Below are 56,377 nucleotides of genomic sequence, written 5' to 3'. Positions count from 1 at the left end.
CGCCGAACTCGGTCTCAGCCGCGCGAAGGCAGGCAAGGTTGGCCGTCCGCGCGCTGGCGTCGCCGCGAAATACCGCGATCCGGAAACGGGCGCGACGTGGTCGGGCCGCGGCAAGCCGCCGCGCTGGATCGCGGGCAAGAACCGCGAACAGTTTGCGATTTAAACGTCTGTTTAAGTCACCTGCGCTTCAAAAGAGCCGCGTGTCCGTTCAGGAGCGCGGCTTTTTTGTTTTCAGCAGCCGCCGCGCGCATGGCGTTGTCATGGAAATGTAATAATCGAGGGTGCGAATGGGAATACGACCTGTTCGCATAAGCGATTGATTTGAATAAGAAATTTACGGGTATTGGCGGGATTCGCGGGGCGCCCTTGATAGAATTGGGTACCGCACACCGATATCTCATATTTCATGTCCACGTTTTCCGGCGACGCGCAGAGCGCAGATAAGCACGCGGTTGCACGCAAGAGCACGTTCGTCAGTATTGTGCTGAATGTCGTGCTTGCGACATTTCAGATCGTCGTCGGCACGATTGCGCATTCGCAAGCATTGATTGCCGACGGGGTGCATTCGATTTCCGATTTGATCTCGGATTTTGTCGTGCTGGTTGCGAATCGGCATAGCGGCGCATCGCCGGACGCCGACCACAATTACGGGCACAGCCGCTATGAGACCGTCGCGTCGCTGTTTCTCGGCGCAATCCTGATTGCAGTCGGCGTCGGCATGCTGTGGCGGGCCGGCGACCGTCTAGTTAATCTCGAAAACATTCCGGCGGTACATTTTTCCGCGCTGGTCGTCGCGCTGACGGTGCTCGTGTCGAAAGAGGCGCTGTTTCGCTACATGCTGCGCGAAGCGCGGCGCGTGCGCTCGGCGATGCTCGTCGCGAACGCGTGGCATGCGCGTTCGGATGCCGCCTCGTCGCTCGTCGTCGCGATCGGCATCGTCGGCAGCCTGGCCGGCGTGCGGCTGCTCGATCCGATCGCGGCGGCGATCGTCGGCTTCATGGTCGCGCGCATGGGCTGGACGTTCGGCTATGACGCGTTGCAGGATCTCTCCGACCGCGCGCTCGACACTACCGATACGGCCGAGATCCGCGCGCTGCTCGCCGCGACGCCGGGCGTGCGCGACGTGCACGACCTGCGCACGCGCAAGATGGGCGATGCGGCGCTCGTCGACGCGCACATCCTCGTCGATCCGATGATCTCCGTCTCCGAAGGGCATTACATCGCGGAAACCGCACGTGCACGCGTGCTGCGCGACCCGCGCGTGCTCGACGCGCTGATCCACGTCGACCCCGAGAACGACGCGGCGCGCCGTCCGGCGCTCGCGCTGCCGCCGCGCGGCGAGATCGCGGCGCGGCTCGAGGCCGCGCTCGCGCAGCGCGGGCTGCATGCTGCGGCGATCAACCTGCATTACCTGAGCACGGGGCTCGAGATCGACGTGACGCTTGCGTGCGATCCGCACGACACCGATGCGGCGCTGGCCGGCCGGCTCGACGCCGACGCGCTGAAGCGCGAGTTCGGCGCGCGCCGGATCGGCTTCACGCGCACGATGCCCGCGCAGGCGTGACCTGCCGCCGGCGGGCCGTGCGCGTGACAGCCGTTACAGCGGCAGCTGCGTGTCGAACTTGATCTCGCGCAGCACGACACTCGTGCGCACTTGCGACACGGCGGGGATCTTGAAGATGCGTTCGTGCAGGAACACGTCGTAGGCCTTGATGTCCGGCGCGACGATCTTGAGGATGTAATCGGCCTCGCCGGTCGTGCTGTAGCACTCGGTGACTTCCGGGCAGGTCGCGATCTCGCGCTCGAACTGCTCGACGCCGCCTTCGTTGTGGCGGGTCAGGTGCACGTGCGCGAGCGCGCAGACGTGCAGGCCGAGCTTCTCGCGATCGAGCAGCGCCGTGTAGCGCTGGATCACGCCCGACTGTTCCATGTCCTTGATGCGGCGCCAGCACGGCGTGCTCGACAGGCCGACCTGGTCGGAAATTTCCTGAACGGAACGGCGCGCGTCGAGCTGCAACAGGCGAAGGATTTTTTGCGAAAAGGAATCGAGCGTCACCTGCGCCTCCATGCGGCAGCAACAACATGCTGAATGTTAGAGGGCCGGGAAAGGAAAGGCAATCTGGCGTCGCGTTGCTGAGCGAGATTCGCTAATTTGCTCGCGGATCCGTGGGGTTTTGTCCCGCCCCCGCGTTTTCCGACCGATCGGTGTCCGATACCGCGAGGCCAGCGAGCGCGGCCTGCTGGCGGCGCAGGTCGGCGAGCATGTTGCAGAACAGCGCGCCTTGCTCGATCGCGTCGTCGAGCGCGACGTGCGTGTGCGGATGGTCGTCGAACCAGTGCTTCGGAAAACGCGGCTTGATCGCCTTGCGGTACGGCAGGCCCGTCATCGCGAACGCGAGCGTCTTGATGTCGAGCGCCGACCACGAGAACGGGCAGCGCCCGGCGAAGCGCATCATGTACCAGAACATGAACGTGAAGTCGAAGCCGGCCGGCATCGCGACGAACACCGGCTTGCCGGGCAGCGCCTCGACCCAGTCGACGTACGCGACGAGCGCCGCCTCGGGCGCCTGCAGGTCGCGGCGGCACGCGGCCCATGCTTCTGGCTCGGTCTTCCACCACGCTTCCTGCACCGGGTGCGCCTGCGCGCCCGGCAGCGTCTCGAGGTTGGCCGAGAAGGTCGCGATCAGCTGCTTGTCCTCGGTATAGGCGGCCGACGCGAAGCTCAGCATCGAGTGCGGGCCGGGGATCGGGCCGTCGGCCTCGACGTCGGTGCTGACGTAGATTTCCGGGATGGCGGTCTGGTTCATCCGAATGCCTTGTCGGACACGAACGGGTTCGTGCGGCGCTCGTCGCCGAACGTCGACACCGGGCCGTGGCCCGGCACGAACGTCACGTCGTCGCCGAGCGGCCACAGCTTCTCCTTGATCGAGCGGACGAGATCCTCGTGATTGCCGCGCGGGAAATCGGTGCGGCCGATCGAGCCGGCGAACAGCACGTCGCCGACGATCGCGACGCGATGCGCGCGGCTGAAGAACACGACGTGGCCGGGCGTATGGCCCGGGCAGTGATAGACCTCGAGCGTCTCGTCGCCGAACTGCACGGTGTCGCCGTCGTTCAGCCAGTGATCCGGCTCGAAGGTTTCGGCGGCCGGAAAGCCGAAGCGCTCGCTCTGCATCGGCAGCTTCTCGATCCAGAAGCGCTCTTCTTCCTGCGGCCCTTCGATCGGCACGCCGTAGTGCGTCGCGAGCGTCTTCGCGCCCGCGCAGTGATCGATGTGCCCGTGCGTGAGCAGCACCTTCTCGACCTGCACGTTCTGCCGCGCGACTTCCTGCTGGATCCGGTCGAGGTCGCCGCCCGGATCGACGACGGCGGCGCGGCCCGTCTTCTCGCAGACGAGCAGCGAGCAGTTCTGCTGGAACGGCGTGACCGGAATGAGCGTGACTTTCATGGAGGCACCGGCGGCTAAAAGGAGCGATTGTACCGGTCGCGCGTGCCGCTTGCCGGCCGCGCGACGCGCGTCGCGGTGCGCGCCTCCGGGCATTCCCGGAGCATGTCGATTGTTACAGCCATAGTGAGAATCAATGGTCCGCCGGCGGTGCTTTTCAGGACAGCGTTTTGATTTATGTATAATGCGCTCCATTGCGCGTGAGTTTCACGCCATTCGCTGGTGTTTCGGCCCCGTTAAAAAGGGGTGTCGGAAGCACCGTCAAGCATCAGCCGCCGGGGAGTCCGGCGGTGTATCCAGCACCGAGCATTCGGTGCTCACGTCTTGTCCGGCCGGGTGCTGCGCGCCCGCCTGCGGCCCTGCTGCCGCGCCGCCGGATGAGGCCTGTGCCGCCGTTCCTGTGCGTTGGTCGTTTCGACGCGCGCGAACGTGAAAGCCATGTTCGATGGCGGCATGTGGGGTCTGGTCAGGCTGTTGGGGACAGGTTGCGCCAGACGTGAAAGCTAATCAGGACGGTTGCGGCATAGACGAAAGCCGCGCCCATGCTAGCCGCCTGCTCGCATCCGAGCGGGGCGTGCACGCATTTGCCGTCCGGGCCGCGTGTCCGCGCTGTGAAGCGGCGTGACGAAGGAGCGGCCCGAACCAGAAGGCGACACGTCGATGAACGTACGATTTCCGACTCGTTTCGGGACCATTGCATTATTTTTCGCGTTGACGGGCTGCGCGGTGCCACCCAGCCAGACCACCGGAAGCGCGAACCAGAAGAACGCGGTCGACAAGACCGCCGGTGCCGCGAAGGCGGACAACGACAAGCAGCAACTGAATTTCGATTCCGCACTGGCGTCGATGCCGGCTGCCGACGCCAAGGACGCGAAGAAGTCGTCGCTGGCGGACGCCGAGCCGATCGACGGCAAGGATGTGTCCGACTTCCGCCAGACGGGCCGTGCATCGTGGTACGGGCGGGATTTCCACGGCCGCCGCACCGCGAACGGCGAGCGCTTCAACATGAACGCGCTCACCGCCGCGCACCGCACGCTGCCGCTGTCGTCGTACATCAAGGTGACGAACGCGTCGTCCGGCAAGTGGGTCGTCGTGAAGGTCAACGATCGCGGGCCGTTCAAGCGCGGCCGTGTGCTCGACCTGTCGTATGCCGCTGCCAAGATGATCGGCCTCGTGCACGCCGGCACGGGCCGCGTGAAGATCGAGGGGCTGTCGCCGCAGGAAGCGCGCGAGGCACGCGACGAAATGCTCGCGTCGGTCTCGACGAAGTAACGCGGCGGATCGACCGCTCATGCAAAAGGGCTGCCCGAGGGCAGCCCTTTGTCTTTCCTGCCCGGCGCGACGTCGGCACCGGTTTCCCGGTGCCGGCCGGCTGGCACGTCAGCTTTCATCCTTCAGCGCGAGCGCACGCGCATACAGCGTGTTGCGCGACGCGCCCGTCAGCGCGGCCGCGAGCTTCGCCGCGCTCTTCACCGGCACCTCTTCCAGCAGCAGCCTGAGCAGCGCGTCGTGCGCGGTGTCGTCGGCTTCGCCGCTCGTCGCCGGCGCGCCTTCGACGACCAGCACGAATTCGCCGCGCTGCCGGTTGGCATCGCCGGCGAGCCACGTCTGTCCTTCGGCCAGGGTGCCCTGGAACAGCTGCTCGTGTAGCTTGGTGAGCTCGCGCGCGATCAGCAGCCGGCGCGCGGGGCCGAACGCATCGGCGAGCGCGGCGACGGTTTCGGCGATCCGGTGCGGCGCTTCGTAGAACACCAGCGCATACGGGTGCGATACCAGCGCCTGCAGCGCGGTCGCGCGCTGCCTGGCCTTCGGCGGCAGGAAGCCCGCGAACGTGAACGCGCCGGCCCAGTCGCCGGCCACGCTCAGCGCGGTCACCGCCGCGCTCGCGCCCGGCAGCGGGATCACCGCGAAGCCGGCGGCGCGCACCGCGTCGACGAGCCGCGCGCCGGGGTCCGAGATGCCGGGCGTGCCGGCGTCCGATACGTAGGCCACGCGTTCGCCGCCGCGCAGCAGTTCGATCACGCGCTGCGCGGCTTCGCGTTCGTTGTGCTCGTGCACGGCGAGGAGCGGCTTCGACATCCCGTAGCGGGCGAGCAGCTGGCCCGTGTTGCGGGTGTCTTCGGCCGCGATGCGGTCGGCGAGGCCGAGCACGTGCAGCGCGCGCAGCGTGATGTCGGCGGTGTTGCCGATCGGCGTGGCGACCACGTAGAGCGCGGCTTCCGGGTAGTGCTGCGTTTGCGCGAGTTCGAGGAGGGCAGTCATGGCAGGCAATGCGCGCAATCGCGGCGCAAGCGGAACAAGGACGGCATTGTGCCACGCGGCGCCGGCGCGGCCGGGCGACGGGCGCGGTTTGCCGCGCGCGGGCGACAACTTTTCCGGCGCGGCGCGATCCAGGCCGGTCGGCGCGGCGTTCGAGCAGCGTGCACGGCAGTTTCTCGAACGCCGCGGCCTCGTGTTCGTCGCGGCGAACGTGACGATGCGCGGCGGCGAGCTCGATCTCGTGATGCGCGAGGCCGACGGCATGCTCGTGTTCGTCGAGGTGCGCGCGCGGCGCAGCGTCCGGCATGGCGGCGCGGCCGCGAGCGTCGGCTGGCGCAAGCGGCGGCGCCTGGTGGCGGCCGCGCTCCAGTTCTGGGCGCGCCACGGCGCCGGTGCCGCGTGCCGCTTCGACGTCGTCGCGTTCGAGGCCGGGCGGCTCGAGTGGCTGCGCGACGCATTTCGTGCCGACGATGCCTAGCCGCGAGCTGTGACGAGATGTAAAGAGTTCTTGCCGGACCCCCGGAGAGCGTGCCGGAGTACGGTAAACTCGCCGCACCCACGATGTCGCGCGATGCGTGCCGCGCGCCCAGTTCACCAGGAATCGATGTCAGTCGAACGTATTCAGCAACATTTCCGCGACAGCGCCGCGCTTCACGCCGAAGCGGCCGATGCACTGTCGCTGCCGATCGCAGCCGCGGTCGATGCGATGTTCGCCGCGCTGGCGAACGGCAACAAGATCGTCGCGTGTGGTGACGGCCCGTCGGCCGCCGCCGCGCACTACCTCGCCGTGTCGCTCGTCGGCGGCTTCGAGCGCGAGCGTCCGGGCCTGCCCGCGATCGCGCTGGCCACCGATGCGTCGCAGGGCGGCCTCGCGGGTGCGGTGTCCGCCGAGCAACTGTTCGCCCAGCAGGTGCGCGTGCTCGGCCAGACCGGCGACATCCTGCTGGTGCTCGATCCGGGCGGCGCGTCGCCGCGCGTGCTGGCGGCGATCGACGAAGCGCACGAGCGCGAGATGACCGTCGTCGCGCTGACGGGCGGCGACGGCCATGCAGTCGCGGCCGCGCTGTCCGACACCGATATTCCGATCAACGTGCCCGCCATTCGTGCGGCGCGCGTCCACGAAGTCCATCTGCTGACCATCCACTGCCTGTGCGACGGCATCGACGCGATGCTGCTGGGTGAGGATTGAACGAAGGAGAGCCGTCGATGAATCAAAGCCGCGTCAAACAGACGCTCGTCAGAACCACGCTGCTCGCCGCGCTGACGGCGGGTCTCGCCGTGTCGCTGCAGGGTTGTGTGCTCGGGATCGTCGGCGCAGCGGCCGGCGGCGGCGCGCTGGTCGCGACCGACCGCCGTACGCTCGGCGCGCAGACGGAGGACCGGGAGATCCAGGTCAAGTCGCTCACGCAGATCAACAACGGGCTGCCCGACCAGTCGCACGTGAACGTCACGGTGTTCAACCGCCGCGTGCTGCTGACGGGCGAGGTGCCGAACGATGCATCGAAGCAGCGCGCCGAGGAAATCGTGCGCGGCATCAACAACGTGAACGGCATCGTCAACGAGCTGTCGGTCGAGCCGGCGTCGTCGCTGTCGTCGCGCGCCAACGACTCGTACCTCGAGGGGCGCGTGAAGTCCGAGCTGATCGCGACGAAGGGCATCTCGGCGAACTACTACAAGGTGGTCAGCGAACGCGGCAACCTTTACCTGATGGGGCTCGTGACGGTCGACGAGGGCAATCGCGGCGCGGAAGCCGCCAGCCAGGTGCCCGGCGTCGAGAAAGTCGTGAAGGTGTTCCAGTACGTGAAGCCGCAGGACGCGCAGGCGCTGCAGGCGGCGTCGCCCGCGAGCGGCGCGTCCGGTGCGCAGGCCGCCGCGCCGGCGGATACCGCGACGGTGGGCGCCGTGCCCGACGCGTCGGTGCAGTCCACGCCGCTGCAGCCGCCCGCGCCGATCTCGAATTCGTCGAGCGTGCACCCGGGCAACCCGAAGGCACCGTCGCAATGAAGAGCACGCAGATGAAGCAATTGAAACAGTGGATGATGCAGGGCGCCGCAGCCGCGGCGCTCGTGGCGGGCGCGCTGGGCGCCGCGCACGCGGATGTCGGCGACGGCCTGAAGGTGGCGCGCGGCAATGCGTGCATGGGCTGCCACGCGGTCGATCGCAAGCTCGTCGGCCCGTCGTTCAAGGAAGTCGCCGCCCGCTACAAGGCCGATCCGCAGGCCGTGGCAAAGCTGTCGAAGAAGGTGAAGGAGGGCGGCTCCGGCGTCTGGGGCGCGATTCCGATGCCGGCGCATCCGCGCATGAGCGACGCCGACGCGCGTTCGGTGGTCGAATGGGTACTGGCTGGTGCGCCGTCAAAGTAATGCTTCAGGGGTGACTCAACCCCTATTGCCAAGTGCAGAAATGCGTGTGTATGATGGTCGACTGTTGGGGCGGTAGCTCAGCTGGGAGAGCGTCGCGTTCGCAATGCGAAGGTCGGGAGTTCGATCCTCCTCCGCTCCACCAACGGAATTCCTAGCATCACCAAAGTTATCCTTCCGTGTACAAAGCGTGGCCTTATGGCTTCGCTGACAAAGAGCCGGCCCTGAGCCGGCTTTTTGCTTTTCTGCTCGACGTCAGCGAGCACGCACGTGACTCTGTTGCCGTGCGCCCACCTGCCGAAGTGGCTTGGCCGGCGGTCGTCCGCGCGGACGAAATGCCGGCGCCTTATCCGCTACCGGCGGAATTCGGTCAATTTTAGTCAGATTGTGTCGACAAACTGCATAGATGTTCATCGGGCACCGAATCGCTCCTGCAAATTTGATATCCTCACTGTCACAAATCGGTAGTGTGACCGTGCCGTGACGCGAGACGCAAAGCCGAATCCAATACGTTTGTAACAATATTGAGAGAGCGAGTGTGTCGATAAGCGAAACAATAGGCAGTTTTGCGTCGGGGGTGGTCGACTGGAATCGTCGGCCGGTAGCCTTGAATTTCGGCAAGGCGCAAGGCGCGTTGGGACACTTGCTAGCGCTGCAGCACGCGCACCTGCACGAAGGGTTGATGACCGGTATTCACGGGCATCTGACCTGCGTGTCTCCTCGCCACGACCTGTCTCCGCGACTGTTCCTCGGCGTTCCTGTCTCGATCCGGCTCGTTACCGACCGAGGCCAGTTGCACTTCGTCAACGCAATCGTGCAGGACGTGCAGATCGGCCAGAGCGACGGCGAGCTGTGCGTGTACCAGCTTACGGTGTGCGACGCGCTGTCGTTGATGGACAAGCGCACGAATTCCCGCGTATTCCGCCAGAGCAGCGTCGTCGACATTCTCGCGACGCTGTTTAATGAATGGCGTCGGCGCAGCCCGGCACTGGCCGCGGCGTTCGAATTCGACTTGTCCGGCTTGAGCCGCGACCGGTATCCGGCACGCGAACTGACTCGACAGGTCAATGAATCGGATGCGAAATTCGTGCGCCGCCTGTTACGGCGCGAGGGCATCACGGTGTTCGCCAAGGCCGGTCCGGTCAAAGGCGGCGTCGACGGCCGCGATGGCACGCCCGCGCATACGCTCGTGTGCTGCGACGATTCGATGTTGCTGCTCGAGGCACCGGCCGGCACGGTTCGGTTGCATCCGCGCGATGCTGCGACCGAGGAGCGCGACACCGTTACGCTGTTCGCACTGCATCAGCGGCTGACCCCGGGTCAGGTCGGCCGTCCGTCGTGGGACTACAAGAAGGCACGTATCGACGAATCGACGGTCGCGACGAGTCTCAATCAGGGCGAGTCCGGCAACGATCTGGCACAACTGCTTACCGACGTCGCCATCGACATCCCGCATGCGGGCGATTCGTGGAACGATCACGAGCGTCTGACACGCGCCCGCATGCTCGCGCATCAGTTCGAAGCCGAGCGTTACGACGGCGTGAGCAGCGTGCGCGACCTGGCCGTAGGCGCGTGGATTACGTTGGCCGGCGCCCCCGAATGGGACATGCAGTCGTCCGACCATCGGCAGTTCGTGATCACGTCGATCGACCATGATGTCTGGAATAACTTACCAAAGGGACTGACCGACCGCGTGCAGGCGCTGTTTGCCGCGAGCCGGCACCTCGCTTATCCAGCACCATCGCAGCTGCCAGCGGCGGAGACCGAATCCGACACGCGCTACGAGAACCATTTCACCTGCGTGCGGCGCGGCGTGCCCCTTACTCCGGCGTACGATCCCAAGGTCGATCTGCCGCCCGCGCACCTGTTGACCGGCACGATCGTCGGTCAACAGGGTGACGAAGTGTTCTGCGATGCCGACGGCCGCGTCCGCGTGCGGATCCACGGTCTCGATCCGGCGGACCATGCGCACGCGCAGGGAGCTGGCACGAACGACAACGCTGGCGACAGTGCGCCGATCCGGGTCGGCGCCAGTCTTGCCGGCGGAAGCTTTGGGGCGCTCTTTCTGCCGCGTGTCGGCATGGAAGTCCTGATCGGCAGCCTCGGCGGCGACCCGGACCGGCTGGTCATCATCAACGTGCTGAGCAATGGCGTGAATCCGCCGGCGGCGTTCACCCACGTCGGCAATCTCCCTGGCAACCGCTATGTGTCAGGTATCAAGACCAAGGAGATCAAGGGGTTCCGGTATAACCAGCTGCGTCTCGACGATACGCCGGGCCAGATTTCCAGCCAATTGGCGAGTGAGCATGCACATTCCCAGCTGAACCTCGGGTATCTGACGCAGCCTCGTCAGGACGGCCGAGGCCAGGATCGCGGAGAGGGCGCTGAATTACGCACCGACGCGGCCGCTGCGCTGCGCGCCGCGCAAGGGATTCTCCTGACGACCTACGCCCGTTCGCAGGCGAGCGGTGGTCAGCTCGATCGCGACGAGCTGCTGCGGCTGCTCGGCGAGTGCACAGAGTTGTTCAAGTCACTGGGCGACTACGCCGGCCAGCATGGCGGGCAGGCGAGCGATACGGCGGGCCAGCAGGCAGTCGCCGCGGCGTTCAAGGGATGGACGCCGGGTAGCGGTAGCGGGGCGTCGACCACCGGAACCGGTGATGCGACCGGATCGCAGGCGCTGATGGCGTTCGGCGCGCAAGCCGGCTCGGTTGCGATGACGCCGAAGACCCACGTGACCTACGCTGGCGAGAACATCGATCAGGTTGCGCAGCAACATGTGCAGTTGACCAGCGGCCAGCGCATCACGCTGCACGGCGGCCGTGGGGTCGCGATGTTCGCGCACAGCGATGGGGTCTCGGCGATCGCGAATCAGGGCAAGGTGACGCTGCAGAGCCAGAATGACGACACGCAGATCGATTCCGCGAAGAACATTCAGTTCACGGCGGCCGGTGGCAAGCTTGCCGGCATGGCGAGCGACGAGGTGGTCTTCACGACATCCGGCGGTGCCTACCTGAAACTGCACGGCAGCGATATCGAGCTGGGGTGCCCGGGCTCGTTCACGGTAAAGTCCGCGGGGCACTCGTGGCAGGGGCCGGCGAGCATGAGCACGGACATGCCGAAGTTCGATCATGCGCCGCTTGGACGCGTGCCGAAGCTTGTGCGGGCGACAGATGGGCAGGCCGTAGAGGGCATGCAGGCAGAGATCACGAAAGCATCGGGTGAAGTGGTGAAGGGGAAATCCGACGCCGCGGGCAAGCTTGCCCCTATCCAGAGCAACCAGTTCGAACCGTTCGTCGTGAATTTCTTCAAGAACAAGAGCTGACCGGGGATAAGAATAATCATGGCAGACACAGCCGATACAGCACCGGCCAGTCCGGTTGCATCTGAAAACAATTCATCGGCGCAGGCCGAAGCGAACGACGGTGGCGGTCTCGATCCGCGCACGCCTTCCGGCGGGGTGTCGTCGGGTGACGAGGACGATTCGCAGAATCGCTATTTGGTCGCAAACGGTAATGGCGTGATGACGCTCAGTCAATCCGACTACATGTGCGTGATGCAGATGCCGTTGCCGGGCATCGTGATTTTCGTGCATGGGGTCAACTCGGAGGGCGAGTGGTTCGAGCCGGGCGAAGAGGGATTGTGCGCCGGCCTGAATCAGCGGCTCGGTCGTCTGGACGATCAGTTGACGCACCGCGGGCCGAAGGGCGGGCAGATGGGGCCGATGCGTTATATGAAGGGCCTGACCGAAGATGGGTTCATCAACCCGAAGCTTTGGGCTGGTACGTATCTACAGCCAGACGAAAATACCTACTCGCCCGTCATCCATTTCCGCTGGGGCTACAAAGCAAACGCCGCGGATTTGAAGCGTTACGGGAAGTCGATCTTTCTGAACGAGCAGAACTACTGGGGCGGTGGTCCGTTCGCAAATGGCTGCGGCAGCCTGCCTGACCTGTGGAGTGCGGGCGTCGATCCGCGCATCTTCGGGTTCATCAATATCCAGAGTATTAATCCTACATCGCGTCAGATCTACGAGACGCCGGCGCGCGCCTATAACGTGATGGGCGCCCTGCGTTTGGCGAAACTCATTGGGTCGATCCGGAAGGTTCAAAAGGATGTTCCTATCACGGTGGTGTGCCATAGCCAGGGCAATATGGTAGGCATCGCCTCGGCGTTCCTCGGCGATCGGCTGTCGAAAGACGCCGGCGTGAGATGCGTGGCCGACACCTATGTGCTGGCCAATCCGCCCTACGGAATCGTCGGATCCATCGAAGGCGACAATTCACCATTCATGGAGGACTGGTCACAGCGCGACGTCCGCGATTCAAAGGGCAACCGCGGTCGAGTTAATTCGCAGGCGCGGGCAAATACCCTGAAAGCGTTTTTTGAACTGATCGCACAGAGCAAGGATGCCGAGGACCAGCGCGACCCGCTCGATTACCGGATGACGATGGCAAACATGAACCCGGGCGAAGACGGCAAACCCGCGTACGACCCGGACGACGACAGAAAGCGGTATGGCGTCCAGAACTACACATACGGGCGCGTGACCTTGTACTCGTGCCCGCACGATCAGGTGATTTCCGCGGCCCCGGTTCAGGGTATGGGCTGGCGAGGATTGCATCCGAAAGAGGTCGAACTCGTGAAGGGCTCGAGCTTGTTCACGCAGCGTGTGTTTGCCACCAACTTTCAGGTCGGCCAGGAGAGCCCTGTCATCTATCGGACATGGGAGCATGACTGGCGTTACAAAAAGGGCTCGTCGAAGCTGTTTTTCTATCCCACGTCACCACCTGCCAAATACAACTTGGTCAAGGCGCTGCGCGGCAATGAGCATTGGTATGGGAAGGTTGGCTCCATAGGCGTGGCGCCCTTGTTTATTGTCGCGACGATGGCGAGCTCGGCTCTCGGGATGTTTCGCACCAACGCCGATCCTCCGAAGGACTGGCACGTACTGTGTGATGCACCTGGCCTGCCGGAACCGTTCTTCCCGCAGGCGATCCGCTATGGGGCGGTCGTGCAAGTCAAGGACGGCGATGCCGAAAGTGATTTCAATGAGGATAACGATCCGGTGGCGGCTGCGCGAAACAAGAACAAGACAACCATCAACACGGCCGATCCGTATGACACATATAAGGCCAAAGGCAAGCATGCAGCCGAGATGGCACCCAAGGGTGACGCGGACAGCGAGGCATCTCAACGCTATGAGGACCATGCAATCGCGCGCATGGAGGCCCGTCACGACGACAATTCAGAGTGGGTCAAGAACGATGTGGTCATCGGAGAGGCTGGGCCCAACGCCCAAATGCCCGACGGGTATGAAAAATGGCGAAACAAGCAGATCGTGCATATCCTCGGCGAGGCTGTGAATAACCCGACGAACCACTCGACGATCATGACTAATCCAAAGCACGCCAGGTTGGCGCTGGCTTACGATGTCGCGATCGGCATTTGTCGCATTTCCCAGCAACAGTTGAACGACTTCAGAATCGAAGCGGATTGGCGATTTGGTCGGCAGTTAGATAAAAATAATTCGAACAGGCCTTATTCAGAGTACTTTAAGTTTGGCACGATGAAAAAAACATCGCTTGTGGATTGGATCGCAAATGACCAGGAGGCGACGCTGCCAGCTTCAATCGATGACACGCGCCAGGGTGGTGCGATGCTCGGAATCGGGGGAGCGTTATGAGATCGCTGTTTGCGTCCCGACCACGCCGGCTGGCACTGGCATTGTTCGGAGCACTCCTAGTGATTAGTATCGTTGCCGTTGAGGCGTTCAATCACGGTGCGCACACGCGAAGTATGGGAGAGGAAATGACTCGATGGATAGGACTGCCAGCATTGGCAGGAGTTGCAGTTTTCGCTTTTGTCACTGTATGGGCAGTACCAACAGTCGAGGCTGCTCAGACCGCTTCCGCACCGGCACCGTCGGCTCCTATGCAGGAGAAACCGTTTCTCGCCCAGGTCGTTGGGCTGGAATGGCTCAATCCACTGCAGCGCCGTGACTATCCGACGGAATGGCAACTGCTGTGGACGATGGGGCTGGTCAAGCCGAACAGGAACGACGATATGGTCAGAACGGATCCCAAAGGATTCAGTACAGTTCGCCCAGTCGCCGGTATCGCGTATGGCTCGAATGGAAGGGAAAGCTTCGATGGGTTCTATGAGAAGTATATTGACGCGTTTCTAGTATTGCTTTACAGCAAGTACGCCATGAATGGACAGTATTTTTATACGGTCCAGCCGTCCGAGAGGCGGCACTGGCGAGAGCTGGCGGGCATCCGTATTGAATTCGCGATTCCCTCACGACTGTCGCCACAGGAGGCGCGTTCGCACCTTAGCGATGAAATGATCACGGCCTTTTCAATTGGGAGCAAATCCTTCCCCGATCTGTGGAGTAAGGATACGCCTCCGGATATTCAACTCCACGTTGGCGGTGCCAATGCTGGTTTCGCGTCGCTGAACGCCGCGCTTGACTATCTGCAGGCGCACCCGCAGGAAAGCGTATGGGTGATGAACTGGGACGCGCCTAGCTTCCCACCCAAAGACGAGCAGATGAACGAAAACCTCACCGTGCTGTTTCTGGCGGGCCCTGATCTGAAGACTGAACGTGAGCCGCTCGCATGGATCGGTAAGGCTGCGACGGGCAAGGTGAGCGACTACGAGGCGAAGGCCGGGACCACGCGTGCAGTCCAGGCATGGAAGGCGACGATCGCGCAGGCCGCCCATAACGCGAACGTCGAACCTGCAAGCATTCAGTTCGTCGTGCACGACGCGGGCAAGGGTAGCGATACGGCCTCGGCGCGTCTGGCCTCGTTGTCGCAGACGCTCACGGAAACGCTGCCGGAGTTCGACTATAAGAAGCAGGTCTTCAATACGCCGGCGCTGCTCGGCGACATGGGCGCGGGCACGGCGCTGACAGACGTCGCGCTCGCGATCGGCCGGGTCAATCACTTCGGCGGCAATGCCCTGGTTGCGGGCACAACGGATGCGGGCCATCCGACTGCCGTTGTCGTTTTGCCGCCGTCGAAGCTTACGCCGATCAATCCAAATAGCGACTGGTTCCGTGCCCGCGGGGAAGACAACGCCTATCTGCCGTGGTGGGGGCGACGTCACGACACGAACTACGGCATTCAGGGCTATTCGTATTAAGGAGAAGCCATGCGCGGCATCATTCGCGTAGGAGACGTCCATAGCCACGGTGGCCGTGTGGAGACCGGTGCCGCGAACAGTGAAGTCATGGGACGTGCAGTCGCCCGTCAGGGAGATCGCTGTACGTGCCCGCTGCACGGTGAGGTCGTGATCATCGACGGTGATGCCGGTTTCGACGTGGAGGGTGCATCCGCGTCGTTCGACGGTCACAAGACGTCGTGCGGCGCGGTACTCATTTCGTCAGTGCCTACGTCCGGACGTTCCTGAGCCGGGCGCGCGGGTGTATCCCGATTTCTGCCGGAGTATCACAACTGCTTCGTTCGATCCGTGCCTCTCCGCTGAGGGGCGCGGGTCGAGCGTTGGGGACATCTGTTCGACATTGGCAATCATCGAATCACCACGCATAACGAAATATGACCGTGAGCGTGTCGGTGCCGGATGAGGCTCGACAAGACTGCGTAATCAATTCGTTCCCTGACTCGTCGCCAAGCAGGTCAGTGTTCCGTGTAAAAAAATCTCAGATGCAACCGACTGCTTGATGCGAGGCAGATCCGCGGGGAAGACGACGCCTATCCGCCGTGGTGGGGGGCGACGTCACGGCACGAACTACGGCATCCAGGGCTATTGGTACTGAGCGCGATTGCGAGCAAGTGGGGTAACGCGGTCAGCGTCGTGCGACGACGGGCGGGTCAGGTCAGCAATCCGTGAATGAACCTGAACGCCGGCACCGACAGCACGGCAAACGCCACCGTGATGGCCGCAAGGATCGCGATCCTCTTGCGCAGCAGCGCGAAGAGGGCGATCGACAGTCCGCAGAACACGCAGGTCAGAATGAGGACCCACCAGAGCGCAGCGTAGCCTGCACCGCCTTCGAAATTCGATACGTTCTGCGTGATCCGGGTCGCGGCATAACCAGCGACGGTCATGCTCGCGGGCAGGCACAGCACCGAATACAGCACGAAGACGATGATCTGCCGCGGTGTCGGGTCGGGAGACGTCATGGCGGGCGCTTCACGTTGGGTGAGAAGGGCGCCGAACCGTCCGCCAAGCGGGCCGGCTCGGGCAGCCGGCAGGATGCGGGCGTTTCCGGTGTTTGGCAACCACCGCCCACCGTCACGCTCACCCCCGCCCGAAACTCGGCCGCTTCGGATCGTAAGTCCACCCCGGCACGAGATACCGCATCGCGACCGCGTCGTCGCGCGCCGTCCCGCCGACCGCGTTGTACAACGCATGCGCGGCCTCGACCTGCGCCATGTCGAGCTCGATCCCGAGCCCCGGCCGCTCCGGCACGGCCACCTTGCCGCCGACGATCGCGAGCGGCTCGCGCGTGAGCCGCGCGTCGCCTTCCTGCCAGATCCAGTGCGTGTCGATCGCGGTGATCGTGCCGGGCGCGGCCGCCGCCGCATGCGTGAACATCGCGAGCGACACGTCGAAGTGGTTGTTCGAATGCGAGCCCCACGTGAGCCCCCAGTCGCGGCACAGCTGCGCGAGCCGCACCGAGCCCTGCATCGTCCAGAAATGCGGATCGGCGAGCGGGATGTCGACCGCCTGCAGCCGCACCGCGTGATCCATCTGCCGCCAGTCGGTCGCGATCATGTTGGTCGCGGTCGGAATCCCGGTCGCACGGCGGAATTCGGCCATCACCTCGCGGCCCGAATAGCCGCCTTCCGGCCCGCACGGGTCCTCCGCATACGCGAGCAGGTGGCCTTGGCCGCGGCACAGCGCGACGGCCTCGTCGAGCGACCACGCGCCGTTCGGGTCGAGCGTCGCGCGTGCGTCGGGGAAGCGCGCCTTGATCGCGGCGATCGCTTCCATCTCGTCGGCGCCGGCCATCACGCCGCCCTTCAGCTTGAAATCGGCGAAGCCGTAACGCTCGACGGCGGCTTCCGCCTGCCGCGCGATCGCGGCCGGCGTGAGCGCTTCCTCGTTGCGCAGCCGGAACCACGGGGCGCGCGCCTGCGCCTCGTCGCGATACGGCAGGTCGGTGCGGCCGCGATCACCGATATAGAACAGATAAGCGAGCATCGGCACCGCGTCGCGCTGCTGCCCTTCGCCGAGCAGCGCGGCGACGGGCACGTCGAGAAACTGCCCGAGCAGGTCGAGCAGCGCGGCCTCGATCGCGGTGATTACGTTGTCGAGCCGCAGGTTGATCTCGTGCGGCTGGCGCAGCACGGCCGCCTCGCCGGCCGACGTCACCTCGTGACGGATCGTACGGCCCGCGCCCGGGCCTGTGCCGGACAGCGCCGCGCGCACCGCGTTGAGGGTGGCCTGATAGCGTCCGATCGACTGGCCGACCACGAGATCCGTCATGCGTTCGAGCGCTTGCCGGATGCCTTCGCCGCCCGGCACTTCGCCGACGCCCGTGTGCCCGCTGCTGTCGTCGAGGATCACGAGGTTGCGCGTGAAGTACGGCGCGTGCGCGCCGCACAGGTTGAGCAGCATGCTGTCGCGGCCGGCAACGGGAATCACCCGCATGCGCGTGACGCGCGGGGTGCCGGCATGGCGGGATTCGGACATCGGTTCGCTCCTGGTTCCGGTGGTGCACGGGCCGCCGGCTGGGCCGGCGCGGCCCGCGCCGTTCATCGAAGCTCGACGCGGCGGATCTCGCCGACGACGAACACGTAGCAGATCACCGCGACGAGCGCGTGCGCGACCACATAGACGAGCGCGCCGTTGAACGAGCCGCTGCGGTCGACGATGTAGCCGATCGCGATCGGCGTCGTGATGCTGGAGAGGTTGCCGCACGTGTTGAGCAGTGCGCCGCTCAATCCCGCGATCTGGCGCGGCGCGGTGTCGGCGTTGACGGCCCAGCCGAGCGCGCCGAGTCCCTTGCCGAAGAACGACAGCGCCATGAACAGCACGACGAGCACGTGCGAATCGGTGTAGTTGCAGACGATCATCGACATCGACAGCAGCATGCCGAACACGATCGGCACCTTGCGCGCGACCGACAGCGAGCGGCCCTGCCTGAGCAGCGCATCGGACACGATGCCGCCGAGAATCCCGCCGAGGAACCCGCACACGGCCGGGATCGACGCGACGAGCCCCGCGTTGAGGATCGACATCCCGCGCGCCTGCACGAGATAGACGGGAAACCACGTGATGAAGAAATAGGTGAGCGCGTTGATGCAGTACTGCGCGACGTACACGCCGACCAGCATCCTGTTCCTCAGCAGCGCCTTCACGTGACGCATCGACGGGCCGCCGTCGCGGCCGCCCGTCGCCTGGTCGATGTTGACGAGCGCACCGCCTTCGGCGAGGTAGTCGAGTTCCGCGCGGTTGATGGTCGGGTGGTCCTTCGGGTCGTACATCGTGCGGTTCCACACCAGGACGAACGCGAAGCCGAGCACGCCCATCACTGCGAACACCGACTGCCAGCCGAACGCGTGCACGAGCCAGCCCATCAGCGGCGCGAACACGACGGTCGCCGCGTACTGCGCGGCGTTGAAGATCGCCGACGCGGTGCCGCGTTCGGCGGCCGGGAACCACGCGGACACGATCCGGCTGTTGGCCGGAAAGGACGGCGCTTCGGCCGCGCCGACCAGGAAGCGCAGCCCGAACAGCAGCGCGAACGCGGCCGCGCCGCCGAAAAAGCCGATCGTGCCCTGCAGCAGCGTGAACAGCGACCAGAAGAAGATGCTGAACGCATAGACGATGCGCGATCCATAGCGGTCCAGCAGCCAGCCGCCCGGCAGCTGCGCGACCACGTACGACCAGCCGAATGCGGAGAAGATGAAGCCGATCTGCACGTGGCTCAGGTGCAGTGCGCGGGCGAGGCTCGGGCCCGCGATCGCGATCGCGGCGCGATCCGCGTAGTTGATCGTCGTGACCGCGAACAGGACGGCCAGCACCAGCCAGCGCACGCGGGTGCGCCGGGCCGTTGCCGACGCGGACGCCGGCAGCGCGTGAAGCGGATTCATGACTGTCTCCTCCGAAGGGCGGAAGGTGCCGTCGTGCGGCTGGCGCGTCGAAAGCGCGCGTTTCTGGGTGACGGTGCTGCCGGCCGGAGGCCGGACGCCGAGGCCCGTGCGGGCCGGAGCGGGGCGTCCGGATCATTCTGTCATGTCGATATTTGCGCTTTCATGCCAATTACTGACTTGATCGATTCAGTCTTTGAATCGATCGGCCGCAACGCGTTCCCGCGCATCGCCGCGCTGCGGGCGCGGCTCGCCGACGATGCCGGCGTGCGATTCGCGCACGCCGTCGAGGAAGGCCTGCCGCTGCCGGCTTCGTCGGCGTTCGAAGGCCATGTGTCGCTCGACGACGTGCTCGCGAGCGTGCGCGGCGCGGCGACGCCGGCACTGAAGAACTGACCGCGCCACGCGGTCGCCCGCCCGGCGGGAGGCTGGCTATATTTTTACCCGGATGATATTGACATTCAATTTATACCCGGATAAAAATAGCGCCATTCCGATTCCTGCCTGCAGGCGACCACGATGACAACCTCCACGCTTCTTCCTTCGTACACGGTGTTCGACGGCCACCGGCGGCTCGCGACGGGCCCGCTCGTGTCGGTCGCGCTCGCGGCCCGGGAGGCCGGCGACGCGGCCGCCGGCACGATCCTGATCTTCGACGACGCGACCGGCCGCTCGATCGACCTCGACCTGCGCGGCACGCCGGACGAGATCCGCGCGCGCTTCGCGCCGCCGTCGGGCGACGACGCATCCGCGGCCGTCGGCGAGCCGGCCGGCGCAGGCGAACCGCGCGGCCGCGGCCGGCCGAAGCTCGGCGTCGTGTCGCGCGAGGTCACGCTGCTGCCGCGTCACTGGGAATGGCTTGCCGCGCAGCCGGGCGGCGCGTCCGTCGCATTGCGCAAGCTCGTCGAGGACGCGCGGCGCACGCATGCGGCGGCCGATCGTCTGCGCGACGCGCAGGCGCGCGCCTACCACTTCATGTCGGCGATGGCGGGCGACCTGCCCGGTTTCGAGGAGGCCGCGCGCGCGCTGTATGCGAACGACCTGGCGCGGCTCGCCGGGCTGATCGCCGGCTGGCCGGACGACGTGCGCGACCATGCGCTCGCGCTGGCGCGCGGCGATCTGCCGCCGTCCACCGACGACTGCTGAAAGGAGCTTCCGACGCAATGACCGTATTCGACCTGAACCGTGGCGCGATCGCGCCGGTGGCCGACGAGGCCGATCTCGTCGACCTGCGCGTGACCGGCGCCGTCCCGCACGATCTCGACGGCACGTTGCTGCGCAACGGCCCGAATCCGCCGGGCGGCCGCTTCGAAGGGAACGACATGCTGTCGTGGTGGCCGGAAGCCGCGATGCTGCACGCGATCGCGTTCGAAGGCGGCCGCGCGACCGGCTACCGCAACCGCTGGGCACGCACGCAGCGCTGGGCCGCGGTGCATGCACCCGGGCAGGCGCCGCATCTTCCCGACACCAATCCGAACGTGAACGTGCTGCAGCATGCGGGCGAATTGCTCGCGCTGGCCGAAGGCGGCGCGCCGCTCGCGATCACGGCCGCGCTCGATTCGCTCGGCGCGCCGGCGCGGCACGCGGGCCTTGGCGGCGGGATGACCGCGCATCCGAAGGTCGATCCGGTAACGGGCGAGCTGATTGCCTTTCGCGCGGACTGGCGTGCGCCGTGGCTGCGCTACGGCGTGGCCGACGCGCAGGGCGTGCAGCGCGTCGAGATCGAAATCGACCTGAACGCGCCGTCGATGATGCACGACCTCGCGATCACCGAAACCCGCAGCCTGCTGCTCGACCTGAACGTCGGCTACGACTTCTCGCTGCTGAAGCAGGGCCACCGGATGCCGCTGCGCTGGCACGACGACCGGCCCGCGCGCATCGGCGTGATCCCGCGCCACGGCGGCGCGGTGCGCTGGTTCGGCATCGAGCCGTGCTTCATCCAGCACGTCGTGAACGCGTACGACTGCGACGCGTCGTGCATCGTGCTCGATGCGGTGCGTTATCCGTGGTTCCTGCGGCTCGACGCGCGCACGGGCCGCTTCGCCGACAACCCGGTCGGCGAGCTGTGGCGCTACGTGATCGATACGGCGAACGGGCTGATCGACGAAGGGCCGCTCGCCGACGGCGGCATCGAGATGCCGCGCATCAACGAAAGCCGCACGGGGCGCCGCTACCGCTACCTGTATGCGGTGGAACAGCCGAACAATGCGGAAATGCGCGGCGTGATGCGCTTCGACCACGCGAGCGGCACGACGACGCGCTATGCGGTGCCGGCCGGCGACCAGAACAGCGAGCCGGTGTTCGTGCCGCGCCCGGGCGGCGTCGACGAGGACGACGGCTGGCTGCTGGTGATGGTCTACCGCGCGGCGACGGATACCAGCGACGTCGTGATCCTCGATGCGCGCGCGATCGACGCGGGGCCGGTCGCGACCGTGCACCTGCCGCGCCGCGTGCCGGCCGGGTTCCACGGCGCGTGGGTGCCGCGCGAGCGTCGAACGTGAGTGGCGGCGCGCGTCACTGCGCGCGCAGCGCGTCGACGATCTTGAGCCGCGCGGCGCGCATCGCCGGCAGGAACCCGCCGACGAGCCCCATCACGAGCGAGAACAGCAGCGTCTTCACGACGATCGCGGGCGTCAGCACGAAGCGGAACGACAGGTCCGCGAAGGTCTGGAAGTTGGTCGTCGAGAACGACGCGAACTGCATCAGCGACGCGCACGCGAGCCCCGCGACGCCGCCGACGAAGCCGAGCAGCAGCGCTTCGAGCAGGAACGCGGCGAGCACGTTCCTGCGCTTGAAGCCGAGCGCGCGCAGCGTGCCGATCTCGGCGACGCGGTTCGCGACCGATGCGTACATCGTGATCATCGCGCCGATCATCGCGGCGATCGAGAAGATCGTCGACAGCGTGATGCCGAGGATGTTGATGAACTTCGACAGCGCCTTCGACTGGTCGCCGTAGAAGGTCTGCTCGCGTTTCGCCTCGTCGGTCAGCCGCGGGTCGACGTCGATGTCGGCCTTGAAGCGCGCGAAGCCGTCGGCGCTCGGGATGCGCAGCACCATCGACGAATAGCTGGTGCGCCGGAACGACTGCATCAGCTGGTCGACGTCGCCCCAGATCTCCGAATCGAAGCCGCTGCCGCCCGCGTCGAAGATGCCGACGATGGTCCAGTCGCGCTGCGCGAAATGCAGGCTGTCGCCGAGCTGCGTGCCGCTGAAGCCTTTCGCGATCGCGCTGCCGACGATGATTTCCGACGAGCCGGGCGCGAACATGCGGCCGGCGGCGAGCGTCACGTGCGGGCGCAGCGCGAGGCCGGCCGGCGACACGCCGCGGATCACGACGTTCGACGGCTTGCCGGTCGACGTCTTCACCAGCGAGATCAGCACGACCGCTTCCTTCGACACGAGCGGCCGGCCGTCGGGGCCGGGCGCGACGGCCGGGTGCATCTCGAGCGCATTGGCCTGCTGATGGTCGATCGAACTCTGGATCTCGGTTTCGGCGCCCTTGCGGATCACCACCGCGTTGTCGGGTTCGCCGGTCGAGACGAGCGTCTTCGTGAGCCCCGCGTCGAGCATCTGCACCGTCGCGAACACGAAGATCACGAGCGCCATCCCGCCGGCGGTCAGCGCGGTGGTGAGCCGCCGGGTCCACAGGTTGCGCGCGATGTAGTTGAGCGGGATGGCCATGCGTGTCGTTATCCGATCGCCCGCAGGCCTTCGACCACACGCACGCGCGCCGCCTGCCACGCCGGCACGATCGCGGCCGCGAAGCCGACCGCGACCGAGCACGCGGCCTGCAGCGCGACCGTCCCGGTCGACACCTTGAACACCGGGAAGATGCCGCCTGCCGCCTGCTTGAACAGGCTCGCGGCGGGCGGTGTCGCGAGGATCCCGAGCCCGCCGCCGGCCACCGCGATCACGACCGATTCGCCGAACACGATCAGCGCGAGGAACCCGGGGCCGAAGCCGAGCGCCTTCAGCGTCGCGTATTCGGCCGTGCGTTCGCGCGCGCTCATCGCCATCGCGTTGGCCATCACGGCCATGATGATCAGGATCACCACGTACGACACCAGGCGGATCGCCGCGATGATCTGGTTCGACATCGCGACGAAGCCGAGCTGGAACGCCTGCTCGGTTTCGGTCAGCGTCTCGGCGAGCGAGTTCCTGAACACCGCGTCGACGTTGCGTGCGATCGCCGCGCCGTCGTCGGGGTTCGCGACGCCGAGCACGAATACGCCGACCTGGTCGGCCTGCTTCGGCGTGCGCTGCCGCACCGTCTCGTTCAGGTATTCCCAGTGAAACACCAGCTGGCGCGTGATCGTCGAATCGTCGCGGCCGTCGAGAATCCCGCGCACGACGAAGTCCCACGTACCCGGATAGATCGTGCCCTTCAGCGGGATCACGTCGCCGACCTTGAAGCCGAACTGATCCGCGAGCTGGCGCCCGACCAGGCAGCCGCGCCGGTCGCGGTTGTAGTCGGCGCGCTGCTGCCCGGGCACGATGAATTCCGGGTACAGGTCGAGGTAGTTGTCCGATACCGCGAAGCTCGCGAAGAAGTTCTTCGGGTCGCGGTAGATGCCGCCGAACCAGTTCGAGCGCACCACGGCCGTCACGCCTTCGACGCCGCGGATCCGGTTCTCGTAGCTCACGGGCAGCGGAAACACGAGCGAGATCGCGTTGCGCGTGACGAGCCGCCCGCTGGACGCGGCGGCCGCGCCCGCGTACCACGCGTCGACCACCGTATGCAGCAACCCGAACGCGAGCACCGCGATGGTGAGCCCGAGCACGGTCAGCAGCGTGCGCAGCCGGTGCCGCAGCGCGTTGCGCGCGATCAGCTTCAGCACGTACATCGCGCGCGCTCCCGCAGCCGGTCAGCCGGCGTGCCCATCGATCAGCTCCCCTTTTTCCAGGTGCACGAGCGAGCGCGCGGCGCCGGCCGCGTGCGCGTCGTGGGTCACCATGATGATCGTCTTGCCGAGCTCGGCGTTCATCCGCTGCAGCATCGCGAGCACGTCGGTGGCCGACGCGCGGTCGAGGTCGCCGGTCGGCTCGTCGGCGACGATCAGCACGGGGTCGGTGATCAGCGCGCGCGCGATCGCGACGCGCTGCTGCTGGCCGCCCGACAGCTCGGACGGGTAGTGGCTCGTGCGGTCGCCGAGGTTCACCATGTCGAGCACGAGCTCGACGCGCTCGCGCCGCTCGCGGCGCGACAGGTGCGTGAGCATCAGCGGCAGCTCGACGTTCTCGAACGCGGTGAGCACCGGCATCAGGTTGTAGAACTGGAAGATGAAGCCGACGTTCGCCGCGCGCCATTCGGCCAGTTGCGCCTCCGCGAGCAGCGAGATGTCGAGCCCGCCCACGCGCAGCTCGCCGCTGTCGGGCCGGTCGATGCCGGCCACGAGGTTCAGCAGCGTGCTCTTGCCGGAGCCGGACGGCCCCATCAGCGCGACGAAGTCGCCTTCGCCGATGTCGAGCGTGATGTCGGTCAGCACGGGCACGATCTGGTTGCCGCGCCGGTACGACTTCGCGACGTGGCTGAGCTCGACGAGGGGCGGCGGGGCGTCGTTCACGCGTGCGCTACTTCTTCGCGACGGTCACTTTCGCGCCGTCCTTCAGCTTCGTGCCCGGCGCGAGCACGACCGTGTCGCCGGGCTTCACGCCGCGGATCGCGACGAGCTCGCCGATCCGCATGCCGGCGGTCACGGCCGTTGCATGCACGACGTCGTCCTTCATGACGAACACGACCGGCCGGCCGTCGCGCTCGACCACCGCGCTCGCCTGCACGGCCGTCACGGGCTGCCGGTCCTGCGCCGACACCGGCTTCGACAGGAACGCGATCTTCGCGCTCATGTCGGGCAGCACGCGCTCGTCGCGGTCGACGAAGCGCACCTTCACGAGCACGGTGGCCTTCGAGCGGTCGACGGTCGGCACGATGCGCGACACGCGGCCCGCGAAGCGCATGTCGGGCAGCGCGTCGAGCTGGATCTCGCACGGCTGCTCGGCGCGGATCTTCGCGATATTCGATTCGGCGACGTCGGCCTCGACCTCGAGCGTGTCCATGTCGGCGATCGTCACGACCGCGCCCTTGCTGTCCGACGCGGACGAGAACGGCGTGATGTTGTCGCCGACGTTCGCGTGTTTTGCGAGCACGATGCCGTCGAACGGCGCGCGGATCACCGTCTGGTCGACCGCGACCTGCGCGGCCTGCGCGTTGGCCTCGGCGGACGCGATCGCGGCCTGGTCGCTGCTGAGCGATGCGCGCGCCTTGTTCACGCGGGCGGTATCGATGTCGAGCTGTGCGGCTGGCACGGCGCCCTTCGGCGCGAGCGCCGCGGTGCGGCGGAACGCGATTTCGGCGTCCTTCAGCTCGGCCTGCTGCACGCCGAGGTTCGCGCGGGCGACCTTCACCTGGGCGAGCGCCTGCGAAAGCGACGCCTCGACGTCGCGGCTTTCGAGCCGCGCGATGATTTCGTCCTTTTTCACGCGCGTGCCTTCCAGCACGCCGAGCCATTCGACGCGCCCCTGGCCCTTCGACGCGACCGCGGCCTTGCGCTGCGGCACGACGTAGCCGGTCGCATTGAGCTGCGTGTCGTTCTGGTACGGGTAGGCGGACGTGACGGTGGTGGTATCGACGGCCGGCCGGCCGGTCAGCGCGAGGCCGGCGGCGATCGCGACGACGACGATCGCGGCGGCGGCCGCATAGCGGGGCCACCGGCGCGGGCGGGGCGCCGATGCGAGCGGACGCCGGTCGATCTTCAGTTTGTCCAGATTGTGATCGGGCAATTTGAGCGCCTCGAGACGGCGGCGGCCCCGTATCGGTATCGGGGCCGGCCGCGATCCGGTTTCCGGGGAAAGGGACGGATGGACGCCAGTATAAGCGTCGCCCCGGCGGCGTGCGAGCGCGTTTGCGGCGCCACGGCGGCGGCGGCCGAACCGGTCACGGACAGGGAAATACGGGTACGCCTCCGGGGAAACCCGAAGGGTGCAAGCAACGTGTCAACTCGCCGCGAATGCGGTGCGTTATGGAACCAGTGCGTCAGGTTTTGTCGCGACGGAACGGCGGAAGCCGGCCTCGCGGCCTGGGGCTCCGATGCGAATGCCTCGCATCTTTACTTACCGGTACGTTTGATTTTTTCTCCGCTAAAGGAAGAACAATGAAGAAGACGCTCGCTTCGATCATCGCTGCAGCATTCGCGCTCGCATCGGTTTCGGCATTCGCACAGGAAGCAGCATCGGCACCGGCAGGCGACACGTCGGCTGCTGCACCCGCCAAGAAGGATCACAGCAAGCCGAAGCACCAGCTGAAGCACCACGGTTCGAAGAAGGGCCAGGCGAAGGCTGCAGCCGCATCGGCCGCCGGCACGAACGACGCAGGCACGCAGAACTGAGCGGCTTGCCGCCACGGCCGGCGTTGCCGGTCATCGGTTGGCCAACCCCGCATGCTCCGGCATGCGGGGTTTTGTTTTTTCAGGCGCCCGATTCGCCCGATTCGCCCGATTCGCCCGATTCGCCCGGTTCGTCGAGCCGGACGGGCGGCGGCGCGCGCATCGCGTCGACCACCGTGCGCATGCGCCGCCAGTGCGAGCCTTCCCAGAACACGCGCCGGCACACGTCGCACGCGGCGAAGCGCCGGTGCCGCTGCCGGACGCCGGCCGGCACGCGCGGCGCGGCGGCGGCCGCGTCGAGCGGATGCAGCGGGGCGTTGCAGCGCAGGCATAGCCGGAACGGGCGCATGTGCGGCGCGAGATCGAGCCGCTCGAACAGTTCGCGCAGCTGGTCGGCCGGCTGCAGCGCGTGCAGGTAGCAGCCGCGCTCGACCGCACGCCGCTTGAGCAGCTCGCGGTCGCGGGTCAGCACGATCCGGCCCTCGCGCGCGGCGAGCGCCGCCAGTTCGTCGTCACGGTAGTGGTTGTCGTAGCAGGTGTCGAAGCCCGCGAGGCGCAGCAGTTGCGCAAGGCCGCCGAGATGCGCGTCGGCGACGAAGCGCCATGGCCCCGGTGGCGGCGCGGCGACTCCGCGGGCTGCCGGTTGCGCGCGCTCCGGAAAGGCTTCGACCCGGTCGCCGTCGTCGAGCGGCCGGTCGAGCGCGGCCGGCACGTCGTTGATGCACAGCCGGCCGATTTCGGTATGCGGGACGCCGAGCGCCTCGATCGCGTGCTTCACCGTCGCATCGCGCGCGCAGGCGTGCCCGAACGCGCGGTCGCGCTGCGCGCGCGGGAGAAACGCGTTCAGTTCGTCGTGGAAGCGGAAGGTCGCGATCGCCATGCGCGCAGTATGGCACCGCGCATGGCCGGCCGCGTGCCCTGCAGGCACCCCGCATCTGTGTTTAACTCCCCGCTTCACGGAGCGAAGGAGCGGGAAATGGATCTCGGATTTATCGGGCTGGGCGAAATGGGGCAGGCAATCGCGACGAACCTGCTGAAGGCCGGACACACGGTGCGGGTCTGGAACCGGTCGCGCGAGCGCGCCGAGCCGCTGGCCGCGGCCGGCGCGCAGATCGTCGACACGCCGGCCGACGCGTTTCGCGGCGACGCGGTGTTCTCGATGCTGGCCGACGATGCCGCCGCGCGCGAGATCTTCGACGATGCGCTGCTCGCGCAGGCGCCGCGCGGCCTGATCCACGTCAACATGGCGACGGTGTCGGTCGCGCTGGCCGAATCGCTCGCGCACGCACATGCGTCGCGCGGCATCCATTACGTCGCCGCGCCGGTGATGGGGCGCCCCGATGTCGCGGCCGCCGCGCGCCTGACGATCATGGCGGGCGGCCCGGCCGAGGCGATCGACCGCGTGCAGCCGCTGTTCGACGCGATCGGCCAGAAGACCTGGCGGTTCGGTTCGCTGCCGCAGCACGCGAACGTCGCGAAGATCGCTGCGAACTTCACGCTCGCGTCGGCGATCGAGACGCTCGGCGAGGCGTCCGCGCTGCTGGGCGCGCACGGCGTCGCGATGCGCGACTTCCTCGACGTGATCACCGGCAGCGTGTTTCCGGGGCCCGTCTACGAGGGTTACGGCTCGATGATCGCCGAGCGGCGCTACGAGCCTGCGCGCTTCAAGGCGCGCCTCGGGCTGAAGGACGTTCGCCTGGCGCTGGAAGCCGGCGACGCCGTGTCGGTGCCGCTGCCGGTGGCGAGCGTCGTGCGCGACAACCTGCTCGACGCGCTTGCGCACGGCGGCGGCGAACAGGATTTCGCGGTGCTCGGCGAAGTCGCGCTGCGCCGCGCGGGCCGCTGATCCGCCCCGCGACAGAAGTCGGGCGCACCGGCATAATCGACGTTTCGTTTTCCTTGCATCGAGGCAGAGGCAGTCATGAACTTGCATACGTGGTGGCTTTTCGTGGCGACGGTGTTCGTCGTGTCGGCGATTCCGGGCCCGAACATGCTGCTGGTGATGACGCACGGCGCGCGCCACGGGCTGCGGCGTTCGGCATGGACGATGGCAGGCTGCCTCTCCGCGCTGGTGCTGATGCTGTCGGTGTCGGCGGCGGGCCTCGGGGCCGTGCTCGAGGCTTGGCCGGCGATGTTCAACACGTTGCGCTTCGCGGGCGCGGCCTACCTGATCTACCTCGGCGTGAAGGCGTGGCGCGCACGCGTGGACGACGAGCAGCCTGCCGCCGACGTCGAAACCGTGCCGCGCCAGGCCACGCCGGCATCGCGCGGGGTGCTGTTCCGCAACGGTTTCCTGGTCGCGGGCAGCAACCCGAAGGCGATCCTGTTCGCGGCCGCGCTGCTGCCGCAGTTCATCAACGCGGCCGAGCCGACGCTGCCGCAATTCGGCATTCTCGTCGTCACGTTCGCGGTGATCGAGGTGAGCTGGTATCTCGTCTATGCGTCGTTCGGCACGCGCATCGGCGCGACGCTGAAGAGCCAGAGCGTTGCGAAGATCTTCAACCGGCTGACGGGCGGACTGTTCGTCGGCTTCGGTGCGATGATGGCGCTGGTCCGTCACTGATTTCGGTCCGACGCCGGTGCGCCGAACGCCCCGTCCCTCGCCAGAGGGCGGGGCGTTCGGCTTTTTGGGGCTCGTCTCACGCGCGCGGGCGAGTCAATGCCGCTGCGCCGGCGTCGCGTCCGGCCGAGCGCCCGAAGACGGCGGCCGCGCCGGCGAACGCGAACCCGACGCCGCACACCGCGCTCCACCCGCCCCACGCCCACGCACTGCCTGCGAGCGCCGCGCCGAGCGCGCCGCCGATGAAGAACAGCCCGACGAACAGCCCGTTCAGGCGGCCGCGTGCGGCCGGGTTCAGCAGGTTGATCGCGCGGCGGCCGATCGTCTGGTCGACGATCACGCCCGCGTCGAGCAGCGCCGCGCCGCCGGCCAGCAGCGCGAGCGCAAGGCCGCGATGCGCGTGCGCGTCGAAGCCGAACCAGCCGGCGCCCGCGATCCCGAGCAGGGCGAGCGCCACGAGCATCGTGCCGTGCGCGATCCGCTGCGCGGCCGGCCCGTGACCGCGGTCGCCGGCGCGGCCCGCGAGCGGCGTGACGATCGCGCCGCTCGCGCCGGCGAACGCGAACCATGCGATCCCGTGCAGGTCGAGGCCGAACGGCGGCTGCGCGAGCCGCAGCCCGACCGCGGTCCAGAATGCGCTGAACGCGGCCATCGCGAGCGCGGCCGACAGCGCATGCCGGCGCAGCACCGGCTCGTCGGCCAGCAGGCGCCCCATCGACGCGAGCAGCGCGCGGTAGCCGGCCGTGATCGACGGCGTACGCGACGGCAGGCGCAGGGCCAGCACGACGGCGATTGCAGCGTTCGCAAGCGCGGCCAGCAGATAGAAGCCGCGCCAGCCGGCCGAGCCCGCGATCAGGCTCGCGAGCGGCCGCGACAGCAGGATGCCGAGCATCAGCCCGCTCATCACGTTGCCGACCGCGCGGCCGCGCTGCGCCTCGGGCGCCATCGACGCGGCCATCGGCACGAGCATCTGGATCACGCTCGACGCGGCACCGGCCGCGAGGGTGGCGAGCAGGAACACGGTGCCAGACCGCGTGAACGCGGGCAGCGCGAGTGCAGCCGCGCATGCGGCCAGCGTCGCGACGATCAGGCGGCGGTTCTCGAGCAGGTCGACGAGCGGCACGAGCAGTACGAGCCCGGCCGCGTAGCCGAGCTGCGGCAACATCGCGACGAGGCCGGCAAGGCCGGGCGGCAGATGCAGATCGGCGCTGATCGGGCCCGTCAGCGGTTGCGCGGCGAACAGGTCCATCACGATCACGCCGACCGTCGCGGCGAAGAACAGCGTCATGCCCGCGCTCAACGCGGGCGGCGTGCCGGCGGGCGTGCGGACGGCGGCGGGGCAAGGGTTGGCGGGGCAGTTCATCGGAAGCCTGGCGAGTGGGTCGAAGGAGTCCCCATCGTAGGTGCCTGATGTTTATGCGACAATTGAAATATCTCTAACATGATTATGCGAGTTTGTTTTGAATACGCGTGATCTCCAGGCGTTCGTCGCGGTGGTCGACAGCGGGTCGATGGTCGCCGCGGCCGCGAAGCTCCACTTGACGCAGCCGGGCCTGACGCGGCGCGTGCAGAATCTCGAAACGCTGCTCGGCATGTCGCTGCTCGAACGGCAAAGCAAGCCGCTGAAGCCGACTGCCGCCGGGCGCGACGTCTACGCGCTCGCGCGCAACGTGCTGGGCGCGGTCGACGAGCTGATGGCGGCGGGCGCGCCGGACAGCGAGCCGTCCGGCGAGCTGCGCATCGGCGTGCCGCCGTTCCTGTCCGAGCTGGCGCTCGAGCAGCCGATCGACCGGCTGCGCGACGCGTTCGGACGCCTCACGCTGCGCGTGACGGCCGGCTGGTCGCCGGCGCTGATGCAGGGCATCGAGCGCGGCACGCTCGACGTCGCGGCCGTGATGGTGCCGGCGAGTTCGGTACTGCCCGATACGTTCACGTCGACGCTGCTCGGCACCCAGCCGACGGTGCTCGTCGCCGCGCGCGACTTTCCGCTGCCCGACGGCCCGTTGTCGATCGACATGCTGTCGCGTTTTCCGTGGGTGCTGAGCCAGGACGGCTGCGGGATGCGTTCGGCGCTGAGCCGCACGCTCGGCGCGGCCGGGCTGCCGTTCGACGTCGCGGTCGAGGCATTCGGCTCGGAGCTGCAGCTGTCGCTCGTCGCGCGCGGCGCGGGCATCGGCATCGCCGCGCCGAACGCGCTGGCGCGCAGCGCGCACCGCGAAGCGCTGAGGGTGGTGGAAACGGCGGGACTGGAGACGCGGATCAACGTGTGGATCGTGCACGGCGCGCTGCCGGGCCGGCTGGTGCGGCCCGTCGCGCTGCTGCGCGATGCGCTGGGTGAAGTGCTCGACCGGGAAAACAGGGTGGGGTCAGATGCAGTGAAGGCGATCTAGAGTCGGCATTCGAGGGAAAGTCCGTATTTTCTCTACGGAAATGTTGCATTGCGGAAACCGATTCGCTAGAATTGCACCTGTCTCCTCCATGTCTCCTCTGATATGGATTCAGCCCGCCTCTTAGGCGGGCTTTTTTTTGCCTGCGATTTTGCCGCGGCATGCCATGCGTCGTCCGTCGCGGCGCTCAGAACTTGTACGTCATCCCGACGTAGCTGATGATCGGGTCGGCCTTCAGGTCCGATTTCGATTCCGAGAGCACCGTGCCGTCGGCCGCCTTGATCGTCACCGTCGACGTCGTCTTCAGCGGGATGTACGTCACGGACGCGATCAGCCCGAAATGCTCGGTCATGTTGTACTGCAGGCCGGCGTTGAACACCGGCTGCCATGACGACGACGCCTTCGCCTCCACCGATGTCGTACCCGGCTTGCCCGCGCCCGCCGCGAGAATCGCGCCGAGGTTGTCCTGGGTCTGCTTGATGAAGTTCGTGTTGAGCTGAAGGTCGCTGAACCAGTTGTACGACACGCCGAGGCCGAGGAACGGCCGGAACTTCGCGGTGGCCTGCCCGAAGTAGTACTGCAGCAGCACGGCCGGGCTCCACTGCCGCACGCTCTTCACGATCGGGTTGACCGACGCGAGCCCGATGTTCTGCGTGCCGAGCGCGCCGGCCGGGCCGGGCGGCCTGATCGTGCCCTGGCCCGACACCTTGAACACCGGCGGCACGCCGGCCACCGACGTGACCGCGATGTGGTCGGTCAGGAAGTGGCTGACCGTCAGGCCGACGGTGTCGGCGCCGCTCGTGTGCAGCCCGGTGCCCGGCGACGTGAACGACGGCGGCAGCCGCAGCGGCGTGTTGATCGGTGTCGGTGCGACGTTGGTCGTCATCGGCGTGCTGCTCTGCTGCGGCATCACGTGGAACCAGCCCAGCGTGACGACGTTGCTGCCGGCGCTCTGCGCGTGCGCCGCGAGCGGCGCCAGCACGGCGGCGCCGGCCGCCGCGCAGCGTAGGGTTCTCTTCATCACGGCATTTCCCTCCGCTTACTGGACGAATGCGCCGATCGTGAAATACGGCGTCGATCCCGCGTTGTCGAGGAAACCGAACACGCCGCCCGAGAAGATGAACTTGCCGGTCGGCGACGTGCTGCCCGAACCCGTGTGGATTGTCGTGACCGTGCCCGGCACCTTCTGCGTGTAGTCCAGGTCGAGCGCGGTCGCTAGCGATGCCTGCGACGGCTGGAACGGATCGAGCAGCGTGGCCTGCTTGTCGATCAGCGCGGTGGTCCGGTAATCGAACTGGCTGTCGACGCCGATGTATTCACCGTTCTGCGAACCGGCCGCGATGGCCGTCTGCGGCGCGAGGATCGAGATGCTCGATTCGTCGTCGGCGGTGAGGCCCGGCACCCCGTTGCTGTCGGGCGTCGGGTTCGGGTTCGCCACCCCGGTGCGCACGAGAATCGGCACGAGCTGGTTGCGCAGCTTGCCGACGATCATGAAGGCCTTGCCCTGCGGCGTCGCCGACAGCGTCGGTTTCAGCTGGCTCGCATAGTTGTTCGACTGGAACGCGCCGCTGCCATCCGCCGACTGCACGAAGTTCGTGCCTCGCTGCGTGCACGCGCCGCCGGCGAACTGGCCGGTCGAGTCGCACTTGGTCCAGGTGCCGTCGGCGTTGATCGTCACCTTCGCGTCGATCGATGCCGGCGCGAAGTTCTGCGACGGCACTTCACCGAAGCCCGTGTGGCTGTACGTGCCCGCCACCTTCGTGATGTCGGTTTCGATCGACGAGAAGCCGATGAACGGGTAGTACGGGAATTTCGTGTCGGGCACCGCGGCCTGGCCGAGCACGCCGTTGAACTGGATCTCCTTGCCGGGAATCGTGCCGCCCGCGACGCCCATGCCGACGAAGATGCGCGCCGGGCGCGACGGATCGAGGCTCGCGCCGTTCAGGCGGAATGCGCACTGGTTCAGCTTGTTGGTCGGCAGCAGCGTTTCCTGCGTGAGCGTGCCGCTGTCGACGGTGCCCGCGCGGGTCGGCACGACGGTGCCGGTCGTTTGCGGAACCGGCGATTCGACATAGGTGACCTGCCAGGTCATCTTGGTCGTGTCGAGCTGGACCTTGGCGAGTTCGCCGCTGCCCGCGCCGCCCGTAAACACGGTGGTGTAGTCGAGCGAGGCAGGGCAGAGCCGGTCTTCGACGAGCGGGGGCGGATTGTCGCCGCCGCTGCCGCTGCCGCCGCAGGCAGAAAGAAGGGGGGCGGCAAGGGCCGCCGCCAGAATGAGGTTGCGCTTCATGTTGCTCCTCCAGATTTGTCTTGTACGGCGGCCAGCTCCCTGTCGGCCGCTTCTGTTGCTTGTGCTCGTCCTGCCTGCGCCGTGCCGCGCGCTCGTGCGTCACGCGACGGCGGCCAGCCCGCCGTCGCGTCCTCGTCCGCTACTTGCTGATCTGCGCGCCGACGCCGAAGTACGGTGTCGACGAAGTCGTCGAGTTCGCCGACGTCGAAGTGACGCCGCCGTTCACCGTGCCCTGGATCAGCGCCGCGTACAGCCCGCCCGTCGCGATCACGACGCCAGTTGCGGACGGGTAGTTCGTGCCGGGCGGCGGCTTCGGTGTCGTCGTCGCGTTCAGCAGGCCCGGCGTCGCCTGGCCGTAGTCGAGCGTGAAGCCGTCTTCCTCGACCTGCGTGCTCGGGTTGATGAACGACGCGTTGCTGCCGCGGATCAGGGCCGCCGTGTACTTGAAGTTCGAGTCCGCGCCCGCGTAGCCGCCGTCGATCGCGCCCGACTGGATCGCCGTTGCCGCACCGAGCACCGCGATGCCCGATTCGTCGTCGACCTGCGCGTCGGTATGCAGCGGCGGCGTGCCGAGGTTCACGTTGCCCGTACGCACGATCACCGGTACCGTCGCGCCGTTGAGCTGGCCGATCACCATATGCGCGGTGGCCGACTTGCCGGTCGCGCCGACGATCGGCAATTGCGTCTGCGGCAGCGTCTGCGGTGCCTTCGTGCTGTCGAAGTAGCCGCCGTTCGCGCTCGTCTTCCACGGGTCGCCGGTCGTCTGGCAGCCGCCCGAGCCGCTCGACGTGCACGCGCCGTTCGCATCGAACGTCTCGCTCGAGTTCGTGCCTTTCGTCGCGTAGTCGCCCGACGGCACCAGGTGGTAGATCAGCGCGTTGTACGTGCCCGGCAGCTTCGACAGGTCGGTCGTCGTGTTCGCGAAGCCGAGGAACGGATAGAAGTCGAAGTGGCGGTTCGGCACCTTGCCGACGTCCTTTGCCACCACGATCGGGCCGATGGCGATCGTCAGCCCGTCGTACTGGATCGTCGCGCCGGGAATGCCGCCGCCCGCGACGCCCATGCCGACCAGCAGCATCGGCGGGTTCGCCCGGTTGAAGTCGGCGGCCGTCGAGTACGTGGCGCCGCCCGGCGCCTTGCCCGTGCCCGGCGTGAGGATGAACGCGCAGCGCGTCTGCTCGGCGGTCGGCAGCGTGCCGGTCGGCGGGTGCATGACCGCACCGGTGATCGTCGTGCCGGCGCGGCTCGGCGTGACCGTGCCGGTCGCGAGCGGAATCGGCGATTCGAGCCACTTGAGCGTGTAGGTCATCGCCACGGCGTCGATGTTGACGCTGACGATCTCGCCGCTACCGGCGCCGCCGAGGTACGTGCTCTTCACGATGTCCGCGTTGGCCGGGCACAGCGCGCCGTTGACGGGCTGCGAAGGCGGCGGCCCTTGCGTGCCGCAGCTCGATCCGGAACATTGGGGCGCATTGATCGGCGCGGGTGCGCCGCCGTCCCCCCCACCACATGCAACCAGGAAAGGGGCAATGGCAAAGGCCGTTGCCACCCCCTTCGATAAGGCGTGCGACATGCCGCTGTCTCCAATCGTTTAATTGTGCGAGCTAATGTCGCTGCCTGGATTTTTGCTGTCAATTGATGAACCCGTCTAAAAAAGGCGATTGAAACGGGCATCGTGTTTTGAATCCTTGTCTGACACGGTATTCAGTAAGAATTAAAACGTGCGACAGGCTGCCTGAAGCTGCCGGAGTGGGGAATGTGCGACGCCGGACAGGCCGGCGAAGAGCCTTCCTGCGTATAACGCCAGCGTTTAAAGCGGTCGGTATCCGGTTTATCCCTATTCGGGATTGACTGGATAAAGAGGGGGTGGAATTAATTCACTGGTAATCGCGCAATCGAAAGCTTGTAAATATTTGTAAATACGCGATCGGTAATTTTTTTATATATTGCGTGATACCGGTAAATAAAAAGCCGGCCAGTGGCCGGCTTTGCATTGCATGCGATGTTGAATCAGCGTTTGAGACCCGCATCCTCGGCCGCGCCGATGTTCAGGTTCATGCACTGGATCGCGGCGCCCGATGCGCCCTTGCCGAGGTTGTCGAGGCGCGCGACCGTGACGAAGCGCTCTTCGTTGCCGAACACGAACAGGTCGACACGGTTCGTGTCGTTGTTCGCCTGCACGTCGAAGAAGCCGCCGTCGAGGTTCGCGTCCGCATCGAACGGCGCGACGCGCACGAAGGCTTCGTCCGCGTAGTACTCGGCGAACACGCGCTGCACGTCCTGCGGCGTCGCGCGTTTCGCGAGCTGCCCGGGCGTGAAGTAGGTCGTCACCGCGAGGCCCTTCAGGAACGGGCCGACGATCGGCGTGAAGATCGGCGGGTTCGCGAGGCCCGTGTGCGCGGCCATTTCCGGCAGGTGCTTGTGCGTGAGGCCGAGCGCGTACGGGCGCGGGCTCGCGAGTTTGCCGCCCGGCGCCGCGCTTTCGTAGTCGGCGATCATCGACTTGCCGCCGCCGCTGTAGCCGGTGATCGAGTAGCTGTGCGCGGCGAACGTCGGTGCGACGATGCCCGCATCGACGAGCGGACGCATCGCGAGCACGAAGGCCGATGCATGGCAGCCCGGCACCGCGATGCGCTTCGACGTGCGAATCTTCTCGCGCTGCGCGCGGGTCAGTTCCGGCAGGCCGTAGGCCCAGTCGGCGCTGGTGCGGAACGCGGTGCTCGCGTCGATCAGCGTCGTGTTCGGGTTCTCGACGAGCGACGCCGATTCGCGCGACGCGACATCCGGCAGGCACAGGAACGTGACGTCCGACGCGTTGATCAGGCGGCGGCGCTCTTCGACGTCCTTGCGCTTCGCTTCATCGATGCGCAGGATCTCGATGTCGCTGCGTGCCGACAGGTATTCGAAGATCTTGAGGCCGGTCGTGCCTTCCTGGCCGTCGACAAAAACTTTGGTGCTCATTTCGCTCTCACTGAATGAAACGGGGCCCGCGCCCTGAATCCGCCATTTTAAGACGTCATCCGGCGGGCCTGCATCGCGCGGGTCGAAAAAAAGACGGCCGGCGGGCCGTCTTGTGTCCCTTTGACGCACACCGGCGCGCTCATCGGCGCGCCCACCGGCGCGTGCTCAGCCGCGGCCGGCGACCCAGCGGGCCGTCGCCTCGGCGACCCGCCGGCCGAATGCCTTCCCGGTTTCGAGGTCGCCCGGCAGCGGGCCTTCGTCGGGCGTCGCATCGGCCGGCGACTGCGCGAGCAGGCCCGTCGAGCCGCCCAGGTAGTTGATGTCGTTGCGCGTGGCCGCCTTCGAGTTGGCCGGCATCAGGCTCGTGCCGACCCACACCATCCCATGCTGCATCGACAGCGTGACGAAGTATTGAATTGTCGAGAACTTGTCGCCGTTCATGGTCGCGGAGTTCGTGAAGCCCGCGGCGATCTTGTCCTTCCATTTCTGCGTGAACCACGCTTTCGACGTTGCATCGGCGAATTGCTTGAACTGCGCCGACGGGCCGCCCATGTAGGTCGGTGCCCCGAAGACGATCGCGTCGGCCGCGTCGAGCGCGGCCCAGCCCGCGTCGTCGACGTCGCCGACCGCGAGCAGGCGCACGGTCGCGCCGGCGTCCTGCGCGCCCGCGTGAACGGCCTCGGCCAGTTTCTGCGTGTGACCGTAGCCGCTGTGATAGACGATGACGATGTTCGACATGAGGCGTTCTCCGGAAAGGAACGGGAACGGCGGCCGTTGCGGCACGCCGGGTCACGCGTCGCCGGCCGGCGACGCGACGGATGCGCGGCGTGGTGCCGCGACCGGTGCCGACGAGTCTAGCAAGCCGAAATGACGCGAAAACACGCGGGCGCGGAATACGCCCGGAGTACGCCAGTGCGCGGCGGCAGGCAATCGCGGCAGCGCGCGGCAGGGGGCGATGCCCGCCGCCGGGTGCCCGTCACCCGTTATTGCCCGTAGTTGACCGTGAGTTGCGCGGTGCCGATCGCCAGCGTGCCGATCTCGTGCTCGAACATCGGTGCGGGGCGCCCCTGCGCGACGCGCAGGTCGTCGCCCTTCAGCGCGTAGACGGTGACCACGTAGCGGTGAGGCTTGCCGGGCGGCGGGCACGGGCCGCCGTAACCGTCGATTCCGAAGTCGTTGCGCGCTTCGCTTGCACCGATGCGCCGCAGGAAGCCGGATGCGCTCGCGTCGGCGGGCAGGCTCGTGACTGTCGCGGGAATGCCCGCCACGGCCCAGTGCCACCAGCCGTGCCCCGGCGCGTCGGGATCGAAGATCGTGACCGCGTAGCCGCGCGTGCCGGGCGGCGGGTTGTGCCAGGCGAGCTGCGGCGAGTGGTTGCCGCCCTTGCAGTCGCCGCGGTCGAACACGTTCGCGGTACGGACGCGCCCGCCCGGCGTCAGGTCGTCGCTCGTCACGGTGAACGCGCCTTCTGCATGCGCGGGCACGGCGGCGAACGCGGCGGCATAAAGGAGGGCGAGGTGGGCGAAGAGAGCGAGGAGGGCGGCAAGGAACGGCGACGGGCGACCCGATGGCGCAGGCGGAGTGATCCGGCGATCCACACGCATATGGCGCTTCTCCCGTCACGTGGGCCGGACCGATGCTTCCGGCGTTGTTGGCGTTGTGCGTTGCCCGCGCAGCTGATGGCGACGATGGATCAAGTCTAGCATTAGGGTTCGATGAGCGATGCACGCCGCGACCCATGGTCGCGATCGTTTGCTGCGCGAATCGGCGGACGAAAAAAAACCGCCCGCGATGAAGCGGGCGGTTCGTTCAGCCAGGACGCCGGCCTGCGGGCCGGCGCGGCGTCATTCCTTCGGGGCCGTCGCGCCGCCGTGCGCCGCCGACCACTCGGCCGGTGCGTGCAGGAATTTCTCGACTTCGTCGAGCGTCTTCGTCTCGAAGTAGCCCGAAGCCTTCGCGACGCGCAGCACGTCCCACCACGTGGCGAGCGCGTGCAGGTCGACGTCGATGTCCTTCAGGACCGACACGCTTTCCTTGAAGATGTCGTAGTGGAACAGCACGAAGCAGTGGTTCACGGTCGCGCCCGCGGTGCGCAGCGCGTTGACGAAGTTGATCTTGCTGCGGCTGTCGGTCGTCAGGTCTTCCACGAGCAGCACGCGCGAGCCTTCTTCCAGATGGCCTTCGATCTGCGCGTTGCGGCCGAAACCCTTCGGCTTCTTGCGCACGTACTGCATCGGCACCATCATCCGGTCCGCGATCCATGCCGCGAACGGGATACCGGCCGTCTCGCCGCCCGCCACCGCGTCGATCTGCTCGAAGCCGATGTCGCGCGTGATCGTCGTTTCAGCCATTTCCATCAGCGCGCGGCGCACGCGCGGATACGAAATCAGCTTGCGGCAGTCGATATAGACGGGGCTTGCCCAGCCGGACGTGAAGATGAACGGTTTTTCTGCGTTGAAGTGCACTGCCTGCACTTCGAGCAGGATTTTGGCGGTCGTATCCGAGATCGACTGACGATCGTAGCCTGTCATGGGCATTCCTTGGGTGATGAGCGAAGAGCGGGCGCGGGCCCGGTGGCGCAGCAAGGGGAACCTGCCCTGGGGGCCGGGGCGCGATCGGAGGGCCAATCGCATCGCTGCGCGCGGAGCCCGCTATTTTACCCGATTCAGGCCGGTTTTCGGCGGAATTCGCGCGGGTTCGGCGCTCGGCTCGCCACCGGCGAAACAAACGGGGCGGGACCGCTCGCGCTGATGCGGAGGATGCGGCGCTGCACCAACGGAGGTCATTTAGGGGGTGTACACTAGGCGACCCTTAGAAATCGTTCAGTACTTTGTACTTTCCTCTTGCCATCCGCCAAGGTTCGATGGCGTGCCGACCCGGCGCGCTGCGTGCCGTCTCGCAGTCGACCATCCCCTCGATTCAAGCAGACGCGGCCCAAGGTGCTGTGTACTGAACCGTCAATATTTCGCATGTCTCTCGCAGGTCAATCATGGACGAACAACTGAAGCAGGCCGCACTCGCCTATCACCAGAATCCGAAACCCGGCAAGATTTCGGTCACCCCGACCAAGCCGCTGTCGAACCAGCTCGACCTGTCGCTCGCGTATTCGCCGGGCGTTGCCGCTGCGTGCGAAGCGATCCACGCCGATCCGCTCGATGCGCAGAAGTACACGTCGCGCGGCAACCTCGTCGGCGTCATCACGAACGGTACGGCCGTGCTGGGCCTCGGCAACATCGGCCCGCTGGCCGCGAAGCCGGTGATGGAAGGCAAGGGCTGCCTCTTCAAGAAATTCGCGGGCATCGACGTGTTCGACATCGAACTGTCGGAATCCGACCCCGACAAGCTCGTCGAGGCGATCGCGATGCTCGAGCCGACGCTCGGCGGCATCAACCTCGAGGACATCAAGGCGCCGGAATGCTTCTACATCGAGCAGAAGCTGCGCGAGCGCATGAAGATCCCCGTCTTCCACGACGATCAGCACGGCACCGCGATCATCGCGTCGGCCGCGATCCTGAACGGCCTGAAGGTCGTCGGCAAGAAGCTCGCCGAAGTGAAGCTCGTGTGCTCGGGCGCGGGCGCCGCAGCGATCGCGTGTCTGGACCTGCTGGTGAACCTGGGTCTCACGAAGTCGAACATCCTCGTCGCCGATTCGAAGGGCGTGATCTACGAAGGGCGCGGCAATCTCGATCCGTCGAAGCAGCGCTATGCGGCGACCACCGACGCACGCACGCTCGCCGACGCAATCGTCGGCGCGGACGTGTTCCTCGGCTGCTCGAGCGCGGGCGTGCTGAAGCAGGACATGGTCAAGACGATGGGCGACAAGCCGCTGATCCTGGCGCTCGCGAACCCGGAACCGGAAATCCGCCCGGAAGACGCGAAGGCCGTGCGCCCGGACGCGATCGTCGCGACCGGCCGTTCGGACTACCCGAACCAGGTCAACAACGTGCTGTGCTTCCCGTTCATCTTCCGCGGCGCGCTCGACGTCGGCGCGACGACGATCACGGAAGAAATGAAGCTCGCGTGCGTGCGCGCGATCGCCGAACTGGCGGAAGAAACCGACCAGAGCGAGGAAGTCGCGAAGGCGTATGAAGGCCACTCGCTCGAATTCGGGCCGGACTACCTGATTCCGAAGCCGTTCGATCCGCGCCTGATCATCAAGATCGCGCCGGCCGTCGCGCAAGCCGCGATGGATTCGGGCGTCGCCACGCGTCCGATCCAGGACATGGACGCCTACCGCGAGCAGCTCGGCGCGACCGTCTACCGCACCGGCATGGTGATGCGCCCGGTGTTCGCGACCGCGAAGCAGAAGCAGGCGCGCATCGTGTTTGCCGAAGGCGAGGACGAGCGCGTGCTGCGCGCCGCGCAGTTCGTGCTGCAGGAAAAGATCGCGAAGCCGATCATCATCGGCCGTCCGTCGGTCGTCGACATGCGCCTGCAGAAGATCGGCTCGAAGCTCAAGGCTGGCACCGATTTCGAAATCGTCGATCCGGAAGACGATGCGCGCTACCACCGCTACTGGCAGGCGTATCAGGAGATCGGCGCGCGCGACGGCGTGACGCCGGAAGTCGCGAAGGCCGCGATGCGCAAGTTCAACACGCTGATCGGCACGATGCTCGTGCACCTGGGCGATGCGGACGGGATGATCTGCGGGATGATCGACACGTTCCACAGCCACCTGAAGTTCATCGAGCAGGTGCTGGGCCGCGCGAAGGGCGCCGAGCACTTCGCCGCGATGAACCTGCTGATGCTGCCGGGCCGCAACCTGTTCGTGTGCGACACGTACGTGAACGAGCTGCCGAGCGCCGAACAGCTCGCCGACATGACGATCCAGGCCGCGGCCGAGATCGAGCGCTTCGGCATCGCGCCGAAGGCCGCGCTGCTGTCGAACTCGAACTTCGGCAGCGCGCCGTCGGCGTCGTCGCGCCGGATGGGCGAGGCCCGCAAGCTGATCGTCGAACGTGCGCCGAACCTGGAAGTCGACGGCGAAATGCACGGCGACGCGGCGCTGTCGGAAATGATCCGCAAGCAGGCGTTCCCCGGCACGACGCTGTCGGGTGAAGCGAACCTGCTGATCATGCCGAACGTCGAAGCGGCGAACATCGCGTACAACCTGCTGAAGATGGTCGGCGGCGAAGGCGTGACGGTCGGTCCGTTCCTGCTCGGCGCGGCGAAGCCGGTCCACATCCTGACGCCGGCTGCGACCGTGCGCCGGATCATCAACATGACGGCCGTTGCCGCCGCGAACGTGAACACGAAGTAAGTCCACGCCCGCGTGTGCCGCGCTTCAGGCGCGGCGCAAGGAAAAACGCCACGGAACCTGCGTTCCGTGGCGTTTTTTTATTGCGAATCGCCGGCCGGGGCGGGCGTTCGAACCGCGAATGCCCGCGCCCGTCGGCCGGCCGTCACGCGACCTGCTGGTGCGACTGGCCGCCTGCCGGCGCCCGCCACTTCGCGAGCAGCGTGCTCCACTTCTGGCGTACCGCGCGCAGGTTGTTCTCCTTCACGTGGCCGTAGCCGCGAATGCCGTCCGGCAGCGCCGCGAGCTCGAGGGCGAGCGGGCGGTTGGCCGCGTTCAGCCTGGCCAGCACTTCGTCGATCAGCGCTTCGTACTCGCCGATCAGCGCGCGCTCGGAGCGGCGTTCCTCGGTGCGGCCGAACGGGTCGAGCCCCGTGCCCCGCAGGAACTTCGCCTTCGCGAGCCAGCGGAAGGCCGTCATCATCCACGGGCCGTACGCCTTCTTCACCAGATGGCCGTGTGAGTCCGTCTTCGCGAACAGCGGCGGCGCGAGGTGGAATTTCAGCTTCCAGTCGCCTTCGAACTGCGCGGACAGGCGTGCGAGGAACGCGGGATCGGACTGCAGCCGCGCGACCTCGTATTCGTCCTTGTACGCCATCAGCTTGAACAGGTTGCGGGCGACTGCTTCAGTCAGCTGCTCCTGCACCGTATCGCCGTCCGCCAGTGCACGCTCGGCGGCGCGCACCTTGTCGACGAACGCCGCGTAGCGCGCCGCATACGCGGCGTTCTGGTACGCGGTGAGGAATTCCACGCGCTTCGCGATCAGTGCGTCGACCGCCTTCTTCGTGTGCAGCGCGATCACCGTGGCGCCTTGCGCGGGGCGCGCGTCGCCGGCCGCGGCCTGCTTCACGCTCGCCAGGTCGTACGCGGCGCGGCGGCCCCAGTCGAATGCCGCACGGTTCTTCTCGACCGATACCGCATTCAGCTCGATCGCGCGGACGAGCGACACGAGCGTGAGCGGCAGCCAGCCTTTCTGCCATGCGTAGCCGAGCACGAACGGGTTCGTGTAGATCGCGTCGCCGAGCAGCGCGACCGCGAAGCGGTTCGCGTCGATGAAGTCGACCGCCTCGCCGGCCGCCGCGCGGATGTCGTTCTCGGCGGACAGGCCCGGGAATGCCCAGTTCGGGTTCTTGATGAACTCGGCGGTCGGCGTCTGTGCGCTGTTGACGACCACGCGCGTCGCGTCGTGCCGCATCCGCGACGTGCACTCGTCGCCGGCCGTGACGATCGCGTCGCAGCCGATCACGAGGTCGGCTTCGCCCATCGCGATCCGCGTCGCGTGGATGTCGGTCGGCGCGTGCGAGATCTGCACGTGGCTCATCACGGCGCCGCCCTTCTGCGCGAGGCCGGTGACGTCGAGCACGGTCACGCCCTTGTTTTCCAGGTGCGCGGCCATCCCGAGCAGCGCGCCGATCGTGACGACGCCCGTGCCGCCGACGCCCGTGACGAGCACGCCGTATGCGCGGTCGATCTCCGGCAGCGTCGGTTCGGGAATGGGCGGCAGTGCGTTGCCGTCGACCGATACGGCTTTCGGCTTCTTCAACTGGCCGCCCTCGACCGTGACGAAGCTCGGGCAGAAGCCCTTCACGCACGAGAAATCCTTGTTGCAGCTCGACTGGTTGATCTGGCGCTTCGTGCCGAATTCGGTTTCCAGCGGCTCGACCGACAGGCAGTTCGACTGCACCGAGCAGTCGCCGCAGCCTTCGCACACCGCGTCGTTGATCACCACACGCTTCGCCGGGTCCGGATAGGTGCCGCGCTTGCGGCGGCGGCGCTTCTCGGTCGCGCAGGTCTGGTCGTAGATCAGGATCGTCGTGCCTTCGATCTCGCGCAGCTCGCGCTGCACGTCGTCGAGCTGGTCGCGATGATGGATCGGCACGCCCGGCGCGAGCAGCGCCTTCTGGCTGTCGTACTTCTCCGGTTCGTCGGTGACGATCACGATCTTCTTCGCGCCTTCCGACGCGAGCTGGTGCGTGATCTGCGGCACCGTCAGCACGCCGTCGACCGGCTGGCCGCCCGTCATCGCGACGGCGTCGTTGTAGAGGATTTTGTAGGTGATGTTCGCTTTCGACGAGATCGCCGCGCGCACCGCCAGCAGGCCCGAGTGGAAATAGGTGCCGTCGCCGAGGTTCGCGAACACGTGCTTATCGTCCGTGAACGGCGCCTGGCCGATCCACGGCACGCCTTCGCCGCCCATCTGGCTGAAGGTGCTCGTGTTGCGGTCCATCCACACGGTCATGTAGTGGCAGCCGATGCCGGCGATCGCACGCGAGCCTTCCGGCACGTTGGTCGACGTGTTGTGCGGGCAGCCCGAGCAGAACCACGGCTTGCGCTCGGTCTGCACGTGCGGCTTCGCGAGCGCCATTTCCTTCGCGTTGATCACCGCGAGCCGCGCGGCGATGCGCGCGCGCACGTCGGACGGCAGCTCGAACTTCTCGAGGCGCGTCGCGATCGCCTTCGCGATGATCGCGGGCGACAGCTCGTAGTGCGCGGGCAGCAGCCAGTTGCCCATCGGTACCGACCATTCGCCGCCGGCGCCGTCCTTTTCGTCGAACTTGCCGAACACGCGCGGCCGCTGGCCGTCGGGCCAGTTGTACAGCTCTTCCTTGATCGCGTATTCGAGGATCTGGCGCTTTTCCTCGACGACGAGGATTTCGTCGAGGCCGCGCGCGAACGCCTGAGCGCCCTGCGCTTCGAGCGGCCACACGCAGCCGACCTTGTAGAGCCGGATGCCGATCCGTGCGCAGGTTTCGTCGTCGAGGCCGAGGTCGGTCAGCGCCTGGCGCACGTCGAGGTAGGCCTTGCCGCCGGTCATGATCCCGAAGCGCGCGTTCGGCGAATCGATTTCGATGCGGTCGAGCTTGTTCGCGCGCACATAGGCGAGCGCCGCGTACCACTTGTAGTCGAGCAGCCGCGCTTCCTGCACGAGCGGCGGGTCGGGCCAGCGGATGTTCAGGCCGCCTTCGGGCAGGATGAAGTCGGTTGGCAGCACGATCTCGGTGCGATGCGGGTCGATGTCGACCGATGCCGACGATTCGACCACGTCCGTCACGCACTTGAGCGCGACCCACAGGCCCGAGTAGCGGCTCATCGCCCAGCCGTGCAGACCGAAATCGAGATATTCCTGCACGTTGGACGGGAACAGCACGGGCAGCCCGCAGGCCTTGAAGATGTGTTCGGACTGGTGTGCGAGCGTCGACGATTTTGCCGCGTGGTCGTCGCCGGCGAGCACCAGCACGCCGCCGTGCTGCGACGAGCCGGCCGAGTTCGCGTGCTTGAAGACGTCGCCGGTGCGGTCGACGCCCGGGCCCTTGCCGTACCACATGCCGAACACGCCGTCGTGCTTCGCGCCGGGGTACAGGTTCACCTGCTGCGAGCCCCACACGGCGGTGGCGGCGAGATCTTCGTTGAGGCCGGGCTGGAAGACGATCTGGTGGGCTGCCAGGTGCTGCTTGGCTTTCCAGAGCGACAGATCGAGGCCGCCGAGCGGCGAGCCGCGGTAGCCGGAGATGAAGCCGGCCGTATTGAGACCGGCGGCGCGGTCGCGTTCCTGCTGGAGCATCGGCAGGCGCACGAGGGCCTGGATGCCGCTCATGTACGCGCGACCGCGCTCAAGTGTGTATTTGTCGTCAAGCGTGACGGACTTCAGCGCGGCTTCTAGCGACGCGCGTTGGTCTGCGTCTAGCGGGGCATTCATTAACTGTCTCCTCCACCCGGTCTGGGATCACCAAAACTTCGGTTGCGTCGGCATCTTTTGGATGCGTCGGCAGTGGCCGGCATGTTCGCCGGTTTTAAGCGATGGTAGCACTGGGGCAAACCCGCCGCCCATCGGTTGGAATGCCGGGAGAGCCGCGGCGGCGCACCGTAAAAAAGGGGCTGAATCATGCGTTACATCATGTAAAAGCATGTAAGGCCGCGTTCATCTGCGCGCAAATGCCGTTAATCTTGTCGGCCTGCCGGAGGTGCCCGGTCGCGTCGGTCTGTTTCGACGCATCGGGGAGGCGCCGGCAGTTTTACAGGAGGTGCAATGAACACACGTCATATCCAGAGTTTCCTGATCGTGTCCGCCGCGTTTTTCTCGATGACCGGCCCGGTGCACGCGCGAGGCGCGAGCGCACTGGCGGCAGCCGGCGCGCAGATGCAGCAGATCGCGCCGGCCCAGGACGCCGTCGCGCAGCCGTCGGCCGAGCGCGCCGTCGCGTCGAAGGCGAACGCGCGTTGATCCGTTCGCGCGGCCGGCAGGCCGCGCCGGAATGCAAAAAGGGCGGGAATCCTCGGATTCCCGCCCTTTTTCTTTGTGCCGCCGGATCGGGCGGGTTGCCCCGGGCAGCCGCCCGCCAGATGCGTCAGGCTTTGTCCTGCACGACGCCGCGGCGGATCTGGTCGAGCTCGATCGATTCGAACAGCGCCTTGAAGTTGCCTTCGCCGAAGCCCTGGTTGCCCTTGCGCTGGATGATCTCGAAGAAGATCGGTCCGATCTGGTTCTCGGTGAAGATCTGCAGCAGCAGGTCGTCGCGCGCGCCGTCGATCAGGATCTTGCGCTTCTTCAGTTCATTCAGCGATTCGCCGTGGTTCGGCACGCGGCGGTCGACCAGTTCGTAATACGTGTCGATCGTGTCGAGCAGCTTCACTTCCTTGCTGCGCAGGCCGTCGACCGCCTGGTAGATGTCGCTGGCGCCGAGCGCGATGTGCTGGATGCCTTCGCCGTGGTATGCGTCGAGGTATTCCTGGATCTGGCCGGCCGTATCCGAGCCTTCCTCGTTGATCGGGATGCGGATCTTGCCGCACGGCGACGTCATCGCCTTCGACTTCACGCCCGTCACCTTGCCTTCGATGTCGAAGTAGCGCACTTCGCGGAAGTTGAACAGGCGCTCGTAGAACTCGGCCCATTCCTGCATGCGGCCGCGATGCACGTTGTGCGTCAGGTGGTCGATATAGGTGAGGCCGTGGCCGACCGGGTTCGGGTTCGCGCCGGCGATCGGCTCGAAGTCGACGTCGTAGATGCTGATGTCGCCGATTGCGCCCGGCTGCGCGCCGTTCTTGCCGCGCCAGCGGTCGACGAAGTAGATCAGCGAATCGCCGATGCCCTTGATCGCCGGGATGTTCAGCTCCATCGGGCCCGTCTTGTTGTCGAAGCCCCATGCGCCGAGTTCGAGCGCGCGCTTGTACGCCTTCGCGGCGTCCTGCACGCGGAACGCGATCGCGCAGATCGACGGGCCGTGCAGGCGCGCGAAGCGTTGGGCGAACGAATCGGGTTCGGCGTTGATGATGAAGTTGATGTCGCCCTGGCGGTACAGCGTCACGTCCTTGTGGCGGTGGCGCGCGATCGCGGTGAAACCCATCCGTTCGAACAGCTGTCCGAGCGCTTTCGGGTCCGGCGCCGTGTATTCGATGAATTCGAAGCCGTCGGTGCCGACGGGGTTGTCCCAGTTCGGGATCTGCATGGCGTGTCTCCTGTGGGGGCGATCGGCCGCGGCGACGTGCGCCTGTCCGGCCTGGTTCGATGTCGAACGTGGCACACGCGGCGGCGTGCGCGACGAATCGGTACGTGCGACAGAGTGTAGCGGGCAGTCGCGAGCGTAAACTTGCGAACTTGATCGCCCGAACCTACGATGGCGCAATTTCCAGTCTCGAAATAATCATTGGAGGGCAGAAGATGGCGCACGCCGAATTGGATGCCATCGACCGGCGGATTCTCGCAATTCTTCAGGAGAACGGGCGCCTGTCGAACCAGGAGATCGCCGAGCGCGTGAACCTGTCGCCGAGCCCGTGCCTGCGGCGGATCAGGCGGCTCGAGGAGATCGGCGTGATCACCGGTTATGTCGCGCTGCTGAATCCGCAGAAGCTCGGGCTCGACCTGCTCGCGTACGTGAGCGTGCGGCTCGAGAAACGCGGCGGTCTGGCGCCGGTGCGGGTCGACGAAACGTCGGCGCGCGCGGGCGCGACCCATGCGGAGCTGTTTCGCGCGGCCGTGCAGACCTGGCCGGAAGTGGTCGCGTGCCACGCGATGACGGGGGACATGGATTACCTGCTGCGCGTGCAGGTCGAGGACATGGCGCATTTCTCCCGCTTCGTGCAGGAGCATTTGCTGCATCACCCGTCGGTGATCGACGTGAAGACGAGCTTTTCGCTCGAATGCTTCAAGGAGACGACGGCGTTGCCGATTCGGTCGGTGCGCTAGTTGCGCGGCGGGGGAGGGAGGGGCCGGGCGCGCGGAAGAAGGCGCGGCCCGGCTGGCCGACGTTACGCCGTCAGGGCGGCGGGCATCAGCGACTCGATGAACTTCGTGGTGCGGCGCGCCTGGCGCTTCATCGCGTAGTCGAACACCGCGGCCTGCTCCTGCAGCATCTCGGCGATGATCGTCGAGTGGTCGGCCGGCGGCAGCGACAGGTACGCATCGGCCTCGCCGTACGCATACTCGATCCGCATCCCGGATTTCTTCGCGATGTGCATCATCGTCGCGTTACGCGACAGGCAGTGCATGTACAGCGTCGTCACGTGCGTGTTGCGGCTGCGGATCGCCGCGCGTTCGAACAGCTTCGAGCCGACACCGCGGCCGCGTGCGCTTTCGAGCACCGACACGCCGAATTCGGCCGTGCGCTTGTCGCCCTCGGCCGGCAGGTAGGCCAGGTGGCCGACGCCGATCAGTTCGAGGTCGTGGTCGAACACGCCGAACACGGTGTCGCGACCGAAGTCGATCGTGCGGACATAGTTCTCGAGCACGTGGTCGGGCACCATCTGGCCGAAGCGCAGCAGGCGGTCCTCTTCGTCGAGCGAGAGAAAGTGGGTGAGCATCTGCTCACGGTCTTTGGAAGCCAGTTCCCTGACGAGAACCGGCGCAGTACCGGCGGTGCCGACGACATCGGCAGAGCCGTTGAATCGCGTGTTCATCGTGGGTTCCTCAATGTGTGACCGTACAGCGGGTTGTGCAATGCAGCAGCATTTTACCCGACCGTCAGCCCTCGGATTGGGGAAAACCCGTATTTAACGATGTTTGAGCTGGAGGATGAATTCTAAATCCGCTTAGTTAATCCGCTATCTATTTGATTTTAAACGGATTTAAAATTCATCATATGAAACGCGCGGCGGGCGGTCGCAGTGTGCCCGTCGCGCAACGCTTGCTGCTGCGCGGCAATCAGGCGGCCGTCGACAGCCCGCGTTCGATCAGGTCGATCACCTGCTCGGCGAAGTCGCGGTAGCCGAGGCGGCCGCCGGGCTTCAGCCACGTGAACGTCCAGTTGATCATCCCGAACACCATCATCGTCACGGAAGTCTGGTTTTCCTTCGAGATGCGGTCCGGGTACGCGCGCGCCAGCTGTCGCGTGAATGCCGCGACGATGTCGCGCTGGCGGTCGAGCACGATTTCACGCTGCGCGTCCTCGAGATACTTCACGTCGTTGAGCAGCGCGACGTGGCGGCTGTGCGATGTCTCGTATTCGGCGAGGAACGCGCGCACGAGCTCCGCGAACGCGTCGCGCTCGCTGAGGCCGCGCCGCTGGCTCGCCCCTTCGACCTCGGCGATGATCAGCATCAGCCGTTTCGTGTAGCGGTCGAGCAGGTCGAACAGGATCGCTTCCTTGCTCTCGTAATAGTGATAGAGGCGTGCTTTCGACGTGCCGCTCGCGGTCGCGAGATCGGACATCGACGTGCTCGGATAGCTCGTCTGCGCGAATTTGTCGGCGGCCAGATCGAGGATCTGCTCGCGCTGGGATTCGTGGTCGGGCGCTCGGGTACGGGCCATGGTCGAATGCGGAAGATTAGCGGTGCGTGGCGGCCGCGCGGGCCGCGCGCACCTGCGTGGAGGAGAGGGCGTCGGGCGTGTCGTCCTGCAGCTCGAGCCGGCCGGCCGCCGCGAGTTCGCGGCAGCGCCACCAGGCGATCGAGTCGCTGACGAACAGCCCGCCGCGATCGGCGTCGGCCATGATGCTGCCGACGAGGCGCCGCGCGGGCAGCCAGTCGGTTTCCGCGCGCGCGAGGATCAGCGCGTCGAGTTCTTCATAGTGGCCGCTCTTGATCGTGTTGCTGACCCAGTAGCGAAGTTCGGCGTTCTGGTGCTTCGCCTCCTGCCATTCGAGCGCGAGGCGGCCGATGCGCAGCACCGAGATCGGCGCGGCCACCGGACGCTTGCGCGCCAGTTCGGCGGGCGAGAACATGCCGGTCGCGCATGCCTGGTCGGTGCGCGACAGCGACGCGCGCTGCGCCGGGTCGAGGTCGGCGGCCGACAGCCGCACTTCGTTCAGGCGTTGCGGGACATTGCGCAGGTGATAGGCGACGCGCCGCAGCAGCAGCTTGTCGCCGACGCTCGGCGCATGCCACACCACCACCTGGCCCGTCTCCGTCGCCAGCTGGTCGAGGCGTGCGAACTCGGCTTCGATCTCTGCGTTCCAGTCGGGAATCTGGTCGCCGAGCACGCGCTGCCAGAAGGCTGCGCGCGTGTCGGGCGTCTCGTCGGCGCCCTTGAGCGGCCCGACGCCGAGATCGTCGAGCAATCCGACGACATGCTCGTCGCGCCCGGCTTGCGCGAGTGCCTCGCGCAGCGACGCGGCGGCGGTGCCGCCCTGAATCACATGAATGGTACTCATCGGCCTGTCGTCAACAAAAGAAAACCGCCGGCCGGGCGGACGTTGCGATGTCCAGCCGGCCGGCGGCCCCTAGTGTAAGCGAGATGTGTGACGGCGAGAAACCGTCCGGCGCCGCGACGCGACGTCGCTCAACGCTCGTCGAAGCTCACGACGACCTTGTCGCTGACCGGGTGGCACTGGCACGTGAGCACGAAGCCGTCCTTCACTTCATGCTCCTCGAGCGTGTAGTTCTTCTCCATCCGCACTTCGCCCTCGAGCACCTTCGCGCGGCACGTGCAGCACACGCCGCCCTTGCACGCGTACGGCAGCGCGAGGCCCGCCCGCAGGCCGATATCGAGCAGGCTCACGCCTTCGTACGGCAGCCGCAGCTTGCGCTTCTTGCCGTCGAGCACGATTTCGAGGTCGGCGGCCGGCGTCTGGTCGGTGATTTCGACGACCGGCGCACCGGCTTGCGGCAGCGGCGTGCCGAAGCGCTCGACGTGTACCTTCGCCTGCGGCACGCCGGCTGCCTTCAGCGCGGCTTCCGCCGCGTCCATCATCGGCGCCGGGCCGCAGATGAACGCTTCGTCGATCGCGTCGGCCGGCGTCAGCGAGCCGAGGAATTCCGCGCATTTCGCCTGGTCGAGCACGCCGTTGAACAGCTCGACGTCCTGCTGGTCGTCCGACAGCACGTGATAGAGGACGAAGCGGTTCATGTAGCGGTTCTTCAGGTCCTCGAGCTCCTCGGCGAACATGATCGCGTCGACGCTGCGGTTGCCGTAGATCAGCGTGAACGTGCTGCGGGGCTCCAGTTCGAGCGTCGTCTTCACGATCGCGAGCACCGGCGTGATCCCCGAGCCGCCGGAGAACGCGACGTACTGCTTGCCGTGGTCGGCGTTCAGGTGCGTGAAGAAACGGCCGTCCGGCGTCATCACGTCGATCGTGTGGCCGGGCTTCAGCGTATCGAAGGCGAAGTTCGAGAAGCGGCCGCCGCGCACGCGCTTGATGCCGATGCGCAGTTCGCCGTCACGGTCGTAGTCCGTCGTGCCGACGCAGATCGAATACGAGCGGCGCGTTTCCTCGCCGTCGATGTGGGTCTTCAGCGTGACGAACTGGCCCTGCGTGAAGCGGTACGCGTCGCGCAGCTCGGGCGGCACGTCGAAGGAGACGGTCACGGCGTCGGCGGTCTCGGGCCGCACGTCGCGGATACGCAGCGGATGAAATTGCGGGGTCGCCATATCGATTAGTAGGGTTTGAAGTAGTCGAAGGGTTCGCGGCAGTCGACGCAGCGATACAGCGCCTTGCAGGCCGTGGACGCGAATTGCGCGAGACGCTCGGTGCGTGCCGAGCCGCAGCGCGGGCACGCGGGCGCCGCGACGGGCCGCGGCACGAAGCGCACGACGTTTTCCCGCGGCGCGGCGGTGCCGCATTGGCCGACCGGCGGCGCGATGCCGTACGCACGCAGCTTGTCGCGCGCTTCCTGCGTGATCCAGTCGGTCGTCCACGCGGGCGCGAGCACCGTCTCGATCCGGTGCGGCGGCAGGTCGGCGGCCTGAAGCGCGGCGGCGATGTCTTCGGCGATCTGCGACATGGCCGGGCAGCCCGAGTAGGTCGGCGTGATCACGACCTCGAGCTGGCCGTCGTCCGCGCGGCGGACGTCGCGCAGGATGCCGAGCTCGCGGATCGACACGACCGGGATCTCGGGATCGGGCACGGCTTCGAGCACGTCCCATGCGCGGGCGAGCAGCGGATCGTCGCGGCGCGCGGCAGGCACGGCGTTGGCGTTGGCGGGGGCGGTCTGGACGGACATCGTCGGGCTCCGTGGCGTCGGGGTTACCAGGTCGCGCCGGGGTGCTGGCGTGCGAGGCTTTGCAGTTCCGCGAGCAGGTAGCCCATGTGTTCCGAATGCTCGCCCTGCTTGCCGGTCGTCACGTGCTGCACGGGGGCCGGCAGCGTGAGCGTCGCCTCCGCGAGCGCGTCGTCCACGTCCGCGCGCCACGCCGCTTCGAGCGTGGCCGGTGCCGGGGCGATGCCTTCGGCCGCGACTGCATCGTCGATCGCATCGGCGGCGAAGAATTCGCGCGTATACGGCGTCAGGTAGTCGAGCGCGTCCTGCGCGCGACGGTGCGATTCGTCGGTGCCGTCGCCGAGGCGCACGAGCCACTCGCGTGCGTGCTGCACGTGATAGCGGGTTTCCTTCACCGATTTCGCGGCGATCGCGGCGAGCTGCGTGTCGGTCGACGTTTCCAGCGCGCTCCACACGTGCAGCATCAGCGCCGAGTACAGGAAGTTGCGCACGATCGTCACCGCGTAATCTTTGTCGGCGTGCGCGGTGCCGGCGAGCGGGCCGTAATGCGGCAGTTCGGCGAGCGTGAAGTTCGCGAACTCGCGCTCGGTGCGGAAGTACGCGTAGTCGTCCTCGGTCTTCGTCGCGCCGGTGAGCTGGCGCTCGAGTTCGGCCGCATGCGTATACAGCATGCGTGCCTGGCCGATGAGGTCGAGGCTCATGTTGGTGAGCGCGATGTCTTCCTCGAGGATCGGGCCGTGGCCGCACCATTCGGCATTGCGCTGACCGAGGATCAGCGTGTTGTCCGCGAGGCGCAGCACGTAGGAGAGGTGTTCGGGCGTGATCGTCATGGCGCGGGCGTTACATGTGGTTGACTTCGTCGGGCAGCGTGTAGAACGTCGGGTGACGGTAGATCTTGTCGCCCGCCGGTTCGAACAGCTCGGCCTTCTCGCTCGGATCCGACGCGGTGATCGCCGACGACGGCACCACCCAGATGCTCACGCCTTCCTGGCGGCGCGTGTAGACGTCGCGCGCCATGCGCAGCGCCATCGACGCGTCGGCGGCATGCAGGCTGCCGCAATGCTTGTGGTCGAGCCCCTGCTTGCTGCGCACGAACACTTCCCAGATCGGCCATTCCTTGTTCATCACTTTCTCCTGAATCCTGAATTCGATGGTGTGCCGCTCAGGCGGCGTGCTGTTCGGCGCGCGCGCGGCGCTTTGCTTCGTGGGCGAGGGCGGCTTCGCGCACCCATGCGCCGTCCTCGTGCGCTTTCACGCGGGTCGCGAGGCGTTCCTTGTTGCACGGGCCGTCGCCGTTGACCACGCGCCAGAATTCGTCCCAGTCGATCGTGCCGTAGTCGTGGTGACCACGTGCTTCGTTCCACTTCAGGTCGGGATCGGGCAGCGTCACGCCGAGCACCTTCGCCTGGTCGACCGTCGCGTCGACGAATTTTTGCCGGAGGTCGTCGTTCGTGATCCGCTTGATGCCCCATTTCGCGGACTGGTTGCTGTGGACCGAATCGGCATCGCTCGGGCCGAACATCATCAGCACCGGCCACCACCAGCGGTTCACGGCCTGCTGGACCATCGCGCGTTGCGCGTCGCTGCCCTTCATCATCGACAGCAGTGCGTCGAAGCCCTGGCGCTGGTGGAACGATTCTTCCTTGCACACGCGGATCATCGCGCGCGCGTACGGGCCGTACGTGCAGCGGCACAGCGGGATCTGGTTCATGATCGCGGCGCCGTCGACCAGCCAGCCGATCACGCCGACGTCGGCCCAGGTCGGCGTCGGGTAGTTGAAGATGCTCGAGTATTTCGCCTTGCCGGCGTGCAGCGCGTCGATCAGCGAATCGCGCGATACGCCGAGCGTTTCGGCCGCGCTATAAAGATAGAGGCCGTGGCCGGCTTCGTCCTGGACCTTCGCGAGCAGGATCGCCTTGCGCTTCAGGCTCGGCGCGCGGGAGATCCAGTTGCCTTCCGGCAGCATGCCGACGACTTCCGAGTGCGCGTGCTGCGAGATCTGGCGGACCAGCGTCTTGCGATAGGCGTCGGGCATCCAGTCCTGCGGTTCGATCTTGCCGTCGGCAGCCATGACCGCATCGAACCGCGCCTGCTCGGGCGACTCGGCTGCGGCGTCGAGCGGCGCGACGTTGCCGGGGATGTCGAGGGATTGCGTGTACATGGCGAGGCTCTCGTCCGGTTGAATGTGTGCGAAGTATAAACCAACCGACCGGTCGGTTAATAAATTTCTTGCGGATTTGCGGAAAGACTCGGGTAAACGAGGGACATCGGGGCGCGATGATGCTGCGTGATGGCGGCCGGCACGCGGGAGCCGCGCCTTCTGCGGCACAATGCCCGCTTTCCGACGAGGATTTTGCCGATGTCATTCCGAAGCAGTATCGCCGCGGCCGTGCTGGGTGCGGCCGTTTTTGTCTCGCCGCTCGTGGCGTCGGCTTCGGCCGCGCCGGCGGGATGGGTTGCCGCGTGGGCGACCGCGTTGCAGCCGATTCCCGACCTTGCCGCACCGCCGCCGCTTTATCGCGCGCCCGACGTTGCCGGTCGCACGGTGCGCCAGATCGTCTATCCGACAGTGCCGGGGCGCGCCGCACGGATCCGCGTCAGCAATGCATACGGTCGTTTCCCCCTCGTCGTCGAGGCGGCGAGCCTCGCGCGCGCTGGCGAGGGCGCGGCGCTGTCCGGCGACGCGGCCGTGCCGGTCCGGTTCGGCGGCAAGGTGTCGGTGACGCTTGCGCCGGGCCAGGAACTCGAAAGCGATCCGGTGGGGATCGACGTCAGGGCCGGGCAGCCGTATGCGATCAGCCTCCAGATGGGGCCGAACCAGCGGATGACGGTCTGGCACCGCGTGTCGAACCAGTTCAATTATGTGTCGGTGCCGGGCGAGCACGTGAGTGATCCGGGGGCTGCCGCGTTCCGCACTCGCTTTACCCAATTTGCATGGGTGACCGAGCTCGCGGTCGAGACCGGTTCCGCGCGCGCCAGCGTAGCCGCGATCGGCGATTCGATCACCGACGGGCTGCGCTCGAGCGTGAACCGGAACCGCCGCTGGCCGGACGCACTGGCGCGTCGGCTGGCCGCCTCGGGCGCGGAATCGATCGGCGTCGCGAATCTCGGGATCAGCGGAAACCGGCTGCTCAGCGATTCGGCTTGCTATGGCACGTCGCTGGCGTCGCGGTTCGAGCGCGATGCGCTGTCGCGCGCGGGCGTAAAGGCGGCGATCGTGCTGATCGGGATCAACGACATCAACTTTGCGGCGATGCCGCCGCGCGCGGGGCTCGATTGCGACCACCCGCATACGCAGGTCACGGCTGCATCGCTGATCGACGGCTACCGCCGACTAATCGACGCGGCGCACCGTCAGGGCGTGAAGGTCTTCGGCGCGACGCTGACGCCGGCTGGGCTGCCGACGGGGCGCGAGGCGATCCGGCTCGAGGTGAACCGGTGGATCCGGAGCGGTGGCGGGTTCGACGGCGTAGTGGACTTCGACGCGGTGCTGCGCGATCCGGCGCGCCTGAGCGTGCTGCAGCGTCGATTCGATAGTGGCGACGGCATTCATCCGAGCGACGCTGGATACACGGCGATGGCCGACGCGGTGCCGGTCGAGCAACTGCAGGCCGCGGTGGGCGGCAAGTAATGAGCTTCTATATATAGAGGGAAGTGTTGCCGGCCCCCTTGTGGTCGATGGCCACCGGCGGCCCGCCGAGCCCCAGCCCCCGTGCGCGTCAGCGCACGGGGGCTTTTTCAAAATATTTTCACAAAGGGCTTGCGTGGATGGGGGAGGGTGCTTAGAATCACGCCTCTTTCGCGCTAACGGAAACGCGGCGCGGAAGAGGGAAGCAAAGCTGGTGGTGTGCCGCAGTGTCGGGCGCGCGGCTGGCCTGGAAGTTGAGCCCCGCAGTCGCAACGATGTAGTGTAAAAAGTTGTTGACGAGCTGCGAAACACGGTTCATAATCTCGCTTCTCTGCTGCTGAAAACGCAGCGCTGCTGAGAAACACGAAGTTCCTCGCA

The 56,377-nt window shown here is 66.7% G+C and carries 52 protein-coding genes, 1 tRNA gene and 1 pseudogene (1 of these 54 cut by a window edge); 23 read left to right on the top strand and 31 right to left on the bottom strand.

The window, feature by feature from the left end; all coding sequences use genetic code 11:
- Positions 1-163, top strand: partial view of an H-NS histone family protein gene (locus ACTJLD_RS22995; RefSeq protein ID WP_006491875.1) — the 3' portion only. It extends 131 nt beyond the left edge of the window; 163 of the gene's 294 nt are visible here — the last part of the coding sequence; the start codon falls outside the window, past its left edge; the stop codon is at positions 161-163.
- A gap of 243 nt (positions 164-406) precedes the next feature.
- On the top strand, positions 407-1,564 hold the full coding sequence (locus ACTJLD_RS22990; protein ID WP_027788626.1) for a cation diffusion facilitator family transporter: 1,158 nt from the start codon (positions 407-409) through the stop codon (positions 1,562-1,564).
- A 33-nt stretch (positions 1,565-1,597) separates the two neighbouring features.
- Here ACTJLD_RS22990 and ACTJLD_RS22985 read toward each other — a convergent pair whose 3' ends face one another.
- From ACTJLD_RS22985 to ACTJLD_RS22975, 3 genes are all read right to left on the bottom strand, one after another.
- A complete protein-coding gene (locus ACTJLD_RS22985; RefSeq protein WP_006477376.1) occupies positions 1,598-2,068 on the bottom strand; it encodes an Lrp/AsnC family transcriptional regulator in 471 nt (156 codons plus the stop codon).
- A gap of 79 nt (positions 2,069-2,147) precedes the next feature.
- Entirely contained in the window at positions 2,148-2,807 is a 660-nt protein-coding gene (locus ACTJLD_RS22980) for an exonuclease (protein ID WP_027788625.1), read from the bottom strand.
- Positions 2,804-3,448, bottom strand: coding sequence for an MBL fold metallo-hydrolase (locus tag ACTJLD_RS22975; protein ID WP_027788624.1), 645 nt, complete (start codon positions 3,446-3,448; stop codon positions 2,804-2,806). The genes ACTJLD_RS22980 and ACTJLD_RS22975 overlap by 4 nt, the downstream gene beginning before the upstream one ends.
- A gap of 657 nt (positions 3,449-4,105) precedes the next feature.
- On the opposite strand from ACTJLD_RS22975, the gene ACTJLD_RS22970 reads away from it, so the two are divergent.
- Complete coding sequence (locus tag ACTJLD_RS22970; protein ID WP_027788623.1) at positions 4,106-4,717, top strand: septal ring lytic transglycosylase RlpA family protein; 612 nt, start codon at positions 4,106-4,108, stop codon at positions 4,715-4,717.
- A gap of 108 nt (positions 4,718-4,825) precedes the next feature.
- Here ACTJLD_RS22970 and rsmI read toward each other — a convergent pair whose 3' ends face one another.
- Entirely contained in the window at positions 4,826-5,707 is an 882-nt protein-coding gene (gene rsmI, locus ACTJLD_RS22965) for a 16S rRNA (cytidine(1402)-2'-O)-methyltransferase (RefSeq protein ID WP_027788622.1), read from the bottom strand.
- A 46-nt stretch (positions 5,708-5,753) separates the two neighbouring features.
- Here rsmI and ACTJLD_RS22960 point away from each other — a divergent pair, with 46 nt between their 5' ends.
- The 9 genes from ACTJLD_RS22960 (at position 5,754) to ACTJLD_RS22920 (ending at position 15,480) form a co-directional block, all read left to right on the top strand.
- Positions 5,754-6,182: a YraN family protein gene (locus ACTJLD_RS22960; RefSeq protein ID WP_185734092.1), complete on the top strand. Its 429-nt coding sequence runs from the start codon at positions 5,754-5,756 to the stop codon at positions 6,180-6,182.
- Positions 6,183-6,308: 126 nt separating this feature from the next.
- Positions 6,309-6,893: an SIS domain-containing protein gene (locus tag ACTJLD_RS22955; RefSeq protein WP_060175016.1), complete on the top strand. Its 585-nt coding sequence runs from the start codon at positions 6,309-6,311 to the stop codon at positions 6,891-6,893.
- Between the two features lie 17 nt (positions 6,894-6,910).
- Positions 6,911-7,708 carry a BON domain-containing protein gene (locus ACTJLD_RS22950; RefSeq protein WP_027788619.1) on the top strand — a complete coding sequence of 266 codons (798 nt, stop codon included), beginning with the start codon at positions 6,911-6,913 and terminating at the stop codon, positions 7,706-7,708.
- Positions 7,705-8,067 carry a c-type cytochrome gene (locus tag ACTJLD_RS22945; RefSeq protein WP_440659741.1) on the top strand — a complete coding sequence of 121 codons (363 nt, stop codon included), beginning with the start codon at positions 7,705-7,707 and terminating at the stop codon, positions 8,065-8,067. The genes ACTJLD_RS22950 and ACTJLD_RS22945 overlap by 4 nt, the downstream gene beginning before the upstream one ends.
- A 66-nt stretch (positions 8,068-8,133) precedes the next feature.
- Positions 8,134-8,209, top strand: a tRNA-Ala gene (locus tag ACTJLD_RS22940).
- Between the two features lie 393 nt (positions 8,210-8,602).
- Positions 8,603-11,389, top strand: coding sequence for a type VI secretion system Vgr family protein (locus tag ACTJLD_RS22935; protein ID WP_334067714.1), 2,787 nt, complete (start codon positions 8,603-8,605; stop codon positions 11,387-11,389).
- Positions 11,390-11,587: 198 nt separating this feature from the next.
- Positions 11,588-13,750, top strand: coding sequence for a T6SS effector phospholipase Tle3 domain-containing protein (locus ACTJLD_RS22930; protein WP_440659780.1), 2,163 nt, complete (start codon positions 11,588-11,590; stop codon positions 13,748-13,750).
- The gene (locus ACTJLD_RS22925) at positions 13,747-15,213 is read left to right on the top strand and encodes a virulence factor (protein ID WP_440659740.1); all 1,467 of its coding nucleotides are present in this window, start codon (positions 13,747-13,749) and stop codon (positions 15,211-15,213) included. The genes ACTJLD_RS22930 and ACTJLD_RS22925 overlap by 4 nt, the downstream gene beginning before the upstream one ends.
- 9 nt (positions 15,214-15,222) lie before the next feature.
- Entirely contained in the window at positions 15,223-15,480 is a 258-nt protein-coding gene (locus ACTJLD_RS22920; protein ID WP_081075900.1) for a PAAR domain-containing protein, read from the top strand.
- A gap of 422 nt (positions 15,481-15,902) precedes the next feature.
- Here the strand turns inward: ACTJLD_RS22920 and ACTJLD_RS22915 are convergent, their stop codons facing one another.
- The 3 genes from ACTJLD_RS22915 to ACTJLD_RS22905 form a co-directional block, all read right to left on the bottom strand.
- Positions 15,903-16,313, bottom strand: coding sequence for a hypothetical protein (locus ACTJLD_RS22915; RefSeq protein WP_440659739.1), 411 nt, complete (start codon positions 16,311-16,313; stop codon positions 15,903-15,905).
- 19 nt (positions 16,314-16,332) lie between these two features.
- Positions 16,333-17,730 (bottom strand): enolase C-terminal domain-like protein, encoded by a 1,398-nt coding sequence (locus ACTJLD_RS22910; RefSeq protein ID WP_440659738.1) that lies wholly within the window; start codon positions 17,728-17,730, stop codon positions 16,333-16,335.
- A 62-nt stretch (positions 17,731-17,792) separates the two neighbouring features.
- Positions 17,793-19,133, bottom strand: a complete 1,341-nt coding sequence (locus ACTJLD_RS22905; protein ID WP_027788615.1) for an MFS transporter — start codon at positions 19,131-19,133, stop codon at positions 17,793-17,795.
- 189 nt (positions 19,134-19,322) lie between these two features.
- On the opposite strand from ACTJLD_RS22905, the pseudogene ACTJLD_RS22900 reads away from it, so the two are divergent.
- From ACTJLD_RS22900 to ACTJLD_RS22890, 3 genes and pseudogenes are all read left to right on the top strand, one after another.
- A pseudogene (locus tag ACTJLD_RS22900) lies at positions 19,323-19,526 on the top strand (glutathione S-transferase family protein); the annotation flags it as partial.
- 123 nt (positions 19,527-19,649) lie between these two features.
- Complete coding sequence (locus ACTJLD_RS22895) at positions 19,650-20,276, top strand: DUF2239 family protein (RefSeq protein WP_027788613.1); 627 nt, start codon at positions 19,650-19,652, stop codon at positions 20,274-20,276.
- A gap of 17 nt (positions 20,277-20,293) precedes the next feature.
- On the top strand, positions 20,294-21,631 hold the full coding sequence (locus ACTJLD_RS22890; protein WP_027788612.1) for a carotenoid oxygenase family protein: 1,338 nt from the start codon (positions 20,294-20,296) through the stop codon (positions 21,629-21,631).
- 13 nt (positions 21,632-21,644) lie between these two features.
- Here the strand turns inward: ACTJLD_RS22890 and ACTJLD_RS22885 are convergent, their stop codons facing one another.
- Genes ACTJLD_RS22885 through ACTJLD_RS22870 form a run of 4 tightly spaced genes read right to left on the bottom strand, consistent with a single transcriptional unit; the run spans position 21,645 to position 25,907 of the window.
- Positions 21,645-22,811 carry an ABC transporter permease gene (locus tag ACTJLD_RS22885; protein WP_059694370.1) on the bottom strand — a complete coding sequence of 389 codons (1,167 nt, stop codon included), beginning with the start codon at positions 22,809-22,811 and terminating at the stop codon, positions 21,645-21,647.
- Positions 22,812-22,819: 8 nt separating this feature from the next.
- On the bottom strand, positions 22,820-23,974 hold the full coding sequence (locus ACTJLD_RS22880; protein WP_027788610.1) for an ABC transporter permease: 1,155 nt from the start codon (positions 23,972-23,974) through the stop codon (positions 22,820-22,822).
- A gap of 21 nt (positions 23,975-23,995) precedes the next feature.
- Positions 23,996-24,694, bottom strand: a complete 699-nt coding sequence (locus ACTJLD_RS22875) for an ABC transporter ATP-binding protein (RefSeq protein WP_027788609.1) — start codon at positions 24,692-24,694, stop codon at positions 23,996-23,998.
- A gap of 7 nt (positions 24,695-24,701) precedes the next feature.
- Complete coding sequence (locus tag ACTJLD_RS22870) at positions 24,702-25,907, bottom strand: efflux RND transporter periplasmic adaptor subunit (RefSeq protein WP_440659737.1); 1,206 nt, start codon at positions 25,905-25,907, stop codon at positions 24,702-24,704.
- Positions 25,908-26,278: 371 nt separating this feature from the next.
- On the opposite strand from ACTJLD_RS22870, the gene ACTJLD_RS22865 reads away from it, so the two are divergent.
- Positions 26,279-26,512 carry a hypothetical protein gene (locus ACTJLD_RS22865; RefSeq protein WP_027788607.1) on the top strand — a complete coding sequence of 78 codons (234 nt, stop codon included), beginning with the start codon at positions 26,279-26,281 and terminating at the stop codon, positions 26,510-26,512.
- Positions 26,513-26,591: 79 nt separating this feature from the next.
- Here ACTJLD_RS22865 and ACTJLD_RS22860 read toward each other — a convergent pair whose 3' ends face one another.
- Complete coding sequence (locus ACTJLD_RS22860) at positions 26,592-27,389, bottom strand: Mut7-C RNAse domain-containing protein (protein WP_440659736.1); 798 nt, start codon at positions 27,387-27,389, stop codon at positions 26,592-26,594.
- 9 nt (positions 27,390-27,398) lie between these two features.
- Between ACTJLD_RS22860 and ACTJLD_RS22855 the strand changes: the two genes are divergently transcribed.
- Positions 27,399-28,355, top strand: a complete 957-nt coding sequence (locus ACTJLD_RS22855; protein WP_309600202.1) for an NAD(P)-dependent oxidoreductase — start codon at positions 27,399-27,401, stop codon at positions 28,353-28,355.
- A gap of 75 nt (positions 28,356-28,430) precedes the next feature.
- Positions 28,431-29,072, top strand: coding sequence for a LysE family translocator (locus tag ACTJLD_RS22850; RefSeq protein WP_059694362.1), 642 nt, complete (start codon positions 28,431-28,433; stop codon positions 29,070-29,072).
- Positions 29,073-29,148: 76 nt separating this feature from the next.
- On the opposite strand, the gene ACTJLD_RS22845 is transcribed toward ACTJLD_RS22850, so the two are convergent.
- Positions 29,149-30,432: an MFS transporter gene (locus ACTJLD_RS22845; protein WP_175758053.1), complete on the bottom strand. Its 1,284-nt coding sequence runs from the start codon at positions 30,430-30,432 to the stop codon at positions 29,149-29,151.
- Between the two features lie 97 nt (positions 30,433-30,529).
- Between ACTJLD_RS22845 and ACTJLD_RS22840 the strand changes: the two genes are divergently transcribed.
- Positions 30,530-31,459: a LysR family transcriptional regulator gene (locus ACTJLD_RS22840; protein ID WP_440659735.1), complete on the top strand. Its 930-nt coding sequence runs from the start codon at positions 30,530-30,532 to the stop codon at positions 31,457-31,459.
- Positions 31,460-31,643: 184 nt separating this feature from the next.
- Here ACTJLD_RS22840 and ACTJLD_RS22835 read toward each other — a convergent pair whose 3' ends face one another.
- The 7 genes from ACTJLD_RS22835 to ACTJLD_RS22805 all read right to left on the bottom strand — a co-directional run bounded on the left by ACTJLD_RS22835 (position 31,644) and on the right by ACTJLD_RS22805 (position 39,238).
- On the bottom strand, positions 31,644-32,477 hold the full coding sequence (locus ACTJLD_RS22835; protein ID WP_060175007.1) for an OmpW/AlkL family protein: 834 nt from the start codon (positions 32,475-32,477) through the stop codon (positions 31,644-31,646).
- 18 nt (positions 32,478-32,495) lie between these two features.
- Entirely contained in the window at positions 32,496-33,746 is a 1,251-nt protein-coding gene (locus ACTJLD_RS22830; protein WP_059694355.1) for a DUF2957 domain-containing protein, read from the bottom strand.
- 139 nt (positions 33,747-33,885) lie between these two features.
- The gene (locus tag ACTJLD_RS22825; RefSeq protein WP_060084493.1) at positions 33,886-35,319 is read right to left on the bottom strand and encodes a DUF2957 domain-containing protein; all 1,434 of its coding nucleotides are present in this window, start codon (positions 35,317-35,319) and stop codon (positions 33,886-33,888) included.
- 437 nt (positions 35,320-35,756) lie between these two features.
- Positions 35,757-36,707, bottom strand: coding sequence for an N-acetyl-gamma-glutamyl-phosphate reductase (gene argC, locus ACTJLD_RS22820; protein WP_021158583.1), 951 nt, complete (start codon positions 36,705-36,707; stop codon positions 35,757-35,759).
- 165 nt (positions 36,708-36,872) lie between these two features.
- Complete coding sequence (locus ACTJLD_RS22815; protein ID WP_021158582.1) at positions 36,873-37,445, bottom strand: flavodoxin family protein; 573 nt, start codon at positions 37,443-37,445, stop codon at positions 36,873-36,875.
- 245 nt (positions 37,446-37,690) lie between these two features.
- The gene (locus ACTJLD_RS22810; RefSeq protein ID WP_440659734.1) at positions 37,691-38,311 is read right to left on the bottom strand and encodes a YbhB/YbcL family Raf kinase inhibitor-like protein; all 621 of its coding nucleotides are present in this window, start codon (positions 38,309-38,311) and stop codon (positions 37,691-37,693) included.
- Positions 38,312-38,551: 240 nt separating this feature from the next.
- Positions 38,552-39,238: an orotate phosphoribosyltransferase gene (locus ACTJLD_RS22805; RefSeq protein WP_011546659.1), complete on the bottom strand. Its 687-nt coding sequence runs from the start codon at positions 39,236-39,238 to the stop codon at positions 38,552-38,554.
- Positions 39,239-39,696: 458 nt separating this feature from the next.
- Between ACTJLD_RS22805 and ACTJLD_RS22800 the strand changes: the two genes are divergently transcribed.
- Positions 39,697-41,967, top strand: a complete 2,271-nt coding sequence (locus tag ACTJLD_RS22800) for an NADP-dependent malic enzyme (protein ID WP_027788595.1) — start codon at positions 39,697-39,699, stop codon at positions 41,965-41,967.
- Positions 41,968-42,109: 142 nt separating this feature from the next.
- Here ACTJLD_RS22800 and ACTJLD_RS22795 read toward each other — a convergent pair whose 3' ends face one another.
- Entirely contained in the window at positions 42,110-45,700 is a 3,591-nt protein-coding gene (locus tag ACTJLD_RS22795) for an indolepyruvate ferredoxin oxidoreductase family protein (RefSeq protein ID WP_440659733.1), read from the bottom strand.
- A 330-nt stretch (positions 45,701-46,030) separates the two neighbouring features.
- Between ACTJLD_RS22795 and ACTJLD_RS22790 the strand changes: the two genes are divergently transcribed.
- Positions 46,031-46,225 (top strand): hypothetical protein, encoded by a 195-nt coding sequence (locus tag ACTJLD_RS22790; RefSeq protein WP_027788593.1) that lies wholly within the window; start codon positions 46,031-46,033, stop codon positions 46,223-46,225.
- 124 nt (positions 46,226-46,349) lie between these two features.
- Here the strand turns inward: ACTJLD_RS22790 and hppD are convergent, their stop codons facing one another.
- Positions 46,350-47,447 carry a 4-hydroxyphenylpyruvate dioxygenase gene (gene hppD / locus ACTJLD_RS22785; RefSeq protein WP_440659732.1) on the bottom strand — a complete coding sequence of 366 codons (1,098 nt, stop codon included), beginning with the start codon at positions 47,445-47,447 and terminating at the stop codon, positions 46,350-46,352.
- 212 nt (positions 47,448-47,659) lie between these two features.
- Between hppD and ACTJLD_RS22780 the strand changes: the two genes are divergently transcribed.
- Positions 47,660-48,184, top strand: coding sequence for an Lrp/AsnC family transcriptional regulator (locus ACTJLD_RS22780; protein ID WP_021158575.1), 525 nt, complete (start codon positions 47,660-47,662; stop codon positions 48,182-48,184).
- A 62-nt stretch (positions 48,185-48,246) separates the two neighbouring features.
- Here ACTJLD_RS22780 and ACTJLD_RS22775 read toward each other — a convergent pair whose 3' ends face one another.
- From ACTJLD_RS22775 to paaA, 8 genes are all read right to left on the bottom strand, one after another.
- Positions 48,247-48,894 (bottom strand): GNAT family N-acetyltransferase, encoded by a 648-nt coding sequence (locus ACTJLD_RS22775; protein ID WP_027788590.1) that lies wholly within the window; start codon positions 48,892-48,894, stop codon positions 48,247-48,249.
- A gap of 244 nt (positions 48,895-49,138) precedes the next feature.
- Entirely contained in the window at positions 49,139-49,744 is a 606-nt protein-coding gene (locus ACTJLD_RS22770) for a TetR/AcrR family transcriptional regulator (protein WP_011350658.1), read from the bottom strand.
- Positions 49,745-49,760: 16 nt separating this feature from the next.
- Positions 49,761-50,585 carry a DUF1835 domain-containing protein gene (locus tag ACTJLD_RS22765; RefSeq protein ID WP_059490190.1) on the bottom strand — a complete coding sequence of 275 codons (825 nt, stop codon included), beginning with the start codon at positions 50,583-50,585 and terminating at the stop codon, positions 49,761-49,763.
- Positions 50,586-50,713: 128 nt separating this feature from the next.
- Positions 50,714-51,802 carry a 1,2-phenylacetyl-CoA epoxidase subunit PaaE gene (gene paaE, locus ACTJLD_RS22760; protein ID WP_226191309.1) on the bottom strand — a complete coding sequence of 363 codons (1,089 nt, stop codon included), beginning with the start codon at positions 51,800-51,802 and terminating at the stop codon, positions 50,714-50,716.
- A 5-nt stretch (positions 51,803-51,807) separates the two neighbouring features.
- On the bottom strand, positions 51,808-52,374 hold the full coding sequence (gene paaD, locus ACTJLD_RS22755; RefSeq protein ID WP_027788587.1) for a 1,2-phenylacetyl-CoA epoxidase subunit PaaD: 567 nt from the start codon (positions 52,372-52,374) through the stop codon (positions 51,808-51,810).
- Positions 52,375-52,397: 23 nt separating this feature from the next.
- A complete protein-coding gene (gene paaC / locus ACTJLD_RS22750) occupies positions 52,398-53,201 on the bottom strand; it encodes a 1,2-phenylacetyl-CoA epoxidase subunit PaaC (protein WP_059694351.1) in 804 nt (267 codons plus the stop codon).
- 10 nt (positions 53,202-53,211) lie between these two features.
- Entirely contained in the window at positions 53,212-53,496 is a 285-nt protein-coding gene (paaB, locus tag ACTJLD_RS22745; RefSeq protein ID WP_027788585.1) for a 1,2-phenylacetyl-CoA epoxidase subunit PaaB, read from the bottom strand.
- Between the two features lie 37 nt (positions 53,497-53,533).
- The gene (gene paaA / locus ACTJLD_RS22740; RefSeq protein WP_027788584.1) at positions 53,534-54,532 is read right to left on the bottom strand and encodes a 1,2-phenylacetyl-CoA epoxidase subunit PaaA; all 999 of its coding nucleotides are present in this window, start codon (positions 54,530-54,532) and stop codon (positions 53,534-53,536) included.
- 198 nt (positions 54,533-54,730) lie between these two features.
- Here paaA and ACTJLD_RS22735 point away from each other — a divergent pair, with 198 nt between their 5' ends.
- Positions 54,731-56,002, top strand: coding sequence for an SGNH/GDSL hydrolase family protein (locus tag ACTJLD_RS22735; RefSeq protein WP_440659731.1), 1,272 nt, complete (start codon positions 54,731-54,733; stop codon positions 56,000-56,002).
- Positions 56,003-56,159: 157 nt separating this feature from the next.
- On the opposite strand, the gene ACTJLD_RS22730 is transcribed toward ACTJLD_RS22735, so the two are convergent.
- Positions 56,160-56,377, bottom strand: a 218-nt coding sequence (locus tag ACTJLD_RS22730) for a hypothetical protein (RefSeq protein ID WP_440659730.1), incomplete at its 5' end; no start/stop codon positions are given.

The organism is Burkholderia sp. 22088 (assembly GCF_052045915.1).
Lineage (GTDB): Bacteria > Pseudomonadota > Gammaproteobacteria > Burkholderiales > Burkholderiaceae > Burkholderia > Burkholderia cepacia.
Note: the sequence above shows the minus strand (reverse complement) of the source record. Positions and strands in the feature narration are given on the sequence as shown.

Coding starts and splice junctions, on each gene's coding strand:
- ACTJLD_RS22855 (WP_309600202.1), top strand. CDS start 27,399: ATGGCACCGCGCATGGCCGGCCGCGTGCCCTGCAGGCACCCCGCATCT.
- paaD (WP_027788587.1), bottom strand. CDS start 52,374: ATGTCCGTCCAGACCGCCCCCGCCAACGCCAACGCCGTGCCTGCCGCG.
- ACTJLD_RS22930 (WP_440659780.1), top strand. CDS start 11,588: ATGACGCTCAGTCAATCCGACTACATGTGCGTGATGCAGATGCCGTTG.
- ACTJLD_RS22765 (WP_059490190.1), bottom strand. CDS start 50,585: ATGAGTACCATTCATGTGATTCAGGGCGGCACCGCCGCCGCGTCGCTG.
- paaA (WP_027788584.1), bottom strand. CDS start 54,532: ATGTACACGCAATCCCTCGACATCCCCGGCAACGTCGCGCCGCTCGAC.
- ACTJLD_RS22975 (WP_027788624.1), bottom strand. CDS start 3,448: ATGAAAGTCACGCTCATTCCGGTCACGCCGTTCCAGCAGAACTGCTCG.
- ACTJLD_RS22810 (WP_440659734.1), bottom strand. CDS start 38,311: ATGCGTGTGGATCGCCGGATCACTCCGCCTGCGCCATCGGGTCGCCCG.
- ACTJLD_RS22790 (WP_027788593.1), top strand. CDS start 46,031: ATGAACACACGTCATATCCAGAGTTTCCTGATCGTGTCCGCCGCGTTT.
- ACTJLD_RS22895 (WP_027788613.1), top strand. CDS start 19,650: ATGACAACCTCCACGCTTCTTCCTTCGTACACGGTGTTCGACGGCCAC.
- ACTJLD_RS22805 (WP_011546659.1), bottom strand. CDS start 39,238: ATGACAGGCTACGATCGTCAGTCGATCTCGGATACGACCGCCAAAATC.
- ACTJLD_RS22950 (WP_027788619.1), top strand. CDS start 6,911: ATGAATCAAAGCCGCGTCAAACAGACGCTCGTCAGAACCACGCTGCTC.
- ACTJLD_RS22825 (WP_060084493.1), bottom strand. CDS start 35,319: ATGTCGCACGCCTTATCGAAGGGGGTGGCAACGGCCTTTGCCATTGCC.
- ACTJLD_RS22890 (WP_027788612.1), top strand. CDS start 20,294: ATGACCGTATTCGACCTGAACCGTGGCGCGATCGCGCCGGTGGCCGAC.
- ACTJLD_RS22780 (WP_021158575.1), top strand. CDS start 47,660: ATGGCGCACGCCGAATTGGATGCCATCGACCGGCGGATTCTCGCAATT.
- ACTJLD_RS22945 (WP_440659741.1), top strand. CDS start 7,705: ATGAAGAGCACGCAGATGAAGCAATTGAAACAGTGGATGATGCAGGGC.
- ACTJLD_RS22970 (WP_027788623.1), top strand. CDS start 4,106: ATGAACGTACGATTTCCGACTCGTTTCGGGACCATTGCATTATTTTTC.
- paaB (WP_027788585.1), bottom strand. CDS start 53,496: ATGAACAAGGAATGGCCGATCTGGGAAGTGTTCGTGCGCAGCAAGCAG.
- hppD (WP_440659732.1), bottom strand. CDS start 47,447: ATGCAGATCCCGAACTGGGACAACCCCGTCGGCACCGACGGCTTCGAA.
- ACTJLD_RS22980 (WP_027788625.1), bottom strand. CDS start 2,807: ATGAACCAGACCGCCATCCCGGAAATCTACGTCAGCACCGACGTCGAG.
- ACTJLD_RS22835 (WP_060175007.1), bottom strand. CDS start 32,477: ATGAAGAGAACCCTACGCTGCGCGGCGGCCGGCGCCGCCGTGCTGGCG.
- ACTJLD_RS22880 (WP_027788610.1), bottom strand. CDS start 23,974: ATGTACGTGCTGAAGCTGATCGCGCGCAACGCGCTGCGGCACCGGCTG.
- ACTJLD_RS22770 (WP_011350658.1), bottom strand. CDS start 49,744: ATGGCCCGTACCCGAGCGCCCGACCACGAATCCCAGCGCGAGCAGATC.
- ACTJLD_RS22775 (WP_027788590.1), bottom strand. CDS start 48,894: ATGAACACGCGATTCAACGGCTCTGCCGATGTCGTCGGCACCGCCGGT.
- ACTJLD_RS22850 (WP_059694362.1), top strand. CDS start 28,431: ATGAACTTGCATACGTGGTGGCTTTTCGTGGCGACGGTGTTCGTCGTG.
- ACTJLD_RS22795 (WP_440659733.1), bottom strand. CDS start 45,700: ATGAATGCCCCGCTAGACGCAGACCAACGCGCGTCGCTAGAAGCCGCG.
- ACTJLD_RS22955 (WP_060175016.1), top strand. CDS start 6,309: ATGTCAGTCGAACGTATTCAGCAACATTTCCGCGACAGCGCCGCGCTT.
- ACTJLD_RS22735 (WP_440659731.1), top strand. CDS start 54,731: ATGTCATTCCGAAGCAGTATCGCCGCGGCCGTGCTGGGTGCGGCCGTT.
- ACTJLD_RS22990 (WP_027788626.1), top strand. CDS start 407: ATGTCCACGTTTTCCGGCGACGCGCAGAGCGCAGATAAGCACGCGGTT.
- ACTJLD_RS22925 (WP_440659740.1), top strand. CDS start 13,747: ATGAGATCGCTGTTTGCGTCCCGACCACGCCGGCTGGCACTGGCATTG.
- ACTJLD_RS22845 (WP_175758053.1), bottom strand. CDS start 30,432: ATGAACTGCCCCGCCAACCCTTGCCCCGCCGCCGTCCGCACGCCCGCC.
- paaC (WP_059694351.1), bottom strand. CDS start 53,201: ATGACGATCACGCCCGAACACCTCTCCTACGTGCTGCGCCTCGCGGAC.
- paaE (WP_226191309.1), bottom strand. CDS start 51,802: ATGGCGACCCCGCAATTTCATCCGCTGCGTATCCGCGACGTGCGGCCC.
- rsmI (WP_027788622.1), bottom strand. CDS start 5,707: ATGACTGCCCTCCTCGAACTCGCGCAAACGCAGCACTACCCGGAAGCC.
- ACTJLD_RS22910 (WP_440659738.1), bottom strand. CDS start 17,730: ATGTCCGAATCCCGCCATGCCGGCACCCCGCGCGTCACGCGCATGCGG.
- ACTJLD_RS22860 (WP_440659736.1), bottom strand. CDS start 27,389: ATGGCGATCGCGACCTTCCGCTTCCACGACGAACTGAACGCGTTTCTC.
- argC (WP_021158583.1), bottom strand. CDS start 36,707: ATGAGCACCAAAGTTTTTGTCGACGGCCAGGAAGGCACGACCGGCCTC.
- ACTJLD_RS22905 (WP_027788615.1), bottom strand. CDS start 19,133: ATGAATCCGCTTCACGCGCTGCCGGCGTCCGCGTCGGCAACGGCCCGG.
- ACTJLD_RS22885 (WP_059694370.1), bottom strand. CDS start 22,811: ATGGCCATCCCGCTCAACTACATCGCGCGCAACCTGTGGACCCGGCGG.
- ACTJLD_RS22830 (WP_059694355.1), bottom strand. CDS start 33,746: ATGAAGCGCAACCTCATTCTGGCGGCGGCCCTTGCCGCCCCCCTTCTT.
- ACTJLD_RS22865 (WP_027788607.1), top strand. CDS start 26,279: ATGAAGAAGACGCTCGCTTCGATCATCGCTGCAGCATTCGCGCTCGCA.
- ACTJLD_RS22815 (WP_021158582.1), bottom strand. CDS start 37,445: ATGTCGAACATCGTCATCGTCTATCACAGCGGCTACGGTCACACGCAG.
- ACTJLD_RS22985 (WP_006477376.1), bottom strand. CDS start 2,068: ATGGAGGCGCAGGTGACGCTCGATTCCTTTTCGCAAAAAATCCTTCGC.
- ACTJLD_RS22800 (WP_027788595.1), top strand. CDS start 39,697: ATGGACGAACAACTGAAGCAGGCCGCACTCGCCTATCACCAGAATCCG.
- ACTJLD_RS22920 (WP_081075900.1), top strand. CDS start 15,223: ATGCGCGGCATCATTCGCGTAGGAGACGTCCATAGCCACGGTGGCCGT.